The sequence below is a fragment of the Virgibacillus carmonensis genome, assembly GCF_057836705.1.
Window position 1 is genome coordinate 115,343 of the sequence record NZ_JBYQFJ010000006.1, and the last position, 56,732, is coordinate 172,074.

The following is a 56,732-nucleotide window of genomic DNA, read 5'->3' on the forward strand; positions in this document are numbered from 1 at the left end:
AGGTGCATTGACGTTTATTGCATATTTACCGGAAAGCGTATGGTCTGGGTTTACGGTCATGCCTATTCAGATATTTAATTGGACTAGCAGACCACAAGATGAATTTCAATATGCAGCTGCTGCAGGAATTATAGTATTGCTAATTATGTTAATTATAATGAATTCAATAGCAGTCTTTATTCGAAATAAGTTTTCTAAACGGTATTAAATGAGGAGGACTAAACATGAATAATGTAAAAGATGAAAAGCGTGTGCCTATTATTGGGATGATGAATTCAGATTTGGATCCGGCGAGTAAAATTATTTATTCCGTTCAAAATTTCAATTTGTGGTATGGTGAAAAACAAGCGTTAAAGGAATTACAGTTTGACATACCAGCAAATCAGGTAACGGCCATCATTGGCCCATCAGGTTGTGGTAAATCGACATTTATTAAAGCGTTAAACCGAATGGTGGAATTAGTTCCATCAGTAAATATGGCTGGAAGTATAATTTATAAGGATCAAAATATTTTTGACCCAAAATATAAAGTGGAAGAACTTAGAACGAACGTTGGAATGGTGTTTCAAAAGCCTAATCCATTTCCGAAATCAATTTATGAAAACGTAGCTTACGGACCGAAAATTCACGGGGTTAAAAAGAAAAAAATTCTTGATGAAATTGTAGAAAAAAGTTTAAAGGGTGCTGCCCTTTGGGATGAGGTAAAAGATCGATTGACTGAAAATGCATTTGGGTTATCCGGTGGGCAGCAACAACGCTTATGTATTGCTAGATGTTTGGCAATTGAACCAGAGGTTATTTTGATGGATGAGCCGACATCTGCACTGGATCCAATCTCTACTTTAAAAGTGGAAGAACTAGTACAAGAGTTAAAAAAGGAATACAGCATTGTTATTGTCACGCATAATATGCAACAGGCTGCGCGTATTTCTGATCGAACAGCATTCTTTCTAAATGGCGAAGTAGTTGAATATAGTGATACGGATAGATTATTTTCTAATCCGACTGATAAAAGAACAGAGGATTATATAACAGGTCGATTTGGATAATATATGGGGGGTGTAGCTGTTGACAAGAGAAAATTTTGAAGAACAGTTATTGGGATTGAAATCTGAATTAATGGAACTTGGAGATCTAGCCAAGCAGGCAATAGATCAATCAATAAATGCTCTTGAAAATCAGAATGTTGATTTGGCATTACACGTTATTGATGAGGACGCCAAAATCAATACATTAGAGGAAGAGATTAACGAGAATGCCACTTGGTTAATTGCAAAGGAGCAGCCTCTTGCTACAGATTTAAGAAAAATCATTGCTATCATGAAAGTTACCACAGACATCGAACGAATTGGAGATTTGGCTGTAAACATTGCTAAATCGGTTATTCGAATCGGTGAACGTGAATTTGTGGAACCCTTGAATAAAATACCTCATATGGCATCTATTACGCAAAAAATGATAGATAATATACTTCTTGCGTTTAATGAAGAGGATATTTATAAGGCAAGAGATGTTGCTGAAATGGATGATGAAGTTGATAAAATGTATGGTGGTTTAGTTGCTGAATTAATGGATCTTATGACTAAAAATCCTGAGTATATCGAACAAGTCATACAATTGTCCTTTATTTGCCGTTATTTAGAACGTGTGGCAGACCATACCACAAATATCTCAGAAGCAATAATTTATTTAGTAAAAGGAAAAAGATACGATCTAAATAGTTAAAGTTAATTAAGTCGTAAAAAAGTAGTAGTGTGGAATTTCCCGCACTACTACTTTTTTATGAGCAAAGAAAGTATAAAATTTTGATGATGATCTGTCTAGCTCCAGCGCCTAGACACTCGAGACATAAGCAGTTCGCTTCCGCGTGGGCAAAGCACCCACACTGAACCGCTCTGCTTTTGCTTGTCGTGTCTTTCAAGGCGCTTGCGCTTTTCTTATCTGTCAACTTTTCAACATTTGCTTTCTTAATTTGTAATGGTTTCTGCCACTTCGTTAAACGTCATGTCTGATGTCAATTCAAAGGTTCCAATTTGAACGTATTGACTATAATCATTTTCCTCTAAATACTGGTTAAACTTACTTGCGCTGTCAATAATGCTGTTTTCTTCTAATTTAGAGCTTATAGAAGAAGAAGATGCCAGGCCAGGTTCTATTTTTAAAGAGAAAGTTTTTACTTCTTTTTCCTGTGTATTTTCAGCTTCATTTGGCTGGTCTGTTTGCTCATCATTCTTATCTTTTTTTTCAGCTTCTGTTTTATCTCCTTCCTTATCTTTAGGATTGTTTTTTACAGAAAGAGAAATGTATTCCTTATCACTTAATACTTGCATCCCTTCTTCTTCAAGGGTTGCAATCATCTCTTGTTGAGAAATATTCGTCATTTTGTCTTGGGGCTTATCAACATAAAGAACGATAGCCAATAATAAGATACCAGCTGTGAATAGGCCTATTGAGAATGCTCGAACGGGTTGCCTCATAATTATCTCCTTACTAATAAATTAATAGTTTCGTAGTATTAACTGAACGTCGTATGTACTTAATTTAGTTAACTCCGTAATCTCTTGAATGGAATAGCCTTTTTCGTGTAACTGAATAATTTTCCGATCTGCTTCAGAGGATTGGTTATCATTCTGAAATAAATCATCTGTGAAATCGTTTGATAGCAATTCTTCTTCAAGAATTTTAATTTTCTTTTTCATTTGATACGTATCTTGCATAGTTGACATAGAATACTGTTCCAATTGATCTTCTAAATCCTTAAACTTATCATTCATTAAGAATGATATAATAAATAAGACTACAGCTACTATTAAAATTGTTGAAATTGCATAAATCATATTGTACCTCCATTTCATATACAATATTATTTATAACATAGAAATAGAAAAGATAAAACTGAAATATTTATTTTGTATGATTCTTGATTCATTCGTATATATCTGATATTATAATTAAGTCTGACACGAAATTATAGAATCTACAAAGCAGTTTTATAGTTTGGAGGGAAAATCATGCGAGTAAACATAACTTTGGCTTGTACTGAATCTGGTGAACGTAATTATATTACAACTAAAAATAAGCGTACTAATCCTGGACGTATAGAGCTTATGAAATATTGTCCACGTCTTAGAAAGCATACACTTCACCGTGAAACTAAATAATGATTAACGTAAAATAAAACTCTTATCGCGAATAGATAAGGGTTTTATTTATATTTTAGCCAATAGAAAAGGGGATTTATTTATATGGACAAATCTCAATTACGAAATAAGGCAATTACATACCTTAAATCTTTATCGGATGAAAAAAAACTATCAATTGAGGAAAAACTTACCAATCAATTAGTCCAATCAAATCTATGGAAAAAGTCATCGTCTATTGGGATTACCATATCACAAGGATTTGAGTGGAATACAAAAGAAATTATTGAAACAGCCTGGAAAGAACATAAACAGATATCCGTTCCGAAATGTGATCCAGCAAAAAAAGGACTTACCTTTTATCAATTGGAAACATATGAGCAATTAGAGGTTGTATATTATAATCTAAAAGAACCAAATCCAAAAAACGCACAAATTACAGAGAAAAATCAAATAGATTTATTAATTGTACCAGGTTTAGTTTTTGACCAAACTGGATACAGAATCGGGTTTGGTGGTGGCTATTATGATCGTTTCCTAAAAGGCTTTTTAAATTCAACGGTTTCTTTAGTAAGTAACAAACAACTAATACAGGAAATTCCTAGAGAAGCATTTGATCTTCCAGTCAATCATATCGTTACCGAAACTGGAATTTATCAGTAGGAGGTAGACAACTTGGATTCGAATCGCTATTCAAGGCAACTATTATTTAGTCCTATTCAACAAACTGGGCAAGAAAAGTTACAAAATAGTAGTGCACTCGTGGTTGGAGTTGGGGCACTAGGTACAGTTATATGTAACCATTTAGTTCGAGGTGGTATTGGTAAAATCCGGATAATTGATAGAGATTACGTAGAGCTGTCTAACTTACAACGACAAATGTTATTTGATGAAAAAGATGTAGAGGAAGCATTACCAAAAGCGATAGCAGCCAAAAAAAAGTTAGAAAAAATAAATGGGTTAACCGAGATAGAATCGATAGTTGGGAACGTAACTGCTGAGAATGTGGAGGAACTAATGAACGGTATGGACGTAGTTCTGGATGGAACGGACAATCTTTCTACCAGATTTATACTCAATGATTGTTGTTTTAAACATCGGATACCTTTTTCTTACGGTGGTGCTGTGAGTTCAAGGGGGATGAACGCATTTTTTTTTCCAGGAAAAACACCGTGTTTGCGTTGTTTATTTTCGGAAACATCGACTGGTGGACAAACATGTGATACCGTTGGCGTTATTGCTCCTATCGTAGACATGGTCTCCTCAATGCAAGTAACGGAAACAATAAAATATCTTACTGGTAACGAGAAGGCACTAAGAAATACACTTCGCACGTTTGATATATGGTTTAATCATCAGTATGATATGAAGATGTCAAAACCTAAAAAAAATTGTCCGACTTGTCAAAAAGAGGAATATCCTGCGCTTAAGAAGCGAGTGAAGGGTCTAGAAACTGTGCTTTGCGGAAGAAACAGTGTGCAAATCCACCAAAAAACATCATTAGACTTAAAAAAATGGCATGATCAACTAAAGAATGTAGCATCGGTTAAGGTAACACCGTTTTTGCTTAAGGCAGAATTCACCCAAGGTATGACGCTCGTTCTTTTTTCAGACGGTCGCGTTCTTGTTCAAGGAACAGAAGACATTGTCATTGCCAGGTCTTGGTATGACCGATATATTGGTTCATAATGCATAAATAAGTGGGCTCCTGAAAAAACTAAGAACACTATAAAACAGAAATAGGGTGTTCATATGAGAATTGTATTAGTAGTTGGAGTTGTGCTTTCAGCGATGTTAGCTGTCTACAAATGGCGCTATAAATTAGTAAATATGATTTTGGCAGTAAGCGTGTTACGAAAATTAGGAGTAATGATAACCATGAATATGCCAACTATCAAAAATAAAATCCTTTCAAACATATTTACAAAAACATCAAATGGATAAAAGCGCAAGCGCCCGAATAAAGGAAGGCCGACTAATATCGGCACGTCCTCGAAAAAGAAACTCGCTTTTCCTTCCTGCGATGCATTTCGGGGAAGCTTTCCTTGTCTTGTGCCAAACGTCGGCACAACCTGTCTCCTGCAGGCTGCCGTATGACTTGTGCTCATGCAAGGGATAGTTCGATGTTGCTCACGCTTTGTGGCGGTTTTAATCGAACATTCCTTCCGTATGAGATTAGATGAACTTGACTTATCGCAAGTGATAGCGAAGTCAAAGTGAATCTTATAGCTGTGATAAAGTGAAAAGGAAACACGAAGAGCGTAGGCGATTAAGGACGTTCAACTATTATTGAACTGTTCTCGCAAAGAGGATAATGAAGGGAACCAGGCAATGGGTGCTGGAGCTGGATAAGCTGAATATTATTCAAGGTAGTTGTCCCCATTGCAACTACCTTGTTTTATTGAAAAAGATATTTTTAACAAGAAAATAAGTGCGAGTTTTGATATGATGGTCATTAGGGAGGAAAATCAATGTACGTAAATGAACAACATATCATGTATAAATTAGCTCAACAGCTAATTGAAATAGAAAAATTTGAAATCGTAGATATGGATGAGCATAAGGAAGAGATTTGGTTAGAGAAAGATATAAACAAAACCTCTTATGTCATTCGACTTGTACATAAAGAGTTTTATTGGATGAATGATTTGAAAAAGGATATTGCCTTAGCTTTTCAACGGACAAAAGCAATAAGACGTATGTTGACTGGAAAACATATTGAAGTGAAAAATGTATATGTAGCAATGCAAGCCCCAGTGGGGGAGTGGGAAGCATTGAAGAAACCAATGCAGTTGAAAGAGCGTAAGCCGATTAAAATGAAAATTTATTACCTAGATGAGAAAGATATTTATGAAGAGACGGAACGATTAAATCATGATTTAAATTTTTCGTTAGAATTAACGACTAGCGACCAAACTGATCAGGATAAGATGGCTGAGTTAGAATATTTAAAAGATAAATTAGTCAATAAACTTACATCAAAAAGAAAAGAAATTAAAAACGTTTTCTCCCATGGAAAACCCTTTCTAACATATTTTTTACTGGCAATTAATATTATTCTATACGTCTTACTTGAATTTAATGGAGGGAGCACTTCCACTGAAACATTAATTAACTATGGAGCCAAGTATAATCCCGCCATAATAGATGGGGAATGGTGGAGAATTATCTCTTCAATGTTTCTACATATAGGGCTGTTACACATAATTATGAACATGCTAGCTTTATATTACTTAGGAGCAATAGTTGAGCGGATATATGGTTCCGTTCGATTTTTGATTATTTATATGTTGGCTGGGGTTGGAGGAGGACTTGCCAGTTTTGCATTTACTACAAATGTGTCAGCTGGAGCTTCTGGTGCCTTGTTTGGATTATTCGGGGCATTATTGTTTTTTGGAGTGATGAACAAAAAACTGTTCTTCCAAACGATGGGGAAAGGAATCTTTTTTTTAATCGGTTTTAATTTAATTTTTGGATTCTCAATCCCGCAAATCGATAATAGTGCACATATTGGCGGATTGGTTGCTGGATTTGTTGCCTCTGTAATTGTATGTTTACCAAGAAAGAAAAAAATTGCTTACCAACTTTTTGCGATTATTTGTTATCTAGTTATTGTAAGTGGTTTAGTTGCATTTGGTATACAACAGAACACGAATAGTGCAATGTTTCAGTTAACTAAAATAGAGGAATTATTAGCAGAAGATAAGTACGATAAAGTTGTAAAGATTGCTACAGAGGGGCTAAAGGATCCTGATGACCTAGCTGCTGCGTTATTGTTTCAACGGTCCTATGCAAATATAGAGTTGGGCAAAGCATCAGTAGCCATAAATGACCTTGAAAAAATTGTTGCAATGGATAGTGGAATGCCAGAAGCATTCTATAATTTAGCCATGTTGTATGGGAATCAAGGTGAAAACCAAAAGGCTGTGCAAGCTGTAGAAAAAGCATATAAATTAAAGCCAGATGATGATTCATACATCCAATTGTATGAACAAATTACGGGGAAAAGTGTTAACTAGCAAGAACGTCCTACAGCAGATAATGCTATAGGACGTTTTTTTTATGGATATTGTTGAATAAGTCTTTCTTTCTTACCATTAAGTTCGAATAATACTAGCAGATGTTTCTTATCTTTGGCAAATAATATAAGAGGAACATAACTAGACACTTGCTCTTTTTCATACGTAATGGGGACGATATAATTTTTATATAACCCCTCCCATAATTGTCCGATTATTTGATTGGTCTGTGATTGAGAAAATGAAGGTAATGAGTCTGTGTTATATCGATGTAATGCGGTAAGGGGAACGATCAGATAGTCTTCTTTATTTATTTGAAAGTGATTAACTAGATCGTTCCAATGATAAAGCAATGTTTGTGTTGTTTGGCCTGCCAGTCCTTTCTCCCATTTAACATCCTTGTTCGTTTCTGGTTTATGAAAAGAGTGAATATCAGAAGATTTATTTTCGATTACATACAATTCGTCATAACTCATTTGCTGTATGCTCTTAATGGATCCGTTTGGATAATGGAGTTCACCGTGATGATAAGAAATCGTTTGGAAATAACTTGTCCTTTGTGCGTTGATACTTTCCATTAAATTGATGGTGTTTTCATCTTCTTTCCATTTGCTTAACGCACCCAGAAGTTTCCCATTTGTAAAAAGTAGTGAAACGTCCTGACGTAAATACATGCTTTTGTCACTTATAGAGAGTGAATTCCATGTAACAGTATATTTCTTTTGACCAGCTTCGGTTTTTATTTTCAAACTAGTTTGTGCTTCTGAAAAGTCAGTCTCTTGATCTAGAGGAAAATAACTAATGCTTGGAATGGTGTTCAATTTAGCCTGGTATAAAAAAGCTATAAAAATACCCAGGATAAAAATAATGGTCAGTGCTAAATATTTTTTCATATCGTCATCCTTTGAAATAGGTTTGTCTTGTTAAAATTTATGAGTTGGTTTAAGTAAATATGCATAGGAAGGCTGCATAGGAACACAATAACTACATAAATTCTTATAAAAAAGCGGGGTGACGGAATTGGAAACTGAAAAACAACCTCTATTTCCTACATATCAGGAAAATGTAGATTATTTGCATAAGCAATTGGGAGTCGATGAAAGCTTTGACGTTATTCATTTAAATTTAGAATATGCGGGACGTAAAATGTCGCTATTTTTAATTGATGGGTTTGCCAAAGATAAGATTTTACACTATATCATGAAATTATTTGCAAAGCTTAAACCAGAGGATTTAGATCCAGATCCATTGAAAAAGCTACTTAAAACATACGTTCCATATATAGAGATTGGTCATAATAAAGATCTAAATAAAACGATAGATTTAGTTTTGGGTGGACCTACTGCACTAGTTGTGGAAGGAATAGACGAAATTATCATGATCGATGCCCGGACATATCCTGTAAGGGCACCAGCGGAACCTGATTTAGAACGTGTCGTGCGTGGATCACGCGATGGGTTTGTGGAAACAATCGTTTTTAATACGGCTTTGACACGTAGAAGAGTACGTGATAAATCTTTACGAATGGAGTATCTCCAAATCGGTAGAAGGTCAAAAACCGATATTGCTATATGTTACATTAGTGAAATAGCAGACACGGAACGAGTGAAAAAATTAAAAAAATCGCTTGAAATGATTGATACGGATGGATTACCTATGGCCGAAAAAACAGTTGAGGAATTTATAAGTGGCCGTCACTGGAACCCATACCCAACAGTTCGATACACAGAACGCCCCGATACTGCAGCAGCACACTTATTTGAAGGTCATATATTAATTATCATTGACGGTTCACCAAGTGTTATGATAACACCTGCAACTTACTGGCATCATTTACAGCACGCAGAAGAATATCGGCAAAAACCGTTAGTAGGAGCTTATTTACGAATGGTTCGTTTTATTGCAGTAATAGCATCAATATTTATTTTACCGCTGTATTACTTATTTTCAACAGACCAAGGTCTCTTGCCGGCAAACTTGGATTTTATCGGCCCTGCTGAAATGGGTACGATTCCAATATTTCTGCAGTTTTTAATTGCGGAAATAGGAATTGATATGCTTCGAATGGCTTCCATCCATGTCCCCTCATCGCTTGGGACAGCACTCGGACTTGTTGCAGCGGTTTTAATGGGGCAAGTTGCTGTTGAAGTGGGAGTATTCTCGAATGAAGTTGTATTATATCTGGCAGTAGCCGCTATTGGAACATATGCTACACCGAGTTATGAACTTAGTTTGGCTAATCGGTTAGTACGTATCTTTTTATTAGTAATGACAGCTGCTTTTGGAGTCAGTGGGTACGTGATTGGAATTACGGTTTGGCTTTTACATCTTGTCCGTACAAAATCATATGAGATTGCTTATCTCTGGCCTTTTTTACCGTTTTCTTATCGCGCATTTCGTGATATTTTCATCCGTGTTCCTATACCTTTAAAAAACCGAAGACCAACATTTTTGAACCCTCAAGATCCAGATAAGTAATCTGTCTGGACCTTGAGGTTTTTTTGTTTCATGGTATAATACAAAGGTTAAAGAAGCGATTAAATCAACCTAAATTATTTGGAGATAAATATGAAAACAGTTCATGATGTGAGACAATTATTGAAGAAATTCGGAACTTTCATTTACATAGGGGATCGATTAGCTGATCTGGAGTTGATGGAAGAGGAAGTAAAGGAATTATATAAGAATGCGTTCATAAGTGTACAAGAATATCAAATGGCAACTTTAATTCTTAAACAGGATGCAAGAAAAACACGTGATGAAAAGGGTGCTGATCAGTAATGGACATGGTATTAATCGGAATTGACATTGGTGGTACAACCATAAAAATTGGTTTTTTTACACAAGAGGGAATCATATTGGAAAAATACCAGATACCGACAAATAAAAGTGATAGTGGTAGTCAAATCATACCTGACCTAGTGCAATCAATAAATGAAAAAATAAGAGATTTAGCCCTGAACAAGGAAAATATTATGGGAATAGGGGTTGGTGCCCCAGGTTTTATAACAGGGGGGTCAGGGTTGGTTGAAGAGGCTGTAAATATCGGATGGAAAACAGTGAATCTGGGTAGTGAATTAAGTGAACAATCACAATTACCAGTCTTTGTAGGTAATGATGCGAATCTGGCTGCGCTCGGAGAAAACTGGAAGGGCTCAGGCAATGAAGCGAGAAATTTTGTAGCCATTACACTTGGTACAGGTGTAGGTGGTGGTATTATTGCAAATGGTCAGCTTCTAAGTGGGGTTAATGGTACTGCTGGAGAAATCGGACATATAACAGTAGATCCAACCGGGTATCCATGTAATTGCGGAAAGAATGGCTGTTTAGAAACAGTTGCATCTGCGACGGGTATTACCAAACAGGCTATGGAAGTCATTAATGTTAGGCCACAAGGTAACTTGTCTGAACACTTTCACAGGCAAGGTAATATTACTGCTAAGGATGTGTTTGAGCTTGCTGGAGCAGGGGATCAAGATAGTCAGCAGATCATTAGTCGAACAGGGGATGTTCTTGGTCTGGTCCTGTCTACCATTGCGACAATCGTAAACCCCTCAAAAATAGTGATTGGTGGAGGGGTTTCCAAAGCGGGAAAACCATTACTAGATGCCATTCAACATTCGTTTAATAGCTATGCTTTAAAACGGCTGACAAACGTGTGCAGCATTGAAACGGCACAGTTAGGAAATGACGCCGGGATTTATGGCGCAGCATATTTGGTGAAAGATAAGCTGGTTAATGAAAATTAAGCAATTTGGCACTAATAAAAGTGAGTTTAGTAAATATATATTAAGGTATTGTAAAATTAAATGAAACTTTTTTTACAAATTATTCGTCATATACTGTAGAGTGAAATAATATATATATGGTTTGTGAATCTTAGTATAGGGTATTTAAAAAGATAATAATTGAAAACTGAATGTGTTTTTTTGTGTAGGAGGGGATTCAAAATGAATTTTAAACGAACCAAAATTCCATTGTATATAATCGCGACATTATTATTTGGATTGAAGACATATATTGTCTATCGATTTTTCTTTAGTATCGAATTAGACAATTCCATGCAAGAGCTAATCTTATTAATTAATCCATTTGTATCTGCATTTTTAGTTTTTGCGGTTAGTGTCTGGTTTACAAAAGAAAAACGCCAAATGAAATTCGTTCGTTATACAGCGTTAATTGGTACAATCATTATTTATATTAATGTGGTCTTTTATCGATCGTTTACAGATTTCATTACAATTCCACAATTATTCCAAGCTAGTAATTTGGGGGATTTAGGCGGCAGTATTTTAACGCTAATAAAACCCTATGACTTATTATTACTAGTAGATGTAGCAATCATCTGGTATCTGAGTAAGAAGCAACCAGAAGTAATGAAGGTAAGCTATCCTAGAAGTGGGAAAGTTTTTGCGTTAGCTATGTCATTAATGTTATTGGCGGGAAACTTTTTTCTTGCGGAAATGGAGCGTCCGCAATTATTTACACGAGCATTTGACCGTGAATATTTAGTTAAAAATATTGGCTTGTTTAACTATCATATTTATGATTTAGCCGTTCACTCAAAAGTGAAAACACAGAGAGTCTTTGCTGATGGAAATGAACTACCTGAAATAAAGGACTATATTAAAACAGAAATTAAAAGCAACGAGAAATCAAAAATGTTTGGTGTTGCAGAGGATAGGAATGTAATTTTTATTTCCGCAGAATCCGTACAAAACTTTGTTATTAACAATAAGGTTAATGGGGAAGAAATTACACCTTTTTTAAACAGTTTAGTTGAAGATGAAGATACCTATTATTTCGATAACTTTTATCATCAAACACAACAAGGAAAAACATCTGATTCGGAGTTTTTAATGGAAAACTCTTTGTATCCATTACCACGTGGTGCAGTGTTCTTTACCCATGGACAAAATGAATACCATGCGTTACCTGAATTGTTTAATGAAGAAGATTATTATACTTCTGTGTTTCATTCAAATAATAAAAGCTTTTGGAATCGTGACCAAATGTACGATAGCCTAGGGTATGACCATTTTTATGGGCAAGAAGCATATGAGGTAACAAAAGAAAATTCTATTGGTTGGGGACTTAAGGATAAACCGTTCTTTGAGCAATCTATTAAGTATTTACAAACAATCGAACAGCCATTTTACACAAAGTTTATTACACTGACAAATCACTTTCCGTTTCATCTAAGTGAAGAAGAAAGGACCATTGAACCGTTTAATTCAAATTCGAATACACTAAATAATTATTTTCCAACCGTTCGTTATACGGATGAAGCTATCGAACAATTTTTCCAACAACTTAAAGATGCAGGGTTGTATGAAAATTCCATTATTGTCATCATGGGTGACCATTATGGAATTAGTGAAAATCACAACAGAGCCATGAGCCAGTATTTAGATAAAGAAAAAATAACACCTTATGATCATGTTCAGTTACAACGCGTGCCGTTCTTTGTTCATATTCCTGGGAATGGAGATGGAAAGGTAATGTCGCAGGTAGCAGGACAAATAGATATTAAGCCTACACTCTTGAGCTTATTAGGTGTAGAAGCGAAAAATGATATTCAATTCGGGAATCGATTGTTCATTGACGATAGAAAAGGATATATTGCTTTTAGAAATGGAGATTATATTAGCGATGAGTACGTTTCTACAAGTGGAATTTGTTATAATCGAGAAACTGGGGAGCCAATCTATCAAGATGAAGAAGAGTTGACTCCTACTGAGAAAAAGAATCCTTGTACGGATATTCAGGATAAGGTAGAAAAGGAACTTGGATATTCAGATGATATTATCTACGGGGATCTTTTCCGCTTTATCAATTTTGATAAGAACAATAAATAAAAAAAGAATAGTGCAGCTTTTACGTTAAAATAAAACAAAAACAGCTGATTCAATTTTGATAGTTGAATCAGCTGTTTTTATATATTTAAAAAAGCTAACTTTATGAAGTTAGCTTTACCAATTAGGCAGTTATTTCATGAATAATTGTCATGATGGAGAAAAAACCAAAGGCCAAAACAGATACCGCTGAGAATCCTAGAGCAAATAAGTTTTTAGCTTTCATTTGTTTTACAGTGGAAACAACACTTAGTATTGCAACAATAAATAATAAGATCCCTAAAATCATGTTATTTTATCCTCCTTGCTTGCATCTTATAATTGCTATTGTAATTGCGTTTGTATTATTATGTAACTAATCGTTAACTCTTATTTATTTTATAGTAAATTAATGTATTTGTCGAGGATTATCGGGCTTATTTTAGGAACATTACAAAACAAAGAGGGAAAGGGTAGTTTAAATGAAAATTAAAAAAATGTCACTTGGTCCACTCGGTACCAATTGTTATCTTATTTACAATGATAGAGATGCGCTAGTAATTGATCCAGGTGGTGACGCAGATTTAATAATTGACTTTTTCAAGGAAAAATCCTGTACACCTAAAGCAATTTTGTTAACGCATGCACATTTTGATCATATAGGTGCAGTCGATCAAGTGAGAAATACATATAATATTGATGTTTATTTACACAGAAATGAAAAGGATTGGTTAAGCGATTCAAAATTAAATGGTTCTATTTTATTTACACCGGAACCAATTTCGATTAAAAGTGCCGAACACGATTTGGTGGAAGGTGGCATGCAAATTGAGTCATTTACGTTCGATGTTTTACATGCGCCCGGACATTCTCCAGGTAGTGTTTGTCTGATCTTTAAAGAGTCTGGAATCATTATCGGTGGCGATGTACTGTTCAATCAAGGAGTTGGCCGCACGGATTTGCCGGGAGGGAATATGGAACAATTAAAGGAAAGTATTCGGACGAAATTGTATACATTAGACAATGGCCTGATTGTTTACCCAGGACATGGATCCGAAACAACGATAGGTAGGGAAAAACTGCATAATCCATTTATAACTGGCTAACGATTAAAAAACCCTGCATCAAAAATATGTAAGCAGGGTTTTTTTCTTAGTGCCCAAATCCAGGTACTAATATGAAATTTGAATACCATGTAAAACCAACCATAAATACAGTACAATAAGCTCCGAATAAGTACATATACATGCGCTCAGATAATTTTAAGTAACTTACTGTAAGGAAAAATACCGTTTGCACTAGGAATAATAATGCGGTGTTATTCATATCTCCAATAACAAACATTACTGTAAAAATCCCTGTCCAAAAGGCAAGCACACGAAACATCCGATCCATGCCTTCCCCTCCTTTAGATAACCTTATCATAGTTATTATAAACGACAATTTAGATATTGTAAATAAATCTTATAAAAATAAAAGTTATACTCTGTTCATTAATAGTTTGACCTGAATTAGTGTCATTATTCATTTTAGTTTGCATTGTCAATTGACATATGGTTAGCAACAGCAAAAACCTTCTTATCAGAAGTATAGATGTAAAATGCTAGTTCATAAACATCTTCATTACGTGTATAAGAAATTTTTACATTACCATCAGGAAATGAGTATTGGACGGTTCCATTTGTTTGATTAAGTGAAGAAATTTCATTTTTAAATTTTGAGCGCCCCGCTTGAAACAGTGTATCTATTTTCAATTGTGTAATTTCATTCTTTGTGATGTTTAATTCGTTGTGATAAATAGAAACATTTGTGCTGACAAATAGAAACAGAAGTGCCGCTATTAATAGTACTAAGGGAAGAATAAATCCTTTTTCATTATTTATAAAAGGTGTACTTTTTCTCATAAACTATCCCATCCAATGTAGTAATGCTAGTTTTTATACCATAGGATATTTCTTCAAAAGAAAGGCTTTTGATATCTCTAATAACGACTTCATGCCCAGTACCATCTACTTGACGTCTAATGATATCCTGATATTTTTCGTAGGTTACCGTTGTACCATTAGATGTGTTTAGTGATATGGCCTGATTACTGATTGTATAATCTGTTGAACGGATTAAATCATCACGCATGAAATGGAAAAGTTGATAAAAGGATAAATCTGTATAATTCGTGTTATAAGTTAGTGACTTTGTTATATATTCAAGAAATGGAACAGTAATGAAAAGAATGGCTATAGCCAGTAACATTGATAATAAGGTGAATCCTTTCTGGTTAACTAACATACCCGAACAGGCAGGATTTTTCTTTCTCACTTTTAACATTAGTCCATTCTACACATCCTTGCATTAAATCATTTATAATTGTGAAATGAAAATTAAGTTGCCTATTTTTAAATTGTTTTATATAGTCTTTTGGTAAATCAGTATTATTCCACATCGTTTGTTGTAATTCGTCATAAAGGGTGGTAACAATCGCTATTCGATCAGATAGCTTTTGTTGCTCTTTTTTAAGTTGTATGGAAATCGGAAGGACAGTAATAATCAACATGGTAACAATCCCAAAGGCAACTAATACTTCAATTAATGAAAATCCATTAGAGTTTTTCAATATAACACCTGCCTTTACCTAATGGGAAAACGATTTTATAAGATGATTTGTTTGTTGTTAAATGTAAATTACCAGGTTGTCTAATTGTTCCATTACCGTTAAAGGAAATTACCCCATCTTCTTGGTATGTGCGCAGATCAAACTTCCATTTGGCGGGTATACTACGACGAATTAAAATCTCATCTCCATGCCCATTCGTAATAATATAGTTGTCTGTGTTAATTCTCATCCCTATATAGTCTGTTGACAGGTATGAAATACTTTGCATATACAAAATATCGTGTTCAAATGTGGTTAAAAATTGTTGTTCCTTTTGGTTCTCTAAAATGGAAACCTTTATGGGCGCACTAAGTAAAAGTAACAGTGAGAGAACACCCATAACAAAGATCACCTCGATTAGTGTAAAACCGCTTTTATTTCGCATGATATACATCACTCTAATTTAATGGTTCTGTTACAGTTCCATCAGTTGGACTATAGGTTAATGCTTTACCGCTTTTACATGTCTTTTGTTCAGTTGTTATATAGTTGTCTGCTTGTAAAGTTTCCAATGAATCAGGATAGGATCCTTTGTCCAGGTAAAACGCTTCTACCTGTGTTTGAACAACCGCTACTAATGCTCCACAGCCTTTTGCATAAACATCCTTACTTTTGTCGCTTAAGTTAGGTACAATTAATATAATCAAAACGGATATGATCATAAGCACAATTAACATTTCAATCAGTGTAAAACCTTTTTGATTTTTAAACATGATAAAACCTCCATTAAATTGTTTGGATAAGCTGAAACATTGGCCACATTAATGTGGTATAAATTAATACAATAAAACCAGCTAATAAAACAAAAAATACTGGTTGTATATAGGTAATGGCTTTCGTGACTTTGTGATTAAGCTCCTCTGTTATAATCCCAGCGTAAACCTTTAAGTCTTTTTCTAGTGCATGAGTATCAGCATTTTTTTGAAAAATATGTGCGATTTGTTTTTCTAATAAAGAGGTTTGGGATAGTAAATAGCTTATGTGGTGACCTCGGTTTAGCTCGTTTGTCATTAAATTGGAATAATAGGAAAGAATAGGGAGCTGTTTTTGATTAGACATGATGGCTAAAATGTCTTTAATCGATATACCGGTTTTTAATAAGGAACTAAAATGTGTCGCGAACAAGAAAGAGGTTTGTATCCTTTTATAATTTCGATAAATTGGTAAGTGTTGATATATCTTAATCTGGTTTTCAATGCTAATTTTGTGTCGGATAAACTTCCATACTAAAAGTGAAATAAATAGGCTGAGAACGCTTATCCAAATGAGTGTTCCAAACATATCAATTACCAAAAGTGATACTGATATGGTAGAAGATGTTTCATTATGAGTGGAAAACAGGTTGGAAAATGAAGGTAGAATAGAACTTTTAATGAAATAAAGCAGTACAGAAAAAATAATAAGAAGAACCAGAGGATACCGAATGGTTTGTTGGAATTTAGCAGTGAATTGAATTCTTTGCTGGAACATTTCCATACACTTTTCTATACTTGCTTGGATATCACCATTCACTCGAACAAAATATAGATAGGTAGTAATTGTTTGATTAAAGGATGCCTGTGCAAATGCTTCGTCTAGTGTTTTTCCATTTTTAAGTGCTTGAACAATGATGGTTGTGGGCTCAATCATTTGCTTGTCCCATTTCATAACATCTAAAGCTTCAAGTAAACTATAGCCATTTTTTAATAACCGTAAAAGGCGGGACAGGTATAACAATTGGGTTTCTTTCTTTAGCTTGATATGTTTAGATGGAATTAAAAAAATCTTCTGAGATAAATCCATACATATATGCCTTCCTCCTTAAATTTTCAAAGGATTGGAACGTGGATATTTTGTTCACGTTTTGTCCTTGTATAACCCGATCGAGTATGTTGCTGTCTAATAATTCCAGAATTGCTGCCCGCCTGGAAATGGATTGATTCACTTGAATAGGCAATAACTGTAAAGCCGCAACTGCAATAAGGGATTGTTGTAAATCAGTTACTTTCAATCCCATTTCAAGTAATCGGTGGATGGTTCCTTCCGCATTTTTTGCGTGCAGGGTGCTCAATACTAAATGGCCAGTAAGTGATGCATCAAACGCAAATTTGGCAGTTTCCTTGTCCCGAATTTCTCCAACCATTATAATGTCTGGATCATGTCTTAAGGCAGCCTTTAATCCAGCCTGATAAGTAATGCCAGCTTTTTCGTTTACCTGCACTTGTAAAATATTCGAAATTTCTTTCTCTACTGGATCTTCTAATGTGATGGTTTGATAAGACTCTCCTGCAAGGATTGTTTGGAGTAGTGCGTATAATGTGGTGGTTTTTCCACTTCCGGTTGGACCTGTGAGTAGAATGATTCCTGAACGGTTTTTAATCCATTCTCTTAACATTTTAAGTTGGTAAGGAAAAAGGAAAAGTTGTTCTAAGGTTAGAATTTCATCTTGTGGTAAAATTCTAATTGCGAGGCTTTCCATATGGTTAACTGGAAGAGTGGATAACCGAAGTGCATAATGCTGCGATTGAACACTATACGTAATAATTCCATTTTGCGGTTTGCGTATTTCACCAATATCCATTCCAGATGTAAACTTATAGTAAGTGAGTAATAACTGATAGTGCGTTACATGTATTGTTCGATGGAAAACTCGTTTACCATGAATTCGGAAGTAAATATCGGTATGATTTGGATATGGATAGAAATGAATGTCTGATGCAAGTGCTTGAAAAGAAGATAGTAGCAGTTTTTCAGAGAGGTTAGCTGCGGAGTTCAATGACGTATCACCTCCTTATTTTTTTGCAACAAAGTATACTATTCGACAACATTTGGCAAACTCCTTCTTTTTTTTTAAAAAATTTTAAAGGAATGATAAAAATGAAAAATATATATTTAATTGGCTTTATGGGAAGTGGCAAAAGCTCTGTAGGAAAGAGTTTAAGTATCCTTTTGAATTACAATTATGTAGATACTGATACTGTAGTTGAAGAAAAACATCATAAAACAATCGTTGATATTTTTTCACGGGAAGGAGAAAGTAAATTTCGTATATACGAGACAGAAGTATTACGTGAAGCACCTGCTGAAAATTGTGTTGTTTCAACGGGAGGCGGTATTGTAGAGAATCAAATGAATGTAGAACAAATGAAGAATACTGGTATTATCGTGTATTTAGAAACTTCTTTCTCTGAAATAGATGAGCGCTTAAAAATGGATCTATCGCGACCATTATGGACTCAAAACAAGCAGAAAAAGAAAGAACTATTTGAAAAACGTGTAGACTTGTATCGAATATGTGCAAATGTGACTGTGATAACAGATGATAAATCATATCATGATGTTGCTGCTGAGGTTGTAAGTTACCTAGTAAAGGAATAAAACTCATAAAATACGCCATACTATATGTAAGAGAGGTTGTTCAAAAAGTCACCAAATGATAAATGGCGAATTTCTTTGTTACTGAGTTTTTCTGGTCCTCACGTATTAAAAGCATAGAGGAACTTCTACTAATACCGTCCACGTCCTGTGGACAATGTAGAAGTGAGCACATCGTGCACAAGTCCGGCTCTCAAAATCTTCGCGCCTTGAACTTCTTGTTTCTAATTTGCCGACTTTTTGAACATATACTAAGAGGTGATTGTAATGAGTGGAAATGATTATATTAAGTATCTTACAGGTCGAATCATTACCTATTTAGATTTATCAACTGATGAGAAAAAAGAGCGGCGGAAAAAGCATCAAACATCCCAGCATGCTTTATCAAATCGGTGGTTAGGGATGGTACCTTTTGCAATGAAAATGTTTTGGAAGAAAGCGAATTAGTAAGCTGTTTTTATAGACAGCCTACTAATTCTTTTTTTGTACTTTGAGAAGGTAAAGTAATAAATCTAGGCACTCGGCTTAGTTCTTGTAGGTAAGCCAAAGCTTTCCTGTTCTAATGGAAATCCTCGGTTAAATAGAAAATACCTCCATTTATTACCTTATAGTTAACTTTTGGTGTATAGCGTTCCTTCATATCATCAATCTCTCTTTGCATGTGCTCATTATTTGCCTCATCGTCTGCACTATTTGTATAGAAGTGCTCAATTAAAGCTGTTTCATCTTCAAGGGTTTGTAATGATTCATCTGCCCATTGGTGTGTCTGATTGTTAATATAATCATCCAGCACATTTTCTATTCGATGAAAACCACTTTCCATTTTAATGATTGGTGCAATGGTATAGCAATAGTCGTCAATAGCAGGTTTAAGCGTTATGTTTTGTAACAAGTGCATCATGTCTTTATACATCAATCCCTTGATTAAATGTAGACCAAGCGATACAATTTCGTCCTTATTTTGTTTCCCTTGATAGCTAATTTTAATATTAACAACCAGCCACGGGTATAATGCAGTCTTTTTGGTTGTTGATTGATCAGACTGAAAAAGCCTTGTATAGCGTTCATGATCTACAAGGTTTTTTAGAATTTGTTGTAAACGTGGACTTCCAAAATGAATCCAGTCTCCTTTTCCATCACGCTTATCGGGATTTGTAATTAGGGTAAGGGTCGTTGTTTCTCCTTCTCTTCCCATATTTTTTATATAATGCCAATAAAAAGGTCTATTCATCAATGCTTTATCAATTTCTTCTGTTAGCTTAACTTCTAATACACCATCTTGGTTTTTTTGTATATGACAATGATGTGCGGTGAAATAGTCATGTAAGAACGTGTTTAAGTTCTCAATTGCCATATTGCTGTTCCTCGCTTTCTGTGTGGTCTGATGTACTTTCTATAATGGAAGAAAGATTATTTAGTTTGATTCTGGTTTCACCCTCAGAGGATGATTCAGCAAAGATTGTTTGTATTTCCTTTTCCATGTCCTTGATGTTTAATTCAGCAAGAATAGCGTCTAAATTTCCAATGACACGTTCGAATAAGTTAATTTTTTCATATAACAAACTCATAATATGTTCTTCTACGGTTTCTTTTATTGCTAAATTGTAAATAAATACATCACTTTCCTGACCATATCGATGAATTCGTCCGATACGTTGTTCTAAGCGCATTGGATTCCAAGGCAGGTCATAATTAATTAAGTTGTGACAAAATTGAAGGTTAATTCCTTCCCCACCAGCTTCAGTTGCAATTAATACTTGGGCATGGTTTTGAAATAATTGTTTCATCCAGTCTTTTTTCCCTCGTTTAAAGCCACCTCTAAATGGAACAGATGTTATACCATGTTGTTGTAGTGTCCATTGCAAAAATAATTGAGTAGAACGATATTCCGTAAAAATAATAATTTTTTCGTCCCCAATTTTTTTTACAAGCTCAACTAATTTTTGTGCCTTGCTATGATTTGGTAATTGTTCGATTTTAGAAAGAATCGGTTCAAATGCTGTTATTTCAGGCGATTTTTCTTGCATTTTTTTCATTGATAAATAACAAGCTTCTCTCGAGGAGCACAATTCTCTTTGTAATGTTATTTTCGTGAATCCTGGTAATTGTGCGGATAAATTATTTAATTCATCATATGCCACGCGCTCTTCATCTGAAAAAGGAATCCAAATGGTATCGATATGACGTTTGACCGTATTTAACTCTGTGTTTGTTCGGGTATTTCTTACCATTACTTGTTGGATTAGCTGTTTTAAATACTTATCTTCTTTAATTTTTTTTCGATCTGTACCGTATCGTTCTAAAAACTCTTCATAATTTCCCAAGTAACCTGGTTTCAAAATAGAAACCAGATTAAAAATATCGGACAGTTTATTTTGCACAGGTGTTGCGGTCAACAAAAGACAATACTTTTTCTTTAGAGACCTGACAAATTCATAGTTTTGTGTTTTATGGTTTTTTAATTTATGTGCCTCATCTATAAGAATAAAGTCAAAATTCAATTCGGAAATTTGATCACGATGCTGATCTCTTTTTGCGGTATCAATAGAAGATACGATAACGTCACATTGATCCCAAGCATAATTTTTTCGAAAAGAAACAGCTGGGATATAAAATTTATCTTGTAATTCCTGGACCCATTGATTTACTAATGATGCTGGAACTAGAATGAGTACCTTTTGAATTAGGCCTCGTACCATATATTCTTTTAAAATTAACCCAGCTTCTATCGTTTTTCCTAACCCGACCTCATCAGCCAATATTGCCCTTCCGTTCATTTGTTCAATGACCTGTTTTGCGCAATCAAGTTGGTGGGGGAGAAACTTCACATGAGGTACATACTTAAGTGAACGCAATTCGTTGAATGTTGGTGTCATTGTTGTTAGTTCAGCCTGATAAGACATTTGAAATAGTTCCCAAGTGGAAAAGGGACCATTTTGTTCAAATGTGTTACTTAAGTCATTTATAAACGCATTATCTTTTTCTATATGTATAGAATTCATGAATAATCTTCCTTTATCAAGAGTTGTATTTTTTATTTGAAACTTATGAAAAGTTTTGTATTTAATCCAAGCAATTGTATGCTATAATGAAAAAAATAAATAGATTTTTCGCGACTAATGGTACATAGTATAACCAATTAATACTTTTTTCATAAAGCGAATGAATACAAGGGGAGAGTTTACTGATAGCGTTTATCTATTAGTAACGCCGAAGGAGCAAGCAAACGTGAATCTCTCAGGCAAAAAGAACTCTTGTAGGACGCAACTCTGGAGAGCGTTTACTTATAGGATGTTCAAAAAGTCACCAAATGATAAACCTCGAATTTCTTCGTTGACTTGTCTTTCCGGTCCTCATGTAGGAAGAACACAGAGGAACTTAGTCTACCTTGTTTCTAACTTGGCAACTTTTTGAACACGTACTTAAAGTGAACCACCAACGAAGCAAGCATTTTCACTGAATAATAAATTCAGTTAGATGTGCAACTTTCTGGTTTAAGGACAGAGATTTCCTGGTATCAGTGAAATCTCTATTTTTTTATGGAAAAAAAAGGGAGTGAATCAAATGAGTGAGTTAAAACAAACGCCAATATTTCCTGAATATAAGGAATCTGGGGCAAAAACAGTTGACTTTGGTGGATGGGATTTACCAGTTCAGTTTTCTGGAATTAAGCATGAACATGAGGTAACACGTACAAAGGCTGGTTTATTTGATGTGTCACACATGGGAGAAATTATCGTCCAGGGAGAACATAGTTTAGATTTTTTGCAGCGAGTATTAACAAATGATGTATCAAAACTAACTCCGAAACGGGCTCAATATACCATTATGTGTTACCAAAATGGTGGAACAGTAGATGATTTAATTGTTTATATGTTAGAAGAAGACAATTATTTATTAGTTGTAAATGCAGCCAACACGGAAAAAGATTTTGCTTGGTTAAAAGAACAAAATAGGGAAAATGTAACGATTGATAATGTATCTAAAGATTATGTACAGCTTGCATTACAAGGGCCAAAAGCAGAAGCGATCTTGCAATCTGTCACAAAAACAAATCTAAGTGATATCAAGTTTTTCCGTTTTGAAAATCCGGTTTATTTTACAAACATTGATGCTGGTGCAATTGTTTCTAGAACAGGATATACGGGAGAAGATGGGTTTGAAATATACATCGATGCAGCAAGTGGCGTGAATTTATGGAAATTGCTTTTAGAAACTGGTAAAGAAGAGGGTCTTGAAGCTATTGGACTTGGCGCACGTGATACATTACGATTTGAAGCGAAATTGGCTTTATACGGACAAGAGCTATCAAAAGATATTACACCTATTGAAGCTGGTCTAGGTTTTGCTGTTAAGGTGAAAAAAGAAGCTGACTTTATTGGGAAAAGCGTCTTAAAAGAACAAGTGGAAAATGGGGCGGAAAGAAAGCTTGTCGGCATTGAAATGATTGATAAAGGAATTCCACGCCATGACTATGAAGTTTTTGTGAACGAGGACGTGAAAGTTGGTTTTGTAACATCTGGTACCCAATCACCAACATTAAATAAAAATGTAGGATTAGTGCTTATAAAAAGTGAATATGCAGAAGAAGGAACGGAAGTAGTTGTGCAGGTTCGAAAGCGTAAACTAAAAGCAAAAGTGGTAAAAACACCATTTTATCAGCGTGAGAAATAGGAGGGATTGTAATGGAATTTCGTTATTTACCGATGACAGAATCGGATAAGAAAGAAATGCTAGCTACAATTGGTGTTGATTCAACCGAAGAGCTATTTTCTGATATACCGAAACAGGTTCGTTTTAATAAAGATCTTGATTTAAAGGTGCCATCAAGTGAAGTCGAGTTAAAAAAAGATTTGACGGCTATGGCTAACAAGAATGCTAATCTAGTTGAATATAGTTCTTTCCTTGGCGCTGGAGTTTATGATCATTATATTCCATCGGTTGTGGATCATGTTATATCTCGTTCCGAATTTTATACGGCTTATACACCTTATCAACCTGAAATTTCTCAAGGGGAATTGCAAGCAATATTTGAATTCCAGACGATGATTTGTGAGTTAACAGGAATGGCAGTAGCGAATTCATCCATGTATGATGGCGGAACAGCACTTGCAGAGGCTGTTAATTTAAGTTCTGCAACAACAAAAAAGAAAAAAATTCTTGTATCAAAAGCAGTTCATCCGGAATCAAGGGCAGTTATTGAATCTTATGCAAAAGGGCCAAACCTGGAAATAATAGAAATAGATCATAAAAATGGCGTAACGGATTTGGATCAGTTAGCAAGTGAATTAGATGGAGATACTGCAAGTGTTGTTGTTCAATATCCGAACTTTTTTGGCCAAATTGAGCCATTGGAACAAATCAATGAGCTGGTTAGCCAACAAAAGAAAACAATGCTTATTTCGTCCAGTAATCCACTAGCTTTAGGGTACTTGACTCCTCCTGGTGAATTTGGTGCAGATATTGTTGTTGGCGATACACAGGTATTTGGAATCCCAGCACAATTTGGTGGGCCACATTGTGGATATTTTGCTACCACTGAAAAATTAATGCGTAAAGTACCTGGACGTTTGATCGGTCAAACGAAAGATGAAGATGGACAGCGTGGATTCGTGTTGACACTACAAGCTAGGGAACAACATATCAGAAGAGATAAGGCAACATCTAATATTTGCTCAAACCAAGCACTAAATGCACTGGCAAGTTCAGTTGCAATGAGCTCGATTGGTAAGCACGGAATTAAAAAAATGGCAAAGCTTAATATGCAAAAAGCGCGTTACGCAAAGCAACAATTACAGCAGGCAGGTATTACCGTTGTAACAGAAGGTCCATTTTTTAATGAAATGGTCGTAAAATTAAATGGGTCAATTACTGCTATTAATGAGCAACTGCTGGGAAAGGGAATTGTTGGTGGATACGATCTTGAACGTAACTATCCAGAATTAAAAGGTCACATGTTAGTAGCGGTTACAGAAATTCGTTCAAAAGCTGAAATTGATGCTTTTGTTAAAGAACTGAGGGATATTAATGGGTAACGAAAACTTTCCAATAATATTTGAACGTAGTAAAGAAGGACGAACTAGTTATAGTTTACCTGATTTAGATGTCCCTGAATTAGACATTAACGAAGGATTAGATGATGTATACGTACGTAAAAATGCACCAGATCTACCGGAAGTTAGTGAGCTTGAAATAATGCGCCATTATACAGGTTTATCTAGACGGAATTATGGAGTTGATTCAGGCTTTTATCCACTTGGATCATGTACGATGAAATACAATCCTAAAATTAATGAAGATGTGGCACGGATGGATGGGTTTAGCCACATTCATCCATATCAGGACCCGAAATCAGTGCAGGGTGCATTAGAGATGTTGTACGATTTACAAACATCATTAAGGGAAATTACTGGAATGCATGAAGTATCCCTGCAGCCTGCTGCTGGTGCTCAAGGAGAATGGACGGGATTAATGATGATCCGCGCATTCCATGAAGCGAATGGGGACACAGAAAGAACAAAAGTAATTGTTCCAGATTCCGCACATGGAACAAACCCGGCGTCTGCTACAGTAGCTGGATTTGAAGCTGTTACAGTAAAATCTAATGATAAAGGGTTAGTTGATTTAGAGGATTTAAGGCGTGTGGTTGGAAACGATACTGCAGCTCTAATGCTTACAAATCCAAATACACTAGGTTTGTTTGAAACAGAAATATTAGAAATGGCAAAAATTGTACACGAAGCCGGTGGTAAATTATATTATGATGGTGCAAATTTAAACGCGATTATGGGATATACCCGTCCAGGAGACATGGGATTCGATGTTGTACACTTGAATTTGCATAAAACATTTACAGGTCCTCACGGTGGTGGCGGTCCAGGGTCAGGTCCAGTTGGCGTGTCGAAAGAGCTTGAACCCTATTTACCAAAACCACTTCTAGTAAAAGGAAATGACGGTTATGTATTTGAGTATGATCGTCCAAATTCTATTGGTCGGGTGAAACCATATTACGGTAACTTTGGTATTAACCTACGTGCGTACACGTATATCCGCACAATGGGCGCGGAAGGGCTGAAGAAAGTTAGTGAGTATGCTGTATTAAATGCCAATTATATGATGCGTAAATTGGAGAAAGAGTTTGCCCTTCCATACCCACAACATTGTAAGCATGAATTTGTTTTATCTGGTAAGATACAAAAGAAATTAGGCGTTCGTACTTTGGATATGGCGAAGCGGTTATTGGATTATGGTTACCATCCGCCAACAATCTACTTCCCATTGAACGTTGAAGAGGCACTAATGGTAGAACCGACTGAAACGGAATCCAAGGAAACATTAGATGGATTTATCGATACGATGATTGCCATATCTGAGGAAGCTAAGAACGATCCTGAAAAGGTTCAAGAAGCTCCACATACTACAATCGTAAAACGTATGGATGAAACAACAGCAGCTAGAAAACCAATTTTAAGATACCGCAAGTAAAAATAGAGGAGGAGCTGAAACATATTGTTTCAGCTCCTCCTAAACTTATTTAAAATTTAACTTTTCCAGTCCAACGTTTAAATCCACCTTTTAGCTGATTTAAATCCAGATACCCTTTTTTACGAAGTAATTGCGCTGCTCTAGCAGACCTTGACCCACTTTGACAATACAAGTAAACGGGTTTATCTTTTCTAATCTCAACCAGACGTTGCTTCATCTGTGTAACGGGTATGTTACGAGCTCCAAGTATGTGGCCTTTTTTAAATTCTTGTGGTTCTCTCACATCTATTAACTGCGCCTTTCGATATCCTTCCCGGAATTGCTCTTCAGTCAACGTTTTTAAATATTTCCGTTGGTTTAGGAATCGCAATACAGCATATACAATAATAGCCACTGTTAATGCAATTAGTAATATCATTTGTAAGTCCATGTTTTATCCCCCAATTTTCTCTATTACTACTTATACCATTATATTGTCGATAGCATAATTTATCAAAGTATTTCTATTAAATTTTTGTGTCAGTTATTAACTAGAATTTTATTAAAGGCGCTTGTGTCAATAAATAGTAGGGTTGAAAAAAATGCAACACTGAAAAAAAGTTAAATTAGCATTCTCTCTAGTGAATATCTTTCGTTTTCGCCAAATTACTCTTTTTTTGATGATTTTCTACAATTGACATTTTGCTTACAGTTCGTTCCAATCACAATATATGGTATTTATTTTTATATTTTTATACTATATATTGTTATCATAGAATGAAATATGATAAAGTATAAATTAGAAAATGAAATATATATTCAAGGTAAAAGGAGTGATAATATTGTCGATTGCGGTTGAAGAAAGCAAGACGATTGATGTTACACAGTTAAACAAAGATATTGAATCATTTCCACAAGTGCATTCAATAACAAAGGACATGAAATTAACCCATAAAGGCGTATCGCGGCTAGTAATGCTAGATCGATATGCTTTTAAGGACACCGAGAAAAAGACATTAAAAGAAGGCGATTTTGTTGTTCTAACAGTTAAAGCAGATCCGAAGTTCCCAGCACGTGGAGTTGGATTCGTTCAATCCATTAATTGGCAGGACAAGCTTGCTGACATTCAAGTAGATAAAGAATTTATGTCTGTATTGGATAATGAAACAGAAGCGGCAACAGGAGTTGTGAAGCGTTCGCTAGATGTAATTGATAAACCTTTAGAGGTGTATTATGAGCAAATCGCAAAACGTAATGCATCAGGGTTATCAAACGTTGAACTAACAGAGGAAAAACAACAGGAATGGTCCGATAAATTTAATCAGGAACTTACAAATCTGAATTTTATTCCAGCTGGACGGGTACTGTATGGTGCTGGTGCTGAAACGGATGTTACTTATTTTAATTGTTACGTAATGCCGTATATTAAGGATTCTCGTGAAGGTATTTCAGATCACAGAAAACAAGTGATGGAAATTATGTCGCGGGGTGGGGGAGTAGGAACGAATGGATCGACGTTACGCCCTCGAAATACACTGGCTAGAGGTGTTAATGGAAAATCATCAGGGTCTGTATCTTGGCTAGATGATATTGCTAAATTGACACATTTGGTAGAGCAAGGTGGATCAAGACGTGGTAAATAGTATCAGTGCCTCGTCTCTAAATAAACCTCGTGAATTGCTGGAAACTCTTTGATGACATGTTGGCTACAACGTAACTGGAAACGGTAAGCGTGAATGCTTAAAAACAATAGGTGGATAAAGACAATCAGCAGCCAAGCTCCGTATAGGAGAAGGTTCAACGACCATCGAAAGCACGTCTATAAGACGGAAGTGAGTAGAGTAGGAATCAAGTGATTTCGAAGTGCGGGGGCACTTAATAAGTGTAAGATATGGTCTGAACTCTATGGTGACTTAGAGAACTGATTTTACGAATCAGTGTAACAAAATGGCACAAATGATAATGTTAGTAGATTCCCACCCTGACATTATCGAATTTATTATTTCTAAAATGCAGAATCCAAGAATTCTCCGTTATCTAATCGAAAACACAGAGGATGAACAAATTAAACAGCTTGCACAAGAAAAACTTAAGTTCACTCCGTTAACTGAAACGGAAAAAGATTTATACCAGGGAATTGTAAACTATCAAAGCATACCTGGACTTGGTGGCTTCACACAAGCAGCAATTAGGGAAGCACAAGAAAAGTTAAATACTGGAGGAACGTATTCCGTTCATAATGCAGAATTCCTTACGGGTGCAAACATCTCGATTTGCTTAACTAAAGAATTGATGGCAGCAATTGATAATGATGATATGTATGATCTTCGTTTTCCAGATGTTGAACAGTACAGCAAAGAGCAAATGAAGGAGTACAATGAGAATTGGCATGAAGTCGGTGATGTCCGTAAATGGGAAGAAATGGGTTATGGAGTGCGAGTATACCGTCGTATTAAAGCAAAAGAACTATGGAATCTAATTAATGTTTGTGCGACATATTCAGCAGAACCAGGAATCTTCTTCATTGACAATGCAAATGAGAAGACAAATGCCAAGGCATATGGCGATCAAGTTGTAGCGACTAATCCGTGTGGTAAAATAGCTTAGTTTGCCTCACGTAAAACATCGGGTGAATTGCTGGAAAGCTAAGGGAAATATTCCTATGCCAATCAGCAGCGAAATATCGTAGGGATGCGATAAACGTTCAGAGACTAGATGCAGACCACTAGAACAGTGATGAAGTATCCAAGAGCGCCCGGCACAAGATTTTGTGAAGATATAGTCCGACACTCCGTTGAAAAGCGGAGAAGTCTAGGATAAAGAGCCTAGAATACAACAATTGGAACAACCACTGGCACCTTATTCCGTATGTAACCTAGCAGCTGTAAATTTAGCAGAAATGGCTGATCGGGATACAAAATCAATCAACTTTGAAAAGCTTACAGAAACGGTTCGTACTGGTGTACGGATGCAAGACAACGTGATCGATGCAACACCATATTTCTTAGCAGAAAATAAAAAACAAGCTCTTGGCGAACGTCGAGTTGGACTTGGTGTGATGGGATTACATGATTTATTGATTTACTGTGAAACCGAATATGGTTCAGTAGAAGGTAACGAATTGGTCGATCAAATATTTGAAACTATTGCAACGACTGCCTATCGCACATCAATTGAATTAGCGAAAGAAAAAGGTAGTTTTCCATTTCTTATTGGGGAATCTGAAACAGAAACTCGATCACTCAGAAAGGCATTTATTAATACAGGATATATGAAGCAAATGCCAGAAGATATAAGAGAAGATATCGTGAAATATGGTATTCGTAACTCTCATCTCTTAACTGTTGCACCAACGGGTAAAGTTATTGCCCCCTACGTCTGTGAAGACGTAGCGTAAACTTAGCTATATGCGGGAAACCCTCAGTATCCTCTCGTACTCGTGCTTTGCCAGCACAAATAATGAGTAAAAATCGAGAGGTGGAGACAATCCGCAGGGAAGTCGTGGCTGACCCCTCAACGACTACACGCCGAGCAACCATAGAATTAAACATGGTTGATGATATAGTCTGATCCTCATGGTGACATGGGGAGTGGGTACTGATAATCCCACCCTCTATTAATAAAATAGGGAGTAACAAAAATGAGTACTGGTACAATGGTTGGCGTTTCAACGGGATTAGAACCTTATTTCTCATTCACATATTATAGAAGTGGTAGACTTGGTAAGTTTATTGAAGTGAAAGCTGATATTGTTGAAAAGTATCTAGAAAATAATCCTGGTCAAGATCCAGATAATTTACCGAAGTGGTTTATTACAGCAATGGAATTAGCTCCTGAAGCACATGCTGATACACAATGTGTGATTCAACGCTGGGTGGACAGTTCTATTTCAAAAACAGTCAACGCACCTAGAGGATATACCGTTGATCAAGTAGAGAATGTTTATCGTCGGTTATACAATGGTGGAGCAAAGGGCGGAACTGTTTACGTAGATGGAAGCCGTGATTCACAAGTATTAACACTTAAAGCAGAAGAAAACTCCTTTGATGATAATAGTACTGACACTGTTGTCACACCAACAAAACCAAAAGTAGTGTTGGTAGATACTGTTCATGAATTAGAAAAGACAAATGTAACAATTGGATCTGAAGTTGGAGATACATGTCCTGTCTGTCGTAAGGGTAGTGTAGAAGACATGGGTGGATGTAATACCTGTACAAACTGTGGTGCACAATTGAAATGTGGCTTATAAACAAGCAATGAAGAACTAGCTGAAATCAGCTAGTTCTTCATTTGTTTCTATATCACTTGTCTACTAATAATTGTTCATGTATGCTTTTTATAAGAAACAATGTTGCACAAGCTAAAAAATTATTCACTGAAATGAGGAGTTCACATGCCTACACCGAGTATGGAAGACTACATAGAACAAATATATAACTTAATGGAATCAAAAGGATATGCGCGGGTTTCAGATATTGCTGAACAGTTAGCTGTTCACCCTTCCTCCGTCACAAAAATGGTACAAAAATTGGACAAGGACGACTATTTAAATTACGAAAAGTATCGCGGGTTTATTCTTACCCCAAAAGGAAAGAAAATTGGAGAACGTCTTGTATTTCGACATGAACTTTTGGAACAATTCTTAGAAATAATTGGAGTAGATGAGGATAAAATTTATGAAGATGTTGAGGGAATAGAGCATCATCTCAGTTGGCATTCAATTGATCGAATTGGTGAGTTAGTGCAGTATTTTAAATCAGATAAAACAAGAATTGAGGACTTGAGAAAGATGGAGCATGAAAAATAAAAAAATGTATTTGTCCATTGTTCTATTTTAAATTCTTTATGCTTAAATATGTAAAAAGGCACCATAAGGGGATGACCAATGAAAATTGATGTTGTGTTTTCGGGTGGTGGCGTAAAATCTTTTGCATTCTTAGGCGCATTACAGAGTATGAAAACCAATAACCTTGTAATAGAGCGTGTTGCTGGAACCTCCGCAGGTGCGATTGTCGCAGGACTACTAGCAGCTAATTATTCGCTGGATGAATTAGATGAAACGATAAATAATTTAAACCTGCGCGACTTCCTCGACCCTCCTACATTAAGCAAGGTTTTCCCATTAAGCAAATGGTTTTATCTACACTATAAGATGGGACTGTATAAGGGAGACCTACTCGAAGAATGGATATACAATCGACTTGCTGAAAAAAAGGTTTATACGTTTCGTGATATAAAGCCAGGTTATTTAAAAGTTGTCATTAGTGATCTTTCACTTGGAAAACTAGTAGTCATTCCAGATGATTTAGAGCGAGTATATGGCATTGACCCTGATTATTTTGAAATTGCAAGAGCTATTAGAATGAGTGCAGGTTACCCATATTTTTTTATGCCTAAGGAGATATTTGGAAAAACAGAAAAGAAAAGTATTGTTGTAGACGGAGGACTGTTAAGTAATTATCCATTATGGATTTTTGATAAGCCAAATGAACGGAATTTGCGTCCTGTTTTAGGTGTGAAACTGAGTGGGGATCTAAAAAATACAGATCCAAAGGAAATAAAAAACGCTGTTGATATGACACAGGCAATGTTCACGACAATGAAACAGGCCCATGATGTAAGGTATGTCTCAACTTCGCATCAAAAAAATACAATTTTTATTCCGATTGAACATGTAGAAACAACCAACTTTAAAATTGAGGATAATGTAAAAGAGCGTCTAATTGAACTGGGTGAAATAAATACCAATGAATTTCTAACAAGCTGGCCATAATAAAGGTATAAACGAAGAAAACGAGCCATTAATAAGCTCGTTTTTTTCGTTTATGTTTATTTCCATCAATTACGCGTAAATGTGTGGCACGCTTACTTGTTTTTCTCTTTATTTGTGATGACTGTTTTCTCTTTGGACTATCGGAAATAGTACTAAAGTTTTTGGGGGCATATTTTGACTTCGATTGTTTTACCGCACTTTTGTATTTCTTCATATCATTCGATGATGCCCTTCTTCTGAAGAAGAAAACATAGATAACCGCAAAAATTGCTAGACCAATTCCAAGCATAATCATTATATTCGATAGAAAATCAACCGTATTGGTAAATAACTGCGTAAGTAAGCCAATTGCAGCCAATCCTAAGATTATATAAAGAAATGCAGAAAATTTATTACGAAACATCAGTCGTCCTCCTTTCAAATCAACCAGGCAAATTACATACTTATTATTCTTTATACCACTTATAACCAGTTTTATAGCACCATTTTTTAAAATGTTTACAAAAGAACGAAAAGCAATATCAATTTAAACAATAGTTGGTGCAACTAATGCGAGTGAAAAAGAAAATCTTGCTACAATAGATTCTTTCCTTTTTTGCTTAAAATATTCAATACTAGTACCTTTTCTTTTGAAAAAATATTTTCAAAAGTCTTAAAGAGCCATCTTCCTCTATTTTACTAGAAAACATTCTTAATCACTAGCTTTCTTAATCAATTTTAAATTTTTTACTGGTAATTTACATGATATGTTTGATTGGAATTGGTCATACTATGGGTGGAGGTGCATGTTTATGGGAAAAAAGGAAAAGTTAGAACAAAATAAACAGGAAAAGTCATACTCCTTATTGGCTAGATCATTGTTAACTGGCTTCATTGGAGGACTTATTTGGAGTACATTTGGGCTTATCATGTATTATTTTTCTTTTACGAAAGTTGGACCAACATCTTTTATACTAAGATCCTGGTTGAATGCAAAATGGACGCATGAATGGTTAGGTGATCTAATTTCGATTGTCATAATAGGAGTAATATCCATTTTAGTTGCTTTAATATACTATGGTCTATTAAAAAAAATGCGTTCAATGTGGATTGGAACGTTGTTTGGTATTATCTTATGGGGAGTAGTATTTTACTTACTTCAACCGATTTTTCCAAACATACCTCCATTAAGTGAATTTGGTAAAAATACGATTGTATCTACATTATGTCTTTTTATTTTATATGGAACTTTTATAGGATATTCCATTTCATACGATTATCGTGACACAGTAATACGTGGGCGGTCAACTGAAAAAAGTAATGGATAAAACAGCTGAAAAATAGGCTGTTTTTTCTTTATGATTATTAATATCTGACTGTTTATGATAAACTAAAAAAGTCCGATAAATCACGACTGTAAGGGGGTATGAATCGTATGAAACGCCTATTATTATTAAATGGTCCAAACATAAACTTGTTAGGAAATCGCGAAAATGACATATACGGTAAGTTCTCTTTGGAGGACATTGAAAAATCGTTAGAGCTTCTCACCAAGCAAAACGGTTTTGAACTAGAATGTTTTCAATCGAACCATGAAGGAAAATTGATTGATAAACTTCAGGCTGCTACTGGTAAATTTAACGGAATAATTTTTAACCCAGCGGCGTACACGCATACAAGTATAGCCTTACGCGATACGATTAAGGCTATTAAAACCCCTGTTATTGAAGTGCATATCTCAAATGTGCACAATCGTGAAGAATTCAGGCATCATTCAATACTAGCACCTGTATGTTACGGACAAATTGTCGGTTTAGGATTAATGGGCTATAAATTAGCAGCAAGGGCATTCATAGAAAAAGAGTAGAAAGGAATGGGAGAAATGGAAAAAATTAAAAAACTAAAAGTGGCTTTATCTACTAGCCACCTAGATGCGATTATTATTACAAATCCTTATAATAGAAGATACATAACTGGTTTTACTGGAACAGCTGGTGTAGCAATTATCAGTCAGAATGACACTCGCTTTATCACTGACTTTAGATATACTGAACAAGCTAATGAACAAGCGACTGCTTTTACGGTTGTTGAACATAAAAAAGGCATCATTGACGAAATAAGTAACCAACTAAACGAATTAGATGTTTCACGTGTTGGCTTCGAAAAAGATCATATGACATTTGCAACGTATGAGCTTTACAAAAAAACAATAGAAAAAGAATTAGTACCCGTGAGTGGTATTGTTGAAAAACTTCGCTTAATTAAATCTGGTGAAGAGATTGCAATTCTAAAAGAAGCTGCCAAAATTGCGGATGACGCTTTTGAACATATTCAAGGATTCATCAAGCCAGGGGTTCGAGAAATAGATGTTTCAAATGAGCTAGAATTTTTCATGCGTAAACAAGGGGCTACTTCATCGAGCTTCGATATTATAGTAGCATCGGGCTATCGCTCAGCACTCCCTCATGGTGTTGCTTCGGATAAAAAGATTGAAAGTGGAGAACTTGTTACATTGGATTATGGGGCACTTTATAAAGGGTATTGCTCAGATACAACACGGACATTGGCAGTTGGTGAGATAAGTGAAGAATTAAAAGCAATTTACGATACCGTTCTTACTGCGCAATTAAAAGGTGTGGAAGGAATTAAGCCTAATATAACTGGAGTAGAAGCTGATGCATTAACTCGCGATTATATAAATGAAAAAGGTTACGGTAAATATTTTGGTCACTCAACAGGACATGGTATAGGACTTGAAGTACATGAAGGACCTGGCCTATCATTTAAATCAGAGACTAAACTTGAACCAGGAATGGTCGTAACTGTAGAACCAGGTATTTATATACCGGATGTCGGTGGGTGTCGTATAGAAGATGATGTTCTAGTGACAGAATCAGGATACGAGCGTTTAACACATTCTTCTAAAGAACTAATTCAGTTATAGTTACAGTGTATAAGAGGAGGATTTAATGAATGATTTCAGTTAACGATTTTAAAACAGGTTTAACAATCGAAGTGGATAACGATCTCTGGCAAGTTATTGATTTTCAGCATGTTAAACCGGGAAAAGGTGCAGCATTTGTTCGTTCGAAATTACGTAATTTGCGTAACGGGAATATTCAAGAAAAAACATTTCGTGGCGGAGAAAAGGTTGGAAAAGCACATATTGAAAATAGAAAAATGCAATATCTTTATGCATCAGGTGATGCCCATACTTTCATGGACACGAATACCTACGATCAAATTGATTTACAAACCAAGCAAATTGAACAACAGCTGAAGTTTATTAAAGAAAATATGGAAGTTTCTGTCATTACTCATGATGAAGAGATTTTAGGTGTTGAGCTTCCTAACAACGTTGAATTAGAGGTTACAGAAACAGAACCTGGAATTAAAGGTGACACAGCAAGTGGTGGCACAAAGTCTGCAACACTTGAAACAGGAATTACGGTACAGGTACCATTTTTCATTAATACTGGTGAGGTTTTAGTTATCAGTACTTCTGATGGAAAATATGTATCAAGGGCAACTAGTAAATAGTAAAGAGCAGTCCAACTGGTCTGCTCTTTTTATATATTTACCTTATTTTGTTTGTTGGATCATGGAATTTGCTATTTTTAATAGTTCATCCTTAGTGAGCGTAACTTCTTTATTCTTTCCTTCTTTATACTTCACAAAGTAATGAATCGTTTCATCATCGCTTAACCAACTAATCTTTTTCCCCTTTTCCTGTTCGGTATAGTATCCCTCAACGTTGTTTTCTAATTTTACTTTATCCGTATAGTCTCCGTATGTCACTTTTTGTTCATTTACATCAAAAGCTGTAATGTGAATTCTAGGAAAACTATTTTTTGATTTATAAATAATATCAAAATTGGTTTTAACACCAGGCGGTAAAATACCTGTAGCCATCGTAAACACTTGTACAGAATCGACTGCAAATGGAATGGTATTTAATTGCGGCACAATAACTTTTGTCTGAAATTCTTCCGGTAAGTTCATCCACTTTTCTTTTACTGTTGGATTATCCGCAAATAAACTTTGTAATGGATCTTTATCATCAGACTTAGACTTTGATGAAGCTTCAGAATCAGTTGAATCAGAAGTTGGACTACACCCAACAACTAAAATTGCGAGTAATAATAGTGTTATTGCATTTTTGAAATTTCTCATAATACCTCCTACTAAACTAAGCTTGTACATATAACTTATAAACATAGTTTAACATATAATGCAATTCTGATAAATACGAATCTAATAATAGTTTCCTTTCATGCACCTAAAATGTCATATCTACCATTTTGGAGCATATAAATGCTATAAACGATAGTAAGGTGATTAATTTATGGACGAAATATTACGATTATTTCCTGAATACATAAAAGATGCTATTCAGCGAAAAGTGCAGGATCGATGGAGTGAGTTACAAGAAATTCGCTTTCGTCTAAACCAACCAATTGAACTAATCTATGATTCAAAAATTGATTGGATCTATCCAGTAAAACCGGAAAGCCGAGATGGGATTTTTGTGTTGAACCAGCTAAGTAACTTTTCCTTATACCGAATGGAAGATGAGCTCAGGGAAGGTTATATTACGATTGAAGGTGGGCATCGAGTTGGACTTGCTGGAAAAGTAAACACATTAGGTGGAGCAGTCAAGGCTATTCAACACATTACATTCTTCAATATAAGAATCGCCAAACAAAAAATAAATGTAGCTTCGCCAATAATTCCTTATCTTTATAAAGAGAAATACATGAATACACTTTTCATTGGCCCTCCTCAAACAGGTAAAACAACATTGATCCGTGATATCGTACGTTTGATTGCGACTGGGTGGAAGGAGATTCCTGCTAAAAAGGTGGCCGTAATCGATGAACGTTCAGAAATAGGAGGTTCTATAAAGGGTGTACCACAACATAATGTAGGAATAAGGACAGATGTGATGGATGCTTGTCCAAAAGCTGAAGGAATGATGATGATGATTCGTTCCATGTCACCAGATGTATTAGTAGTCGATGAGATTGGTAGTAAAAAAGATGTACAGGCTTTAATGGAAGCTATTCTTGCAGGAGTTTTTGTGATTTGTTCTGTACATGGACAAACACTTGAAGAAATAAAAAAACGTCCATCCATGCAAACGTTATTTCAACAAAATGTTTTTAAACGATTTGTTCTCTTAGAAAAACACCAACAGCCAGGCTTTGTCCATGCTATTTACGATGAAGACGGTATCAACCTATTACAAAAAAAGAGGGGTTTGAATCATGGTGTGGATAGGGGCACTTCTATTCATCGGTACCACAACATGGATAGGATTTGACATTAGCAACAAATTTCGGGAAAGACCCAAACTCATTAGACAACTTAAAAATGCATTACAAATTTTAGAAGCAGAAATTTTATATAGTCAGTTGCCACTTAAAGAGGCATTTGAAAGTATTGCCAAACAATTGCCGGATCCTACAAAATCTTTTTTTCAGAATCTAGCATCTAATTTAGATGAAAAAAAAACTGATTTGTATAGTACTTGGAGTCAGCATGTAGATGAACTAAATCAAACTTCTGCAATAGGTAAAAATGAAAAGGAAATTCTAAAACAATTTGGAAGAACACTTGGGCAACACGATTTTAGTCAACAGCAAAAGCATATTCAATTAGCCGTACATCATTTAGATCGAGAACTAGAAGAGGCACGGGATAATGAGTTTAAATATAGTAAAATGGCCAAAAGTTTAGGTGTTTTGTGTGGTTTATTTATTGTCCTTTTACTCATTTAGTAACAAAAAGCGCAAGCGCCCGGTATTGCCGCATGACCTGGAAGGCACTACGCAATATGCGCTGGAGCTATCCTAGAAAAGGAAAGGGGCACATCAATGCTTACGGATGCATCCATATTATTTCAAATAGCTGGAATCGGAATTATAGTCGCCTTAATACACACCATTTTAAAGCAAATGGGAAAAGAAGAAATCGCTCAATTTGCTACATTGGTTGGTTTCATCATTGTTCTCATGATGGTTGTAAATGGTTTAGCAGATCTATTCCAACAGATCAAATCCGTGTTCCTCTTTCAAGGATAGATTCAATGGATATATTACAAATTGTTACTTTAGGAGTCATTTCAAGCCTATTATTTATTATTTTAAAGGATCAGCATGCCTCTATTGCCTATCTATTAATCATATTAACCGGAATAATTATATTATCTGTAGTTATTACTCAGATTGGTGCTGTTCTCAAATTAATTGAGTCACTTGGAGAAAAGGCTTCTATTAATGGTATCTATATGGAGACAATACTTAAAATAATAGGCATTGCATATATCGCTGAGATAGGCGCAAATATTACCAGAGATGCTGGCCTATCATCTATAGCCTCAAAGATTGAACTAGCTGGTAAAGTATTTATTTTATTATTAGCGGTTCCTATCATTTCAGCTGTAATAGAAGCAATATTAAACTTTCTACCTGTGGGTTAACAATAAAAAGCTTAAATGTCCGGTTACTAGTTAATGGGTGCTGGGGTTTGACGAAGGTAATGAAGGGAGTAGTAATAGATGGATGAGATGTTCTAACTTTATTGTAATTATTTTAGCTGTTTTTATAGTTTTATCTTTAGCAAATACAGCGTCTGCCTCCACTTCTATTACTGAAATAGAAACAGATGTATTAAATAATGTGTCACTCGATAACATACAGCAGCATTGGAATAAACTAATCGGTAATTATGGTGGATATATACCAGCATTAGAAAAATCAAGTCTTTATGAATTCATTAAGAACAACGGAACTTTTTCTGTAAAGAACACTCTTTTAGGCCTGGTTGAATATTTGTTTCATGAAATTATAGTGAACGGAAAACTTTTAGGACTCTTGCTGATGCTAACGCTCTTTTCCGTTTTATTACAAACGATGCATACAGCCTTCGAACGCAGTATGGTCAGCAAAATAGCTTATTTTGCAGTTTATCTTGTTTTGTTGTTTATCGCGTTAAATAGTTTTTATTTAGTATTTTCCTATACAAAAGATGCCATTGATGCCATGAGTAGTTTTTTGATTGCTCTCTTGCCTTTAATTTTAGGCTTGATGGCAACATTTGGAAGTCTCATTACCGTATCTTTTTTTCATCCGATTATCATTTTTTTAATTTTTGCTAGTGGAGTGTTAGTCTCTAATTTCATTTTACCATTATTATTTTTGTCAGCATTATTGTTAATCGTTAGCAGTTTAACTGATAGTTACCAGGTCACACATTTAGCTAGTTTACTAAAATCAATTAGTTTAGGTGTTTTGGGTGTTTTTTTAACCATATTCCTAGGTGTTTTATCTGTTCAAGGTGCTGCCAGTGCAATTCAAGATGGAGTGGCAATGAAAACAGCAAAATTTATCACAGGGAATTTTATTCCAATTGTAGGTAGAACGTTTACGGATGCGGCCGATACCATTTTAAGTGCATCTTTATTACTAAAAAATTCAGTTGGAATTGTTGGTCTCATTTGTATCGTGCTGATCGCATTATTTCCTGCACTTAAAATATTTGCAATCGCATTCATCTATAAGTTAGCGGCAGCTGTATTGCAGCCATTAGGGGATGGGCCGATAATTTCGAGCTTAAATGTGATAAGTAAGCATATCATGTATATTTTAGCTTCGTTAATTGCAGTTACACTTATGTTCTTTCTTGCAATTGTCATCCTAGTAGTTGCTGGAAATATTACGTTAATGCTTAGGTAGGAGGGCTGACATGGATGCCATCATACATTGGATCACGCAAATAATTATATTTATGCTACTTGCAACCATTGTTGAATTACTCATTCCAGCCACATCCATGAAAAAATATATAAAATTAGTGGTTGCGTTAATTTTGATATTAATTTTTTTGAAACCTATTTTTTATTTATTTGATATAAATGTTGAAGATGCTTTGACTGCCTCGTATGAAAGACTTGAGAGCTATAATGAAAATGAAAAAGACATGGAAAGTTTAATAGAATTTCAAAAAAGTGAAATACAAGGCGAACAACATGCATATATTGAAGAACAAATGGCTGTCCAACTAATAGATCTTGCTAAGACCCCTTTACTAGAATCCTATCAAGCAGATATAACAAACATTGAATTTTCATTTACATCAGAAAAGACTCCAACGTATGAGGATTTAGAGGAAGTCATTGTTTATATAAACCATGCAGAAGAAAGTGAGGAGGATGTAAACATTGTAGATGAAGTGATTATCAGCACAGACACTCCAAAAAGTAAGAAGGATGGCCCAGATTTAGAAAGAATTGAAAACCTTTTACGAGACATATGGGAAGTCGAAAATAAAGAAATAACTGTCATTTGGAAAGGGGGGACATTTTGAAAGAGTTCATTAAAAAAATTTTTCCAACTCCAGATGGGAAAACAACAAATAGGGTTCCAACTAAAAAGAATAAATATTTAATTCTGATTGGGATCACTGGATTATTATTACTCATCATAGGAAGTGTCTTTTCCAATTCGTCACCAGAATCTAATCAAAGTCAATCGGTGGGTGACCCAGTTGTAAAGCAACAAGAAACGAAGCCTGTTTCAAGTGACAAGAAATCTACAGCTGCGAATGCAAATGATTTAGAAGCAAGTTACGAAAAAGAATTAAAAGATCTACTAGAGAAAATCAATGGAGTTTCTGAAGTTGAAATCATGGTAAATCTTGATTCAACAAAGGTAAAGGTTTATGAGAAAAATCTTATTACCAGTAAGCAAACTACTGATGAATCAGACAAGAACGGTGGTACGCGTGTAATTGAAGACTATACAAAGGAATCACAAGTAGTCTTGGTGAGACAGGGTGACAAAGAAGTACCCCTTTTAATACAAACAAAAAAGCCTGAAGTCAGAGGGGTTTTTGTTATAGCAAAAGGTGTTGACCATGCAACGGTAAAAAAATGGGTGGTTGAAGCTGTTTCAAAAGTGTTAGATGTTCCAACTCATAGAGTTTCAGTAATGTCAAAAAGTTAGGGGAGATTAAATTATGTTAAAAAAACAAACTGTATGGTTATTAACAATGCTCAGCTTGATGATTGTTTTAAGTGTTTACTACATGACATCACCAGATATGGGGGATCAAGCTTTTATCGATGACGGACTTACACAAACTGATGAAGTAGTAACTACTGAATCTGAGGGTGCAGAAAGTGAAGCAGAAGTAGATGAGATTTCAAATGTTGGACAAGATGAATTATTCACAACAATTCGTATGGAAATACAGGATACACGTAGTGAGATAAAAGATCGACTAGATGATGTTATAGCTTCAAGTTCTGCCACGACAGAACAAAAAAATGAGGCATTGACTGAAATGGATGTTTTGGATCAATTATCAACAAAAGAAACCGTTTTAGAAGAATCAATTTTAGCAACAACCGAGTACCAGGATGTATTAGTTAGATCAGATCAAGAACAAATTCAAGTCAATGTAAAAGCAGCTGATTTAACTAAAGAAGAGGTAGTCCAAATTATGCAAATGGCGAAAGATGAATTTGGTGAAATGCCAGTAAATGTTTATCTGCAGCCAAAAACTAATTAAAAGTTAGTAATCACCCGAGTAAATGACTCCAGTTAGCTGGGGTCATTTTTTATCGTTTTTAGCAAGAAGACTCCATCCTCAAGGAATGCAAAGGGCTTTAGCCCAATGAGTAGGGTGGGGATGAATTGCCTTCGTACAAGGGATAGCTATAACTACCTTAATTGTCCGATCAAATAAATATTTTTGTATTTCCATTTCCTTAAATTGTGGTATAATAGGAACGAACGTTCTTTTCATAGGGGTGAGATGATGGCGGTCCACAAAGCCTATAAACTTCGAATCTATCCAAATAAAGAACAAGAAATGCTGGTTGCCAAAACAATTGGGTGTGCTCGATTTGTTTTTAACTATTTTTTAGCGAAGTGGAATTCCACCTATAACGAAACGGGAAAAGGATTAACATACAATACGTGTTCGAAGCAATTACCTTACTTAAAAGAGAACACGTCTGGCCGAAAGAAGTAGATAGTATTGCCATTCAATCTTCATTAAAAACCTGCAGATCCCTACACTCGATTTTTTAGCAAGCAAAATAAAGCGCCACGTTTTAAATCGAAAAAGAATAATGTTCAATCCTATACGACCAAATACCCAAATGGAAATATTGCTATTGTCGGCAACGAAATCAAATTACCAAACTTGGATTCGTTCGTTTTGCGAAAAGTCGAGAAGTAGAAGGTCGACTGATTAGTGTGACGGTTAGACGACATGCAAGTGGCACCTATTTTGCTTCGGTTATGGTTGAGATAGAAGTACATAAACTGCCTAAAACGGGTTCATCCGTAGGGATCGATGTCGGATTGAAAGAATTTGCTATTCTTTCGGATCAAACGGTATACCAAAATCGGAAGCACTTCCATATAAGTTGGTCACAATTCCGTACCTTCCTTGAATATAAAGCAAATTGGTATGGCAAGAAGGTTGCCGCAGTAGCGAAAACTTTCCTTCCAGTCAATTATGTTCAAGTTGTGGCTACCAAAACAAAGAGACGTTAAGAATCTTGCATTGCGTAAATGGGATTGTCCAATATGTCACGCACATCACGATCGAGATTGGAAAGCAAGTATCAATATTCGTAACGTAGCGTTGCGATTAACCGCAGGAACTGCGGGGATAGCCTAATAAAAGAACTGGTAATTACACTGGTGTTCTTAGGAATCCCCCACTTCCATCAAATCGTAAGATGTATAAGTGATGGGTGGTTGAAATAGTAATTTTAAACTATTCGCAAACAATTACTATCATTGATATAATAAAACTTATGATACCGGTTTCTTATTATATTTAGAATGATTTCGGTAATGGGTTGAAGTTTTTATAAGGTTTAGCGTAAAATGTTAAAAGGAGTTATTAGTACCTGTTCGTATTTTTTAAATGAGAAGAAGGAGTGCCAGCATGTTAAAAGTACAAGAAATCCGCGAAATAATAAAACTAATTGATCAATCTTCTATTAATGAATTCACCTATGAATTAGATGGTGCAAAGGTTTCAATGAAAAAAGCTTCTGATGGAGAAGTAGTTCAAACACCAAAACAAGTAGTTGAAAAAACGGAACAACCTAAACACGTACAGGAAGAAAGTAAGTCTACTGAAAAGGTAGAACATACAGAAGTATCTGCTCCTAATTTAGAGAACACTGCTAATCAAAAAGCTGATACAGATTTCGATTATGAAATTGTATCACCGATGGTAGGAACATTATACAGCGCTGAAACACCAGAAAGTGACCCATATGTACAAACTGGAAGTAAAGTAACGAATGATACAGTGGTTTGCATTGTAGAAGCAATGAAACTATTTAACGAAATTGAAGCAGAAGTAGCAGGAGAAATAGTAGAGATTTTAGTGGAAGATGGAGAATTAGTTGAATATGGTCAACCACTATTTAGAGTAAAGGCTAAATAAGGGGATGGAACAAGTGATTAAAAAACTGTTAATTGCTAACAGAGGAGAAATTGCTGTACGAATCATACGTGCTTGTAAGGAAATGGACATAGAAACAGTAGCTGTTTATTCGGAAGCAGATAAAGATTCGCTACATGTGAAATTAGCAGATGAAGCCTATTGTATTGGGCCTAAAGCTAGTAAGGATAGTTACTTAAATTTTACGAATATTATCAGCACAGCAACATTAACTGAGGTGGATGCGATTCACCCCGGTTATGGGTTTCTAGCAGAAAATGCTGATTTTGCTGAGATTTGTAATGCCTGCAATATAATTTTCGTTGGACCATCTGCACAATCTATTCAAAAAATGGGTATCAAAGATGTTGCTAGAGATACAATGAAAGCGGCTAATGTCCCTATTGTACCTGGCTCTGATGGTATTATTGAGGACGAGGAACAAGCTAAACAGGTTGCAGAAGAAATTGGATATCCAGTAATTATTAAAGCCACAGCTGGTGGTGGTGGTAAAGGTATACGGGTAGCGGAAAATCAAGAAGAACTGGTTAAAGGTATTCGGATGACACAAAAAGAAGCAGAAACAGCTTTTGGCAATCCTGGCGTATATATGGAGAAATTTATTGAAGATTTCCGCCACGTTGAAATACAAATCCTTGCAGATCAACATGGAAATGTTGTTCATTTAGGTGAGCGCGACTGTACGATTCAACGTAGATTACAGAAATTAATAGAGGAATCTCCTTCACCAGCTCTTACTGAAGATATCCGTAAAAAAATGGGAGAAGCATCTGTTAAAGCAGCAAAAGCTGTTAATTATGTGGGTGCGGGAACGATTGAATACATTTTTGATCGGACTAGTAAATCATTCTATTTTATGGAAATGAATACGCGTATACAGGTGGAGCATCCTGTTACAGAAATGGTAACAGGGATTGATTTAATAAAGGAACAAATTAAAATAGCAAATAATGAAAAATTAACTTTCACACAAAAAGATGTTGAATTTGAAGGCTGGGCAATTGAATGCCGCATTAATGCAGAGAATCCGTTCAAAAATTTCATGCCTTCCCCTGGAAGAATTGACATGTACCTACCGCCAGGAGGTTTTGGAGTGAGAATTGATTCCGCTGCATATCCTGGATATTCTATTCCGCCATATTATGATTCAATGATCGCGAAGTTAATTACGTATGGTCCGACTCGCAAAGACGCAATCAATGGTATGAAGCGTGCTCTAGATGAGTTTGTGGTTGAAGGCGTTTATACAACTATTCCATTTCATCGTTTGATTATGGAACATAACGTGTTTAAAGAGGGAGACTTTAATACGAAATTTTTAGAAGAAAATCCTATCCTTGAGAAATGATAAATAAGGGAGTGTTACGATGAGTGAACAGCCTTTGTTAAACGTAAGTGAAGATAGTAGTTTAGGTACAGTAGAAATAGCCCCAGAGGTTATTGAAATTATAACGGGTATTTCGGCATCAGAAATTGATGGATTATCTTCTATGCGTGGGAATTTTGCTTCTGGAGTAGTTGAACGATTTGGTAAAAAGTCACACAGTAAAGGTGTCAAAGTAGACTTAACAGAATCAGGCATCATGATTGACCTTTATGTAGTATTAGATTTTGGCGTATCAATACCGCAAGTAGCTCAGAAGCTTCAAACGAATATACGTCAGACTTTAAAAAGTATGACTGCACTGGAAATTGCTGAAATTAATGTTCATGTTGTAGGAATTCAGATGGACGGAAAAGACAGTACAGAGGAAAAAAGTGAATAATTAAAATCGGCTGAGGTAATTTTACTTAGCCTTTTTTAATGTCTAGATACAGATTCTAGCGACTAGCAAATAGGTAGTCTTGATGGAAAGGTACGTCGAATTCGACGTACTTTTCACAGTTCTATCTATTTGTACAGCTGTATGCAGTTGCCTTCGCTTTTCGCGTCTAGCTTTATCTAGCATTGGCCTAGTGTTCATGTTATTATTTGTAGAGATAAGTTTAAAGGAGTAATGATTATGAAACGGCATGCAGCAAGAGAGAAAGCATTTCAGATACTATTTCAACTAGATTTGAATGAATTAGATCCAATCCAAACATTAGCTGAACATAATGAAACTGGGGATACTGATTCTTTCCTGGAAAAGCTTGTAAAGGGTGTAGTGGAACAAAAAGAAAGCATTGATGATAGTATAGCAAATCATCTAGAAAATTGGACAATTAAGCGTATTGCGTCTGTAGAGAAAACAATATTACGAATAGCGACCTATGAGATAACGTATTTAGAGGATATTCCAACTAATGTTTCAATTAATGAAGCAGTTGAGTTGGCTAATAAGTATGGAGACGAAAAATCAGGGAAATTCGTTAATGGTGTTCTATCAAAAATCATAGCCTAGAGGAGAATGAATGTAATGCCTGCTGAGACAATTAACGGAAAAGAACTAGCGCAGCAATTAAAAGACAACATGAAAAAGGAAGTATCTGAGTTACGTGACCAAGGATTAATACCCCATTTAACTGTTGTATTAATCGGTGATAATCCGGCATCTAAGTCTTATGTAAAAGGCAAGGATAAAGCAAGTGCAGAAACAGGTATTTCTTCTGATATCATTGAATTACCTGAATCTACAACTGAAGAAAAGTTGCTCACTGTTATCACGGATCTAAACAATAATTCTGGAGTTCATGGTATTTTGGTTCAATTACCATTACCAGAGCACATTGCAGAGCAAAAGGTTATTGAACATATTGATCCGCAAAAGGATGTAGACGGGTTTCACCCAGTAAACATCGGACGGATGATGGCTGGAAAGGATACATTTCTTCCGTGTACACCATTTGGTATTATCACGATGCTTAAATCAAAAAATATTACGATTGCAGGTCAACATGTAGTTATCATCGGAAGAAGTAACATAGTTGGAAAACCAGTTGGGCAACTTTTATTAAATGAAAATGCCACAGTTACATATTGTCATTCGAAAACGAAAGATTTAAAGCAATTTACAAAAATGGCAGATATTTTGGTTGTTGCTGTTGGAAAACCTAATGTTATTAATGCAGCATATATCAAACCAGGTGCTGCTGTTATAGATGTTGGAATAAATAGACTGGAGAACGGGTCGCTAACAGGTGATGTGGATTTTGATGAAGTGAGTGAGGTTGCATCTTATATCACTCCTGTCCCAAGAGGAGTGGGTCCTATGACCATAACAATGCTCCTTCAAAATACAATTAAGGCTGCCAAAGGACTGAAATTACAGTGACTGAACAATATCTTACTGTAACAGCACTCACGAAGTATATTAAAAGAAAATTTGATACAGATCCACATCTAAACCGAGTGTTTGTAAGAGGAGAAATTTCTAACTTTAAACGTCATAGTCGAGGTCATATGTATTTAACAATTAAGGATGATCAAACAAGGATTCAGGCTGTAATGTTTGCAGGTAATAATCGTTCATTAAAATTCATTCCGGAAAATGGGATGAAGGTTTTAATAACAGGTGATATCGGTGTTTTTGAACCTTATGGACAATACCAATTGTATATTCAACAAATGGAACCAGATGGCATTGGTGCACTTTATCTGGCATTTGAACAATTAAAGGAAAAATTGGCGAAACAGGGTTATTTTGACCAGGACCACAAAAAGAATGTACCTAACTATCCCCAACACATTGGTCTAATAACCTCACCAACTGGTGCAGCTGTTCGCGATATTATTACCACGATAAAACGTAGATATCCGATCGTCAATCTAACAGTAATCCCTGCACTAGTACAAGGAATAAATGCAGTTGATTCCATTGTTAATGGTATTCAACAAGCGAACAGACGCAAAGATTTTGACCTTTTAATTGTAGGGCGTGGAGGGGGATCGATTGAAGAATTATGGAGCTTTAATGAGGAAAAAGTAGCACAAGCAATATTTCAATCAGAAATCCCTATCATTTCGGCAGTTGGTCATGAAACAGATACAACGATTAGTGATTTCGTTTCTGATTTACGTGCGCCTACACCTACAAGCGCTGCCGAACTAGCAGTGCCATCCCAAATCGAATTAAAAGAAAAATTGTTGCAGATCAATCGTTCACAGACACGTTTGATCACCAATATGCTACATACATCCTCACAACGGCTCGAACGTTTAAATCAATCGTATGCTTTTCGGTATCCTGAGCAACTAGTAAACCAAAAAGAACAAGAATTGGATAAATTGGTAGAGCGTTTAAATAAAGCGTTGCAGTTTACAGTGAAGAAAAAGGATGATGCGTTAGTAAACAATAAGAAACGATTAATTAGCAATCATCCAGAACGCCAAATACAAAGTGCTAAAAAACAAATTTCTCATTCACAAAAACAATTACAAAATCTGATGTCACTAATAACTGAACAAAAGTCAACACAAATAGTAGCTTTTATAGATAAACTTACTTTGTTAAATCCTTTAGAAATTATGAAACGTGGATATGCGATTCCTTATGATCAAAAGGGAAATATTATCAAATCTGGATCACAAACGAATAAAAATGATCTCATAGAAGTAAAATTATTAAACGAAATATTAGCTTGTCGAATCGAAAATATAAGGGAGGATGAAACTGATGAACGAAAATGAGCTTTCCTTTGAAGAAGCAATGACAGAATTAGAAAAGATCGTCGAACAGTTAGAAGAAGGCGATGTTCCATTAGAAAAAGCTATAAATTATTACCAAGAAGGTATGAAGCTATCCAAAGTATGCAATGATAAACTAATTAATGTTCAAGAAAAAATGACAAAGATTATGAATGAGCAAGGCGAGTTAAAACCTTTTGACTTACAGGAGGAAGAGTAATCGTGCAGGCAACATTAACTTCTTTTTTAGATGAAAATAAACAATTTATTCAACGGGAATTACATAAGGTCTTAAATCAATTAGATATTCCAGAAAGTCTGAAAGATTCAATGCTTTATTCGATTGAGGCTGGTGGGAAAAAACTTAGGCCAATATTGTTGATTGCAAGCTTTGAAGCGTATGGTAACGACAAACGTAACATTATAGCTCCTGCAATGGCTTTAGAAATGATTCATACTTATTCACTTATACACGACGACTTGCCAGCAATGGATGATGATGATATAAGGAGAGGGAAACCAACGAATCATATCGTTTTTGATGAGGCCACTGCAATTTTGGCTGGAGATGCACTTTTAACTTACAGCTTTGAAGTACTCGCTTCAGATCCGCATTTAACAGACGAACAAAAAGTATTCCTTATTAGTGAATTATCTAAAGCAAGTGGACCAAAAGGAATGGTTGCAGGTCAAATGTTGGATATGGAAGCTGAAAATAAAGAAGTATCATTAGAACAACTAGAAAAAATCCATGCACTGAAAACAGGAGAATTAATAAAATTCGCGATACAATCAGGTGCTTATATCGGGAATGCAACAAAAGTGCAATTAGAACATTTAGAAGAGTTTGCGTACTACTTAGGTCTAATTTTTCAAGTTCAGGATGACATACTTGATGTGACTGGTAATCAAGAGATAATTGGAAAACCTGTTGGAAGTGACGAGGAGAATCAAAAGAGTACCTATCCAAAATTATTAGGGTATAATGGTGCAGTTGAACAAAAGGAGAAATATCTTCATCTTGCAAAAAAAGCACTTTATAATGCGAATGCAGATAGCTCCTATTTAATGAAATTAACCGACTACTTTAGTACACGGAATCACTAACAAATATAGATAAAACACATAAAATATGATATAATAAATTTATAAATGGAATGGTGCAGTATTCTAGTCAGTCTTCCGTTCCTGAAGGCGGGCCTAAAAATCCGCCAAAGGGCACATCGATGAAGTTCCTTGTGTTGGCTTGAGGCGCCCAGCCTTGGGTCAGTGCTGGGAGTTAAGGTTTTAGGGCGATCCACAAAGGCATGTGGGCGTTGACCCTATTACCGCGGAGGCCTATCTCTGTCGTGGTAACTAAGCCTAGGGACCATTATGGAATGGGGTATGAACCTGCATAGTAAGAAAGGGAAAACTTACTTGTAGCGTAGCCTGCCTTGAGTGGTGCTTGAGGGGATTAGAGTTATAACTTGCAAATTAGTAGGCCACTAACGTGTAATTTTCATCTCTATGAAATCATCACTGCAAAAGAGGCTAGGGAACGCTAAAAAGGCTGCTGAGGAAATCTCCTAGACTGTTCTATTGACGTTTAAAAGGGATTATAGTGTGGACTAAGTGGTAATCCAGTCTAACTTTTGGTGACAAAGTTAAGATAGGTTTAAAGGGGAACCGCCCTTATGGCAACATGGGGTACTTATTTGGGAAAACCTACTGGACCTAAGCCGCAGTTTTTACCTTTTGAATGACCATTCCTTTCTTACATAAAATCAAGTTTGAGGTATAGATAAAAATGAAATCACAAATAAAACGATCTATGAAATTTAGTTTAACGATTGCCGTTATCACTTTTGTGTTAGCGGCTATTTTTTCAATTATTTCTTCTTCTATTTTAAGTGGCGTGATTTGGATAATTGGACTTTTAATTGTCCTAGTCATTGTTTTAATTGGAGTTATATTTGATATGCTTGGTATAGCATCAACTGCAGCAAATGAACAACCATTCCATGCAATGGCAGCTGAGAAAGTTCCTGGTGCGAAGGAAGCCGTTATTATTATTCGAAATGCGGATAAATTCGCGAGTTTTTGTAATGATGTTATCGGTGATATTTCAGGAATTGTCAGCGGTACTGCTACTGCCATAGTTGTACTACAAATTGCTGATTTGTTTGGGAAAAGCGAAGGCTCATCATTACAGTTAACGTTATCTGTAGTATTGACAAGTATTGTGGCTGCCATAACGGTAGGTGGGAAGGCCATGGGTAAGTATTTTGCTATTAATGCATCTACAAATATCATCTTTTTTGCAGGTAAGACGATATCAATAATAGAACGTAAATTTAAGCTAAATGTTCTCCCGAAAAGTGATAAAGATAATGACAAAACCAAATAACTCAGTAAAGGATTTCAGAATATGGGTAAAAAACGTTTAGATTTATTATTAGTTGAGCGTAATTTAATGGAAACGCGCGAGAAAGCAAAACGGTCGATTATGGCAGGGCTTGTATTTTCTGAACAGATCCGATTAGACAAACCCGGTGTTAAAGTTGATGAGGACATTTCGATAACTGTAAAAGGAAAATTAATTCCTTATGTGGGTAGAGGAGGCCTAAAACTTGAAAAAGCGCTTCGTACGTTTTCCCTTGAAATGTCTAACAAAATTATGATTGATGTTGGATCCTCAACAGGTGGCTTTACAGATTGCGCTCTACAAAATGGCGCAAAGCAATGTTATGCAATAGATGTTGGTTATAATCAGTTGGACTGGAAATTAAGAAACGATGAACGCGTGTTCGTTATGGAACGGACTAATTTTAGATACGTTACATCTGACATGCTTCAAAATGGTACTCCCGATATAGCTACTATTGACGTCTCATTTATTTCCTTAAAGTTAATATTACCGGTATTAAAGCAATTACTCACACACGACAGTGATATTGTCGCCTTAATCAAACCACAATTTGAGGCAGGAAGAGAACAAGTTGGAAAAAAAGGAATTGTACGAGATAAAAAAATTCATCTTCAGGTTTTGGAAAAAATTATAAAATTTGCTCTGGAAGAAGAGTATCAACTCTACGATCTAACCTTTTCTCCAATTACAGGTGGTGATGGTAATATCGAATTTCTTGTCCATCTCGGATGGAAAAACGAAAAAGAAGGTATTCCACTTGCTTCAAACTTGTTAAAAGATGTGGTAGAACATGCGCATGCCAACTTTATCGCACAAAAACATCACTAATCAGATAGTTATTTGAAACATTTGGGGGATATACATGAGTAAGACTCAAAGACAAATTAAAATTCGAGAATTAATTACGTTATACGATATCGAAACACAGGATGAACTTGTGGAAGAATTGAGAAAGTTGAATTTTAACATTACACAAAAAACCGTATCGCGTGATATAAACGAATTACATTTAGTTAAAGTATCAACTCCAAGTGGGAAAAATAGATATAGCCTACCTTCTGACCACCGGTTCAATCCTTCCGAAAAATTAAGACGATTAATACGAGATACTTTTGTTAAGATTGATCATGCAAGTCATTTTATCGTGTTAAAAACACTTCCAGGAAACGCGCATGCAGTAGGGGTTTTAATTGACCATTTGGAATGGCAAGAGATAATGGGAACTATCTGTGGGGATGATACATGTATGATTATATGCAAAAACGAGGCAGACTCGGTTCTGCTAAAGGAGCGATTTCTAAATATGTTGTAATGTTTAAATAAGAGGATGTTCAAAAAGTCATCAAATGATAAATGGCGAATCCCTTCGTTGAAAAAGGAACCAGAAGTCAACACATCGCACGCAAATCCGGTCCTCAAAGCTCTCGTGCCTCGACCTTATTTCTAATTCGGTGACTTTTTGAACACACAATATAAGAGGTGACAATTGATATGTTAACAGAACTATCTATTCATGATTTCGCAATAATTGATAAGCTATCCTTAACATTTCATGAAGGTTTGACAGTTTTAACAGGTGAAACGGGTGCAGGTAAATCAATTATCATTGATGCAGTACAGTTATTAGCTGGTGGACGTGGATCAGTTGAATTTGTAAGACATGGGACAACAAAAGCTGAAATAGAAGGCTTATTTTCAATTGATAATCAAAAACATCCTATTTTTATGGTTGGAAAAAATTACGGTATTGAAATCGCGGATAACATGGTTGTATTACAACGTACAATAACCTCAGGTGGTAAGAGTATTTGCCGTGTGAATGGTAAATTAGTTACATTGGCAATATTAAGAGAATTTGGAAAAACGCTTATTGATATACATAGTCAGCATGAAACACAGGCATTAATGGATCCTGAAAATCATATTGACCTACTGGATTTATACGATACGCAAGTGATTAATCAAGCAAAACTTGAATACCATAAGTTACATGATCGATTGCAAACGCTACAAAAAAGGTATAAAGAACTTAGTGAAAATGAACAAGAGGTAGCGCATCGTTTAGATCTCTTGACTTTTCAAATGGATGAATTAGGACAAGCCAATCTGGAACCAAATGAAGACGCTACGTTAGAAGTAGAGCGGAATAATTTAGCTAATTTTGATCGAATCTATGTAGGTCTTCAAGACGCCTATAACGCACTTTACGGAGATCAAAAAGGAATTGAATGGTTAAGTCTGGCTTTGCAATCTCTTGATAATAATAAAAATCACGATCCGTTTATCGCCAAAAAAGCAGAGGAACTTGCAAACCAATTTTACATGGTTGAGGAACTATCATTTGATTTACGGAACTATAGTGACACATTGCAGCATGATCCTGCACGGTTAAATCAAATTGAAGCAAGGTTAAGTGAAATAAATCGATTAAAAAAAAAATATGGCTCTACAGTGAATGAAATTATTGATTACATGGGAAAGATTCAAGAAGAGATTGAGGAAATAACAAATAAGGATTCCCATCTTTCAAAGCTGCAGAACCAAATTAATGAAACAAAACAGGATGCATATTTAGAAGCAAAGCAGTTACATGATATTAGAAAAAAAGCTGCTGAAGAATTAACGAAAGAAATTCACTATGAACTAAAGGATTTATATCTAAATAAAGCGACGTTTTCCATAGCATTTACAAGCAAGGAAGACCCGGATGCTGAAAACGGTACGAGCCCAGCTTTGAAGTTACACAAAAATGGATTTGATTTTATTACATTCTTAATTTCCACTAATCCAGGTGAGCCGCTTAAAGAATTAAGCAAAGTTGCTTCTGGGGGGGAACTGTCCAGAATAATGTTAGCACTTAAAAAAATATTTGCAAAACATCAAGGTGTAACAAGTGTAATCTTTGATGAAGTGGATACTGGAGTGAGTGGGCGCGTTGCTCAGGCCATTGCTGAAAAAATTAATCGTGTGTCAGAACAATCACAGGTATTGTGCATTACGCATTTACCTCAAGTTGCAGCAATGGCAGATACACACAATTTAATTGAAAAGGTTGAAAAGGATAACCGAACCACAACCTATATGAAAGAGCTTACGAAAGACCAACAAGTTGATGAATTAAGCAGAATGATTACAGGAGCAAAGTTAACGGATACAGCCAGACAACATGCAAAAGAAATGCTTGCTTTAGCAGATTCCATAAAACAAAAAATATAAGGGATAAGATTAAACAAAAACCAGAAGATAAGTTATCTGGTTTTTTTATTTTGGATTTACAAATTTTGTCTAACTTATACTTTTTCTTAAGCATTCGCGCTTTACTGCGTTATGCGTTTTTTTAAAAGGAAATGATACACAGGTTTACTTGTTATTAACCAGTTTAAAAACATGTTGGTTCGGTCAAATTATAAGTACAGATAAAAGATTGGGTTAGGAACCTGAGGAGAGTGGAATGATTGAAGTTTAGATATGATGTTCGAGTTTGGATAGGAATTTTACTTCTAGCTGTGTTAGTTGCAATACCTTTTAACACACCAATACAAAAGTACCTTTCTATTCCCAATAATATTGTGACCTTCAACAATGATTCAACTATTGCTGTTCCAACATTAGGGAATACAGTTGAAGTGGAGCCAACAAAAGAAGAGACAATTAAAGCTATAAGTTCCAATGATTTTGAAACAGTTTCAGCTGGGGAAGACCAACTTTTTTATACAATTGCTGGAATTCCAATAAAAAAGGTGGACGTAAATGTCCTAGAGGATCTTAAGGTAGTTCCGGGCGGTCAATCGATTGGGGTGCAATTGCATACAGTTGGAGTACTTGTTGTTGGTCATCACCAAGTTACTGGAACAAACAAAGAATTGTCACCAGGGGAAGAAGCGAATATAAAAGTTGGTGATATAATTTTGAAAATTAATGGAGAATCAATAAAGGAAATGCAAGAAGTTAAACCGTATGTAGAAAAAGCGGGTAAGGCAGATAAGTCACTAGATGTAACAATCAAGCGTGGGGATGAAAAAATACAAACAAAACTTACTCCAGTTATGGATGCAAAAGAAAATGAGTACCGCATTGGCTTATATATTAGAGATTCTGCTGCAGGTATAGGCACCATGACGTTCTATGATCCTAAATCGAAAAAATATGGGGCTTTAGGACATGTTATATCAGACATGGATACACAAAAACCAATTGAAATTTTTAATGGTGCCATTGTGAATTCGACAGTTACTTCAATAGACAAGGGGACCAATGGTACTCCTGGTGAGAAGCAAGCCAAATTTTCAGTAGATGCTGATCAAATAGGGACGATTACCAAAAATAGCGCTTTTGGTATATTTGGTAAATTAGATGAAAAAATGGACAATGGTAAATTTAATAAACCAATGCCTGTTGCTTTATCGCATGAAGTAGAAGAAGGGCCTGCAAAAATTTTAACTGTAATTGAAGGTGAAAAGATAGAGGAATTTGATGTTGAAATCGTTAGTAGCGTTCCTCAAAAATTTCCTGCAACAAAAGGAATGATTGTCCAAATAACGGATCCTGAGTTATTAAAGGAAACAGGTGGAATTGTTCAAGGAATGAGCGGGAGTCCAATTATTCAAAACGGCAAAATTATTGGAGCGGTAACCCATGTTTTCGTCAACGATCCTACTAGCGGTTATGGTGTTCATATTGAATGGATGTTACAAGAAGCAGGGGTCCAAATTTATGAGAACGAAAAACAAGTGAGTTGATGAAGTAAACTTGCATTAGAATAAATTCTAATGCAAGTTTTTTTATACAAATTTCTACTTATTTTATTTTTCGACAAAACTCTATAATGATTGTCAAAATTTATCGAACCTAGGTGAAAAGGCCAGAAAAACGAAGTAAAATAAAGGTATTTTTCAAAAAAATAAAGTTTTTTTAATTTAAAGAAGGTTATACGGAATTGGTGTCGAAAGTATAGCGTGGGAAAAGTTTTAATTACATAAGGGAGGAAACAAAGTGGAAAAGATTTCAGTTTGCTTAGTTGACGACAATCGAGAATTGGTTCAAGTTATGGAGGATTATTTTGATGGACAAGATGAAATAGAGGTTATCGGAACAGCGCACAATGGGAGAGATTGCTTAGAAATGCTTAAAGAAATGGAACCAGATGTATTGGTTTTAGATATAATCATGCCTCATATTGATGGATTAGCTGTACTTCAATCTATTCGTGGGTCTGAACGAGATAAATATCCAAATGTTATTATGCTAACTGCATTTGGTCAAGAAGAAGTAATGAAAAAGGCAGTAGATTTAGGTGCAGCATATTTCATATTAAAGCCTTTTGATTTAGATAATTTAGCTGATCAAATTCAGCAAGTACAGGGTAGAAACGTGCAACCTCAGCAATCAAAGGGAATTAATAGAAGAGGTCGACAAAAGAAAGATTTGGAAGCTAATATCACAAATATTATTCATGAAATTGGTGTTCCAGCACATATTAAAGGATATATGTATTTACGCGAAGCAATTACAATGGTGTATAATGATATAGAATTACTTGGATCGATTACGAAAGTGCTTTATCCTGACATTGCTAAAAAGTTTAATACTACCGCGTCAAGGGTAGAAAGAGCTATCCGTCATGCAATTGAAGTTGCTTGGAGTAGGGGAAATATTGACTCGATATCTGAGTTATTCGGTTATACAATTAGTATTTCAAAAGCTAAACCAACAAACTCTGAGTTCATCGCAATGGTCGCTGACCGACTACGTATGGAACATAAAGCGAGTTAAGTAAATAAAAGCTATTTGCCTTATACATTAATAAGAAAAAAATGATGATTCTAATTGATTAGAATCATCATTTTTGTTTTTTATTCTAGCTTTTCATAGTTGAATTTTTTGCATTGTACTGACGTTTTCTATCACGATATACGATAAATCCTCCAATAAAAGCAATACCACCTATAAAAAGAATAAATCCGATAAAAAATTGAACGCCTAAATATAAAAATATAGGATATAG

General features: G+C 35.4%; 64 protein-coding genes, 5 pseudogenes and 1 riboswitch (2 of these 70 running past the window's edge). Of the genes and pseudogenes, 51 read left to right on the forward strand and 18 right to left on the reverse strand.

Translation table 11 applies throughout. The annotated features are described in order from the left end of the window. The 3 genes in view from pstA to phoU are tightly spaced (at most 58 nt apart) and all read left to right on the forward strand, a layout consistent with a single transcriptional unit that may run on beyond the window. A protein-coding gene (pstA, locus tag AC3G7N_RS06885; RefSeq protein ID WP_489421409.1) for a phosphate ABC transporter permease PstA crosses the window boundary here: on the forward strand, nucleotides 1-208 show its 3' end. It extends 671 nt beyond the left edge of the window; the window shows 208 of its 879 coding nt (coding positions 672-879); its start codon lies beyond the left edge, outside the window; its stop codon occupies nucleotides 206-208. Nucleotides 209-266: 58 nt separating this feature from the next. Then, nucleotides 267-1,049 carry a phosphate ABC transporter ATP-binding protein PstB gene (pstB, locus tag AC3G7N_RS06890; RefSeq protein ID WP_489421488.1) on the forward strand — a complete coding sequence of 261 codons (783 nt, stop codon included), beginning with the start codon at nucleotides 267-269 and terminating at the stop codon, nucleotides 1,047-1,049. Between the two features lie 19 nt (nucleotides 1,050-1,068). Then, a complete protein-coding gene (gene phoU, locus AC3G7N_RS06895; protein WP_489421410.1) occupies nucleotides 1,069-1,725 on the forward strand; it encodes a phosphate signaling complex protein PhoU in 657 nt (218 codons plus the stop codon). A 242-nt stretch (nucleotides 1,726-1,967) separates the two neighbouring features. On the opposite strand, the gene AC3G7N_RS06900 is transcribed toward phoU, so the two are convergent. Both AC3G7N_RS06900 and AC3G7N_RS06905 read right to left on the reverse strand, forming a co-directional pair. Continuing rightward, a complete protein-coding gene (locus tag AC3G7N_RS06900; protein WP_489421411.1) occupies nucleotides 1,968-2,477 on the reverse strand; it encodes a hypothetical protein in 510 nt (169 codons plus the stop codon). A 21-nt stretch (nucleotides 2,478-2,498) separates the two neighbouring features. Next, a complete protein-coding gene (locus tag AC3G7N_RS06905; RefSeq protein WP_489421412.1) occupies nucleotides 2,499-2,837 on the reverse strand; it encodes a hypothetical protein in 339 nt (112 codons plus the stop codon). Between the two features lie 174 nt (nucleotides 2,838-3,011). Here AC3G7N_RS06905 and rpmG point away from each other — a divergent pair, with 174 nt between their 5' ends. From rpmG to AC3G7N_RS06930, 5 genes are all read left to right on the forward strand, one after another. After that, nucleotides 3,012-3,161, forward strand: a complete 150-nt coding sequence (gene rpmG, locus AC3G7N_RS06910) for a 50S ribosomal protein L33 (protein WP_089532079.1) — start codon at nucleotides 3,012-3,014, stop codon at nucleotides 3,159-3,161. Between the two features lie 84 nt (nucleotides 3,162-3,245). Next, nucleotides 3,246-3,803 (forward strand): 5-formyltetrahydrofolate cyclo-ligase, encoded by a 558-nt coding sequence (locus AC3G7N_RS06915; protein ID WP_489421413.1) that lies wholly within the window; start codon nucleotides 3,246-3,248, stop codon nucleotides 3,801-3,803. Nucleotides 3,804-3,815: 12 nt separating this feature from the next. Then, nucleotides 3,816-4,829, forward strand: a complete 1,014-nt coding sequence (locus AC3G7N_RS06920) for a ThiF family adenylyltransferase (RefSeq protein ID WP_489421414.1) — start codon at nucleotides 3,816-3,818, stop codon at nucleotides 4,827-4,829. Nucleotides 4,830-4,892: 63 nt separating this feature from the next. Next, entirely contained in the window at nucleotides 4,893-5,084 is a 192-nt protein-coding gene (gene yqgO, locus AC3G7N_RS06925) for a protein YqgO (RefSeq protein WP_489421415.1), read from the forward strand. A gap of 527 nt (nucleotides 5,085-5,611) precedes the next feature. Then, on the forward strand, nucleotides 5,612-7,159 hold the full coding sequence (locus AC3G7N_RS06930) for a rhomboid family intramembrane serine protease (RefSeq protein WP_489421416.1): 1,548 nt from the start codon (nucleotides 5,612-5,614) through the stop codon (nucleotides 7,157-7,159). 41 nt (nucleotides 7,160-7,200) lie between these two features. On the opposite strand, the gene AC3G7N_RS06935 is transcribed toward AC3G7N_RS06930, so the two are convergent. Next, the gene (locus AC3G7N_RS06935) at nucleotides 7,201-8,052 is read right to left on the reverse strand and encodes a hypothetical protein (protein ID WP_489421417.1); all 852 of its coding nucleotides are present in this window, start codon (nucleotides 8,050-8,052) and stop codon (nucleotides 7,201-7,203) included. A gap of 127 nt (nucleotides 8,053-8,179) precedes the next feature. Here AC3G7N_RS06935 and AC3G7N_RS06940 point away from each other — a divergent pair, with 127 nt between their 5' ends. The 4 genes from AC3G7N_RS06940 (at nucleotide 8,180) to AC3G7N_RS06955 (ending at nucleotide 13,017) form a co-directional block, all read left to right on the forward strand. Continuing rightward, nucleotides 8,180-9,637, forward strand: coding sequence for a spore germination protein (locus tag AC3G7N_RS06940; protein WP_489421418.1), 1,458 nt, complete (start codon nucleotides 8,180-8,182; stop codon nucleotides 9,635-9,637). A gap of 90 nt (nucleotides 9,638-9,727) precedes the next feature. Next, nucleotides 9,728-9,940: a YqgQ family protein gene (locus tag AC3G7N_RS06945; protein ID WP_489421419.1), complete on the forward strand. Its 213-nt coding sequence runs from the start codon at nucleotides 9,728-9,730 to the stop codon at nucleotides 9,938-9,940. Next, nucleotides 9,940-10,908: an ROK family glucokinase gene (locus tag AC3G7N_RS06950; protein ID WP_489421420.1), complete on the forward strand. Its 969-nt coding sequence runs from the start codon at nucleotides 9,940-9,942 to the stop codon at nucleotides 10,906-10,908. Before AC3G7N_RS06945 ends, AC3G7N_RS06950 begins: the two co-directional genes overlap by 1 nt. A 201-nt stretch (nucleotides 10,909-11,109) precedes the next feature. Beyond that, a complete protein-coding gene (locus tag AC3G7N_RS06955) occupies nucleotides 11,110-13,017 on the forward strand; it encodes an LTA synthase family protein (RefSeq protein ID WP_489421421.1) in 1,908 nt (635 codons plus the stop codon). A 121-nt stretch (nucleotides 13,018-13,138) separates the two neighbouring features. Here the strand turns inward: AC3G7N_RS06955 and AC3G7N_RS06960 are convergent, their stop codons facing one another. Beyond that, nucleotides 13,139-13,303: a DUF2759 family protein gene (locus AC3G7N_RS06960; protein WP_489421422.1), complete on the reverse strand. Its 165-nt coding sequence runs from the start codon at nucleotides 13,301-13,303 to the stop codon at nucleotides 13,139-13,141. Nucleotides 13,304-13,475: 172 nt separating this feature from the next. Between AC3G7N_RS06960 and AC3G7N_RS06965 the strand changes: the two genes are divergently transcribed. Then, nucleotides 13,476-14,099: an MBL fold metallo-hydrolase gene (locus AC3G7N_RS06965; RefSeq protein ID WP_489421423.1), complete on the forward strand. Its 624-nt coding sequence runs from the start codon at nucleotides 13,476-13,478 to the stop codon at nucleotides 14,097-14,099. A 46-nt stretch (nucleotides 14,100-14,145) separates the two neighbouring features. Here AC3G7N_RS06965 and AC3G7N_RS06970 read toward each other — a convergent pair whose 3' ends face one another. From AC3G7N_RS06970 to comGA, 8 genes are all read right to left on the reverse strand, one after another. After that, a complete protein-coding gene (locus tag AC3G7N_RS06970; protein WP_089532091.1) occupies nucleotides 14,146-14,388 on the reverse strand; it encodes a DUF2626 domain-containing protein in 243 nt (80 codons plus the stop codon). Between the two features lie 134 nt (nucleotides 14,389-14,522). Further along, the gene (locus tag AC3G7N_RS06975; protein WP_489421424.1) at nucleotides 14,523-14,897 is read right to left on the reverse strand and encodes a hypothetical protein; all 375 of its coding nucleotides are present in this window, start codon (nucleotides 14,895-14,897) and stop codon (nucleotides 14,523-14,525) included. Continuing rightward, nucleotides 14,869-15,279, reverse strand: coding sequence for a competence type IV pilus minor pilin ComGF (gene comGF, locus AC3G7N_RS06980; protein WP_489421425.1), 411 nt, complete (start codon nucleotides 15,277-15,279; stop codon nucleotides 14,869-14,871). The genes AC3G7N_RS06975 and comGF overlap by 29 nt, the downstream gene beginning before the upstream one ends. After that, nucleotides 15,269-15,604, reverse strand: coding sequence for a prepilin-type N-terminal cleavage/methylation domain-containing protein (locus AC3G7N_RS06985; RefSeq protein WP_489421426.1), 336 nt, complete (start codon nucleotides 15,602-15,604; stop codon nucleotides 15,269-15,271). Before AC3G7N_RS06985 ends, comGF begins: the two co-directional genes overlap by 11 nt. Beyond that, nucleotides 15,591-16,028 carry a competence type IV pilus minor pilin ComGD gene (gene comGD, locus AC3G7N_RS06990; protein ID WP_489421427.1) on the reverse strand — a complete coding sequence of 146 codons (438 nt, stop codon included), beginning with the start codon at nucleotides 16,026-16,028 and terminating at the stop codon, nucleotides 15,591-15,593. Before comGD ends, AC3G7N_RS06985 begins: the two co-directional genes overlap by 14 nt. A gap of 13 nt (nucleotides 16,029-16,041) precedes the next feature. Next, nucleotides 16,042-16,356, reverse strand: coding sequence for a competence type IV pilus major pilin ComGC (gene comGC / locus AC3G7N_RS06995; RefSeq protein ID WP_489421428.1), 315 nt, complete (start codon nucleotides 16,354-16,356; stop codon nucleotides 16,042-16,044). 13 nt (nucleotides 16,357-16,369) lie between these two features. Then, complete coding sequence (comGB, locus tag AC3G7N_RS07000; protein WP_489421429.1) at nucleotides 16,370-17,425, reverse strand: competence type IV pilus assembly protein ComGB; 1,056 nt, start codon at nucleotides 17,423-17,425, stop codon at nucleotides 16,370-16,372. Next, nucleotides 17,388-18,398, reverse strand: coding sequence for a competence type IV pilus ATPase ComGA (gene comGA, locus AC3G7N_RS07005; RefSeq protein ID WP_489421430.1), 1,011 nt, complete (start codon nucleotides 18,396-18,398; stop codon nucleotides 17,388-17,390). The genes comGB and comGA overlap by 38 nt, the downstream gene beginning before the upstream one ends. Nucleotides 18,399-18,499: 101 nt before the next feature. On the opposite strand from comGA, the gene AC3G7N_RS07010 reads away from it, so the two are divergent. Then, complete coding sequence (locus tag AC3G7N_RS07010) at nucleotides 18,500-19,000, forward strand: shikimate kinase (RefSeq protein ID WP_489421431.1); 501 nt, start codon at nucleotides 18,500-18,502, stop codon at nucleotides 18,998-19,000. A gap of 264 nt (nucleotides 19,001-19,264) precedes the next feature. Further along, nucleotides 19,265-19,444 carry a YqzE family protein gene (locus AC3G7N_RS07015; protein ID WP_489421432.1) on the forward strand — a complete coding sequence of 60 codons (180 nt, stop codon included), beginning with the start codon at nucleotides 19,265-19,267 and terminating at the stop codon, nucleotides 19,442-19,444. 112 nt (nucleotides 19,445-19,556) lie between these two features. Here AC3G7N_RS07015 and AC3G7N_RS07020 read toward each other — a convergent pair whose 3' ends face one another. Then, nucleotides 19,557-20,351, reverse strand: a complete 795-nt coding sequence (locus AC3G7N_RS07020; RefSeq protein WP_489421433.1) for a YqhG family protein — start codon at nucleotides 20,349-20,351, stop codon at nucleotides 19,557-19,559. Next, nucleotides 20,341-21,999, reverse strand: coding sequence for a DEAD/DEAH box helicase (locus AC3G7N_RS07025; protein ID WP_489421434.1), 1,659 nt, complete (start codon nucleotides 21,997-21,999; stop codon nucleotides 20,341-20,343). The genes AC3G7N_RS07020 and AC3G7N_RS07025 overlap by 11 nt, the downstream gene beginning before the upstream one ends. A 160-nt stretch (nucleotides 22,000-22,159) precedes the next feature. Beyond that, nucleotides 22,160-22,261, forward strand: a riboswitch (glycine riboswitch). Between the two features lie 300 nt (nucleotides 22,262-22,561). Between AC3G7N_RS07025 and gcvT the strand changes: the two genes are divergently transcribed. The 3 genes from gcvT to gcvPB are packed head-to-tail and all read left to right on the forward strand — an operon-like array spanning nucleotide 22,562 to nucleotide 26,482. After that, on the forward strand, nucleotides 22,562-23,671 hold the full coding sequence (gene gcvT / locus AC3G7N_RS07030; RefSeq protein WP_489421435.1) for a glycine cleavage system aminomethyltransferase GcvT: 1,110 nt from the start codon (nucleotides 22,562-22,564) through the stop codon (nucleotides 23,669-23,671). An 11-nt stretch (nucleotides 23,672-23,682) separates the two neighbouring features. Next, complete coding sequence (gene gcvPA, locus AC3G7N_RS07035) at nucleotides 23,683-25,032, forward strand: aminomethyl-transferring glycine dehydrogenase subunit GcvPA (RefSeq protein WP_489421436.1); 1,350 nt, start codon at nucleotides 23,683-23,685, stop codon at nucleotides 25,030-25,032. Next, on the forward strand, nucleotides 25,025-26,482 hold the full coding sequence (gene gcvPB / locus AC3G7N_RS07040; protein ID WP_489421437.1) for an aminomethyl-transferring glycine dehydrogenase subunit GcvPB: 1,458 nt from the start codon (nucleotides 25,025-25,027) through the stop codon (nucleotides 26,480-26,482). The genes gcvPA and gcvPB overlap by 8 nt, the downstream gene beginning before the upstream one ends. Before the next feature lie 49 nt (nucleotides 26,483-26,531). Here the strand turns inward: gcvPB and AC3G7N_RS07045 are convergent, their stop codons facing one another. Continuing rightward, nucleotides 26,532-26,900 (reverse strand): rhodanese-like domain-containing protein, encoded by a 369-nt coding sequence (locus tag AC3G7N_RS07045; protein ID WP_489421489.1) that lies wholly within the window; start codon nucleotides 26,898-26,900, stop codon nucleotides 26,532-26,534. Nucleotides 26,901-27,267: 367 nt separating this feature from the next. Here AC3G7N_RS07045 and AC3G7N_RS07050 point away from each other — a divergent pair. The 6 genes and pseudogenes from AC3G7N_RS07050 to AC3G7N_RS07075 form a co-directional block, all read left to right on the forward strand. Then, nucleotides 27,268-28,098: pseudogene (locus tag AC3G7N_RS07050) on the forward strand (ribonucleotide reductase barrel domain-containing protein); the annotation flags it as partial. A 313-nt stretch (nucleotides 28,099-28,411) separates the two neighbouring features. Continuing rightward, nucleotides 28,412-29,053: pseudogene (locus AC3G7N_RS07055) on the forward strand (ribonucleotide reductase barrel domain-containing protein); the annotation flags it as partial. 250 nt (nucleotides 29,054-29,303) lie between these two features. Then, nucleotides 29,304-29,819, forward strand: a pseudogene (locus tag AC3G7N_RS07060) (ribonucleotide reductase barrel domain-containing protein); the annotation flags it as partial. A 285-nt stretch (nucleotides 29,820-30,104) separates the two neighbouring features. Beyond that, a pseudogene (locus AC3G7N_RS07065) lies at nucleotides 30,105-30,713 on the forward strand (ribonucleotide reductase barrel domain-containing protein); the annotation flags it as partial. A gap of 144 nt (nucleotides 30,714-30,857) precedes the next feature. Next, the gene (mntR, locus tag AC3G7N_RS07070; RefSeq protein WP_489421438.1) at nucleotides 30,858-31,271 is read left to right on the forward strand and encodes a transcriptional regulator MntR; all 414 of its coding nucleotides are present in this window, start codon (nucleotides 30,858-30,860) and stop codon (nucleotides 31,269-31,271) included. Nucleotides 31,272-31,349: 78 nt separating this feature from the next. Continuing rightward, nucleotides 31,350-32,237, forward strand: coding sequence for a patatin-like phospholipase family protein (locus tag AC3G7N_RS07075; RefSeq protein WP_489421439.1), 888 nt, complete (start codon nucleotides 31,350-31,352; stop codon nucleotides 32,235-32,237). Between the two features lie 28 nt (nucleotides 32,238-32,265). Here the strand turns inward: AC3G7N_RS07075 and AC3G7N_RS07080 are convergent, their stop codons facing one another. Continuing rightward, entirely contained in the window at nucleotides 32,266-32,640 is a 375-nt protein-coding gene (locus AC3G7N_RS07080; protein ID WP_489421440.1) for an SA1362 family protein, read from the reverse strand. A gap of 388 nt (nucleotides 32,641-33,028) precedes the next feature. Here AC3G7N_RS07080 and AC3G7N_RS07085 point away from each other — a divergent pair, with 388 nt between their 5' ends. The 4 genes from AC3G7N_RS07085 to efp all read left to right on the forward strand — a co-directional run bounded on the left by AC3G7N_RS07085 (nucleotide 33,029) and on the right by efp (nucleotide 35,756). Then, the gene (locus AC3G7N_RS07085; protein WP_489421441.1) at nucleotides 33,029-33,544 is read left to right on the forward strand and encodes a YqhR family membrane protein; all 516 of its coding nucleotides are present in this window, start codon (nucleotides 33,029-33,031) and stop codon (nucleotides 33,542-33,544) included. A 107-nt stretch (nucleotides 33,545-33,651) separates the two neighbouring features. Beyond that, nucleotides 33,652-34,083, forward strand: coding sequence for a type II 3-dehydroquinate dehydratase (gene aroQ, locus AC3G7N_RS07090; RefSeq protein WP_489421442.1), 432 nt, complete (start codon nucleotides 33,652-33,654; stop codon nucleotides 34,081-34,083). A 15-nt stretch (nucleotides 34,084-34,098) separates the two neighbouring features. Then, nucleotides 34,099-35,160 (forward strand): M24 family metallopeptidase, encoded by a 1,062-nt coding sequence (locus AC3G7N_RS07095; RefSeq protein WP_489421443.1) that lies wholly within the window; start codon nucleotides 34,099-34,101, stop codon nucleotides 35,158-35,160. Between the two features lie 29 nt (nucleotides 35,161-35,189). Further along, entirely contained in the window at nucleotides 35,190-35,756 is a 567-nt protein-coding gene (gene efp, locus AC3G7N_RS07100; protein WP_489421444.1) for an elongation factor P, read from the forward strand. 42 nt (nucleotides 35,757-35,798) lie between these two features. Here efp and AC3G7N_RS07105 read toward each other — a convergent pair whose 3' ends face one another. Beyond that, on the reverse strand, nucleotides 35,799-36,389 hold the full coding sequence (locus AC3G7N_RS07105) for a hypothetical protein (protein ID WP_489421445.1): 591 nt from the start codon (nucleotides 36,387-36,389) through the stop codon (nucleotides 35,799-35,801). A 172-nt stretch (nucleotides 36,390-36,561) separates the two neighbouring features. On the opposite strand from AC3G7N_RS07105, the gene spoIIIAA reads away from it, so the two are divergent. The 23 genes and pseudogenes from spoIIIAA (at nucleotide 36,562) to spo0A (ending at nucleotide 56,500) form a co-directional block, all read left to right on the forward strand. After that, entirely contained in the window at nucleotides 36,562-37,539 is a 978-nt protein-coding gene (gene spoIIIAA / locus AC3G7N_RS07110) for a stage III sporulation protein AA (RefSeq protein WP_489421446.1), read from the forward strand. After that, entirely contained in the window at nucleotides 37,484-37,996 is a 513-nt protein-coding gene (gene spoIIIAB, locus AC3G7N_RS07115; RefSeq protein ID WP_489421447.1) for a stage III sporulation protein SpoIIIAB, read from the forward strand. Before spoIIIAA ends, spoIIIAB begins: the two co-directional genes overlap by 56 nt. 96 nt (nucleotides 37,997-38,092) lie before the next feature. Next, nucleotides 38,093-38,299 carry a stage III sporulation protein AC gene (gene spoIIIAC, locus AC3G7N_RS07120; protein ID WP_489421448.1) on the forward strand — a complete coding sequence of 69 codons (207 nt, stop codon included), beginning with the start codon at nucleotides 38,093-38,095 and terminating at the stop codon, nucleotides 38,297-38,299. Between the two features lie 5 nt (nucleotides 38,300-38,304). Then, a complete protein-coding gene (spoIIIAD, locus tag AC3G7N_RS07125; RefSeq protein ID WP_489421449.1) occupies nucleotides 38,305-38,697 on the forward strand; it encodes a stage III sporulation protein AD in 393 nt (130 codons plus the stop codon). An 82-nt stretch (nucleotides 38,698-38,779) separates the two neighbouring features. Then, the gene (gene spoIIIAE / locus AC3G7N_RS07130; RefSeq protein ID WP_489421450.1) at nucleotides 38,780-39,952 is read left to right on the forward strand and encodes a stage III sporulation protein AE; all 1,173 of its coding nucleotides are present in this window, start codon (nucleotides 38,780-38,782) and stop codon (nucleotides 39,950-39,952) included. 10 nt (nucleotides 39,953-39,962) lie between these two features. Continuing rightward, entirely contained in the window at nucleotides 39,963-40,583 is a 621-nt protein-coding gene (spoIIIAF, locus tag AC3G7N_RS07135) for a stage III sporulation protein AF (protein WP_489421451.1), read from the forward strand. Further along, nucleotides 40,580-41,221, forward strand: coding sequence for a stage III sporulation protein AG (gene spoIIIAG, locus AC3G7N_RS07140; protein ID WP_489421452.1), 642 nt, complete (start codon nucleotides 40,580-40,582; stop codon nucleotides 41,219-41,221). The genes spoIIIAF and spoIIIAG overlap by 4 nt, the downstream gene beginning before the upstream one ends. Nucleotides 41,222-41,234: 13 nt before the next feature. Then, complete coding sequence (locus AC3G7N_RS07145) at nucleotides 41,235-41,789, forward strand: SpoIIIAH-like family protein (protein WP_489421453.1); 555 nt, start codon at nucleotides 41,235-41,237, stop codon at nucleotides 41,787-41,789. Between the two features lie 249 nt (nucleotides 41,790-42,038). Continuing rightward, nucleotides 42,039-42,911, forward strand: a pseudogene (locus AC3G7N_RS07150) (RNA-guided endonuclease TnpB family protein). A gap of 273 nt (nucleotides 42,912-43,184) precedes the next feature. Then, the gene (gene accB / locus AC3G7N_RS07155; protein WP_489421454.1) at nucleotides 43,185-43,694 is read left to right on the forward strand and encodes an acetyl-CoA carboxylase biotin carboxyl carrier protein; all 510 of its coding nucleotides are present in this window, start codon (nucleotides 43,185-43,187) and stop codon (nucleotides 43,692-43,694) included. 13 nt (nucleotides 43,695-43,707) lie between these two features. Next, on the forward strand, nucleotides 43,708-45,060 hold the full coding sequence (accC, locus tag AC3G7N_RS07160; protein WP_489421455.1) for an acetyl-CoA carboxylase biotin carboxylase subunit: 1,353 nt from the start codon (nucleotides 43,708-43,710) through the stop codon (nucleotides 45,058-45,060). A gap of 19 nt (nucleotides 45,061-45,079) precedes the next feature. Then, entirely contained in the window at nucleotides 45,080-45,478 is a 399-nt protein-coding gene (locus AC3G7N_RS07165; RefSeq protein ID WP_489421456.1) for an Asp23/Gls24 family envelope stress response protein, read from the forward strand. 237 nt (nucleotides 45,479-45,715) lie between these two features. After that, nucleotides 45,716-46,096, forward strand: a complete 381-nt coding sequence (gene nusB / locus AC3G7N_RS07170; RefSeq protein ID WP_489421457.1) for a transcription antitermination factor NusB — start codon at nucleotides 45,716-45,718, stop codon at nucleotides 46,094-46,096. A gap of 15 nt (nucleotides 46,097-46,111) precedes the next feature. Further along, nucleotides 46,112-46,966, forward strand: a complete 855-nt coding sequence (gene folD / locus AC3G7N_RS07175; protein ID WP_489421458.1) for a bifunctional methylenetetrahydrofolate dehydrogenase/methenyltetrahydrofolate cyclohydrolase FolD — start codon at nucleotides 46,112-46,114, stop codon at nucleotides 46,964-46,966. After that, nucleotides 46,963-48,321, forward strand: coding sequence for an exodeoxyribonuclease VII large subunit (xseA, locus tag AC3G7N_RS07180; RefSeq protein WP_489421459.1), 1,359 nt, complete (start codon nucleotides 46,963-46,965; stop codon nucleotides 48,319-48,321). Before folD ends, xseA begins: the two co-directional genes overlap by 4 nt. Then, nucleotides 48,308-48,538, forward strand: a complete 231-nt coding sequence (locus AC3G7N_RS07185; protein ID WP_489421460.1) for an exodeoxyribonuclease VII small subunit — start codon at nucleotides 48,308-48,310, stop codon at nucleotides 48,536-48,538. The genes xseA and AC3G7N_RS07185 overlap by 14 nt, the downstream gene beginning before the upstream one ends. 2 nt (nucleotides 48,539-48,540) lie before the next feature. Then, nucleotides 48,541-49,425: a polyprenyl synthetase family protein gene (locus tag AC3G7N_RS07190; protein ID WP_489421461.1), complete on the forward strand. Its 885-nt coding sequence runs from the start codon at nucleotides 48,541-48,543 to the stop codon at nucleotides 49,423-49,425. Between the two features lie 682 nt (nucleotides 49,426-50,107). Beyond that, a complete protein-coding gene (locus AC3G7N_RS07195; protein ID WP_489421462.1) occupies nucleotides 50,108-50,707 on the forward strand; it encodes a hypothetical protein in 600 nt (199 codons plus the stop codon). Nucleotides 50,708-50,728: 21 nt separating this feature from the next. Continuing rightward, entirely contained in the window at nucleotides 50,729-51,556 is an 828-nt protein-coding gene (locus tag AC3G7N_RS07200) for a TlyA family RNA methyltransferase (protein WP_489421463.1), read from the forward strand. A 34-nt stretch (nucleotides 51,557-51,590) separates the two neighbouring features. After that, the gene (ahrC, locus tag AC3G7N_RS07205; RefSeq protein ID WP_489421464.1) at nucleotides 51,591-52,040 is read left to right on the forward strand and encodes a transcriptional regulator AhrC/ArgR; all 450 of its coding nucleotides are present in this window, start codon (nucleotides 51,591-51,593) and stop codon (nucleotides 52,038-52,040) included. Nucleotides 52,041-52,219: 179 nt separating this feature from the next. Then, the gene (recN, locus tag AC3G7N_RS07210; protein WP_489421465.1) at nucleotides 52,220-53,944 is read left to right on the forward strand and encodes a DNA repair protein RecN; all 1,725 of its coding nucleotides are present in this window, start codon (nucleotides 52,220-52,222) and stop codon (nucleotides 53,942-53,944) included. 239 nt (nucleotides 53,945-54,183) lie between these two features. Further along, a complete protein-coding gene (gene spoIVB / locus AC3G7N_RS07215; protein ID WP_489421466.1) occupies nucleotides 54,184-55,467 on the forward strand; it encodes a SpoIVB peptidase in 1,284 nt (427 codons plus the stop codon). Between the two features lie 253 nt (nucleotides 55,468-55,720). Further along, nucleotides 55,721-56,500: a sporulation transcription factor Spo0A gene (gene spo0A, locus AC3G7N_RS07220; protein WP_489421467.1), complete on the forward strand. Its 780-nt coding sequence runs from the start codon at nucleotides 55,721-55,723 to the stop codon at nucleotides 56,498-56,500. 85 nt (nucleotides 56,501-56,585) lie between these two features. On the opposite strand, the gene AC3G7N_RS07225 is transcribed toward spo0A, so the two are convergent. Continuing rightward, nucleotides 56,586-56,732, reverse strand: the 3' portion of a protein-coding gene (locus tag AC3G7N_RS07225) for a DUF2627 domain-containing protein (RefSeq protein WP_489421468.1). The gene runs 93 nt beyond the window's last position; only the last 147 of its 240 coding nucleotides appear in the window; its start codon lies off the right edge, out of view; it ends in the stop codon at nucleotides 56,586-56,588.

Bases quoted from the DNA above. Each gene is read 5' to 3' on its own strand.
- comGD (WP_489421427.1), bottom strand. From the start codon at position 16,028: ATGCGAAATAAAAGCGGTTTTACACTAATCGAGGTGATCTTTGTTATG.
- AC3G7N_RS06975 (WP_489421424.1), bottom strand. From the start codon at position 14,897: ATGAGAAAAAGTACACCTTTTATAAATAATGAAAAAGGATTTATTCTT.
- spoIIIAA (WP_489421446.1), top strand. From the start codon at position 36,562: ATGGACGAAATATTACGATTATTTCCTGAATACATAAAAGATGCTATT.
- AC3G7N_RS07165 (WP_489421456.1), top strand. From the start codon at position 45,080: ATGAGTGAACAGCCTTTGTTAAACGTAAGTGAAGATAGTAGTTTAGGT.
- AC3G7N_RS07025 (WP_489421434.1), bottom strand. From the start codon at position 21,999: ATGAATTCTATACATATAGAAAAAGATAATGCGTTTATAAATGACTTA.
- gcvT (WP_489421435.1), top strand. From the start codon at position 22,562: ATGAGTGAGTTAAAACAAACGCCAATATTTCCTGAATATAAGGAATCT.
- spoIIIAE (WP_489421450.1), top strand. From the start codon at position 38,780: ATGAGATGTTCTAACTTTATTGTAATTATTTTAGCTGTTTTTATAGTT.
- AC3G7N_RS06965 (WP_489421423.1), top strand. From the start codon at position 13,476: ATGAAAATTAAAAAAATGTCACTTGGTCCACTCGGTACCAATTGTTAT.
- AC3G7N_RS06950 (WP_489421420.1), top strand. From the start codon at position 9,940: ATGGACATGGTATTAATCGGAATTGACATTGGTGGTACAACCATAAAA.
- gcvPB (WP_489421437.1), top strand. From the start codon at position 25,025: ATGGGTAACGAAAACTTTCCAATAATATTTGAACGTAGTAAAGAAGGA.
- spoIIIAC (WP_489421448.1), top strand. From the start codon at position 38,093: ATGCTTACGGATGCATCCATATTATTTCAAATAGCTGGAATCGGAATT.
- comGF (WP_489421425.1), bottom strand. From the start codon at position 15,279: ATGTTAGTTAACCAGAAAGGATTCACCTTATTATCAATGTTACTGGCT.
- AC3G7N_RS07045 (WP_489421489.1), bottom strand. From the start codon at position 26,900: ATGATATTACTAATTGCATTAACAGTGGCTATTATTGTATATGCTGTA.
- AC3G7N_RS07075 (WP_489421439.1), top strand. From the start codon at position 31,350: ATGAAAATTGATGTTGTGTTTTCGGGTGGTGGCGTAAAATCTTTTGCA.
- spoIIIAF (WP_489421451.1), top strand. From the start codon at position 39,963: ATGGATGCCATCATACATTGGATCACGCAAATAATTATATTTATGCTA.
- yqgO (WP_489421415.1), top strand. From the start codon at position 4,893: ATGAGAATTGTATTAGTAGTTGGAGTTGTGCTTTCAGCGATGTTAGCT.
- nusB (WP_489421457.1), top strand. From the start codon at position 45,716: ATGAAACGGCATGCAGCAAGAGAGAAAGCATTTCAGATACTATTTCAA.
- folD (WP_489421458.1), top strand. From the start codon at position 46,112: ATGCCTGCTGAGACAATTAACGGAAAAGAACTAGCGCAGCAATTAAAA.
- AC3G7N_RS06960 (WP_489421422.1), bottom strand. From the start codon at position 13,303: ATGATTTTAGGGATCTTATTATTTATTGTTGCAATACTAAGTGTTGTT.
- efp (WP_489421444.1), top strand. From the start codon at position 35,190: ATGATTTCAGTTAACGATTTTAAAACAGGTTTAACAATCGAAGTGGAT.
- recN (WP_489421465.1), top strand. From the start codon at position 52,220: ATGTTAACAGAACTATCTATTCATGATTTCGCAATAATTGATAAGCTA.
- AC3G7N_RS07010 (WP_489421431.1), top strand. From the start codon at position 18,500: ATGAAAAATATATATTTAATTGGCTTTATGGGAAGTGGCAAAAGCTCT.
- AC3G7N_RS07015 (WP_489421432.1), top strand. From the start codon at position 19,265: ATGAGTGGAAATGATTATATTAAGTATCTTACAGGTCGAATCATTACC.
- spoIIIAB (WP_489421447.1), top strand. From the start codon at position 37,484: ATGGTGTGGATAGGGGCACTTCTATTCATCGGTACCACAACATGGATA.
- AC3G7N_RS07080 (WP_489421440.1), bottom strand. From the start codon at position 32,640: ATGTTTCGTAATAAATTTTCTGCATTTCTTTATATAATCTTAGGATTG.
- spoIIIAD (WP_489421449.1), top strand. From the start codon at position 38,305: ATGGATATATTACAAATTGTTACTTTAGGAGTCATTTCAAGCCTATTA.
- AC3G7N_RS06935 (WP_489421417.1), bottom strand. From the start codon at position 8,052: ATGAAAAAATATTTAGCACTGACCATTATTTTTATCCTGGGTATTTTT.
- comGB (WP_489421429.1), bottom strand. From the start codon at position 17,425: ATGGATTTATCTCAGAAGATTTTTTTAATTCCATCTAAACATATCAAG.
- pstB (WP_489421488.1), top strand. From the start codon at position 267: ATGATGAATTCAGATTTGGATCCGGCGAGTAAAATTATTTATTCCGTT.
- AC3G7N_RS07095 (WP_489421443.1), top strand. From the start codon at position 34,099: ATGGAAAAAATTAAAAAACTAAAAGTGGCTTTATCTACTAGCCACCTA.
- AC3G7N_RS06900 (WP_489421411.1), bottom strand. From the start codon at position 2,477: ATGAGGCAACCCGTTCGAGCATTCTCAATAGGCCTATTCACAGCTGGT.
- AC3G7N_RS07200 (WP_489421463.1), top strand. From the start codon at position 50,729: ATGGGTAAAAAACGTTTAGATTTATTATTAGTTGAGCGTAATTTAATG.
- AC3G7N_RS06930 (WP_489421416.1), top strand. From the start codon at position 5,612: ATGTACGTAAATGAACAACATATCATGTATAAATTAGCTCAACAGCTA.
- AC3G7N_RS07185 (WP_489421460.1), top strand. From the start codon at position 48,308: ATGAACGAAAATGAGCTTTCCTTTGAAGAAGCAATGACAGAATTAGAA.
- AC3G7N_RS07145 (WP_489421453.1), top strand. From the start codon at position 41,235: ATGTTAAAAAAACAAACTGTATGGTTATTAACAATGCTCAGCTTGATG.
- gcvPA (WP_489421436.1), top strand. From the start codon at position 23,683: ATGGAATTTCGTTATTTACCGATGACAGAATCGGATAAGAAAGAAATG.
- accB (WP_489421454.1), top strand. From the start codon at position 43,185: ATGTTAAAAGTACAAGAAATCCGCGAAATAATAAAACTAATTGATCAA.
- mntR (WP_489421438.1), top strand. From the start codon at position 30,858: ATGCCTACACCGAGTATGGAAGACTACATAGAACAAATATATAACTTA.
- AC3G7N_RS07195 (WP_489421462.1), top strand. From the start codon at position 50,108: ATGAAATCACAAATAAAACGATCTATGAAATTTAGTTTAACGATTGCC.
- AC3G7N_RS07085 (WP_489421441.1), top strand. From the start codon at position 33,029: ATGGGAAAAAAGGAAAAGTTAGAACAAAATAAACAGGAAAAGTCATAC.
- AC3G7N_RS06970 (WP_089532091.1), bottom strand. From the start codon at position 14,388: ATGGATCGGATGTTTCGTGTGCTTGCCTTTTGGACAGGGATTTTTACA.
- AC3G7N_RS06905 (WP_489421412.1), bottom strand. From the start codon at position 2,837: ATGATTTATGCAATTTCAACAATTTTAATAGTAGCTGTAGTCTTATTT.
- rpmG (WP_089532079.1), top strand. From the start codon at position 3,012: ATGCGAGTAAACATAACTTTGGCTTGTACTGAATCTGGTGAACGTAAT.
- AC3G7N_RS07020 (WP_489421433.1), bottom strand. From the start codon at position 20,351: ATGGCAATTGAGAACTTAAACACGTTCTTACATGACTATTTCACCGCA.
- comGC (WP_489421428.1), bottom strand. From the start codon at position 16,356: ATGTTTAAAAATCAAAAAGGTTTTACACTGATTGAAATGTTAATTGTG.
- AC3G7N_RS06945 (WP_489421419.1), top strand. From the start codon at position 9,728: ATGAAAACAGTTCATGATGTGAGACAATTATTGAAGAAATTCGGAACT.
- AC3G7N_RS07105 (WP_489421445.1), bottom strand. From the start codon at position 36,389: ATGAGAAATTTCAAAAATGCAATAACACTATTATTACTCGCAATTTTA.
- AC3G7N_RS06915 (WP_489421413.1), top strand. From the start codon at position 3,246: ATGGACAAATCTCAATTACGAAATAAGGCAATTACATACCTTAAATCT.
- AC3G7N_RS06955 (WP_489421421.1), top strand. From the start codon at position 11,110: ATGAATTTTAAACGAACCAAAATTCCATTGTATATAATCGCGACATTA.
- ahrC (WP_489421464.1), top strand. From the start codon at position 51,591: ATGAGTAAGACTCAAAGACAAATTAAAATTCGAGAATTAATTACGTTA.
- aroQ (WP_489421442.1), top strand. From the start codon at position 33,652: ATGAAACGCCTATTATTATTAAATGGTCCAAACATAAACTTGTTAGGA.